This is a genomic window from Sulfitobacter sp. THAF37, assembly GCF_009363555.1.
Classification (GTDB): domain Bacteria; phylum Pseudomonadota; class Alphaproteobacteria; order Rhodobacterales; family Rhodobacteraceae; genus Sulfitobacter.
Window position 1 is genome coordinate 838,024 of the sequence record NZ_CP045372.1, and the last position, 56,530, is coordinate 894,553.

55 protein-coding genes and 2 riboswitches (1 of these 57 cut by a window edge) are annotated in these 56,530 nt (G+C 62.4%); of the genes, 18 read left to right on the forward strand and 37 right to left on the reverse strand.

Annotated elements, in window-relative coordinates; all coding sequences use genetic code 11:
* From petB to FIU94_RS04240, 4 genes are all read right to left on the reverse strand, one after another.
* Window positions 1-865 carry the 5' portion of a cytochrome b gene (gene petB, locus FIU94_RS04225; RefSeq protein ID WP_152464586.1) on the reverse strand. Its footprint begins 479 nt before the window's first position, so 865 of the gene's 1,344 nt are visible here — the first part of the coding sequence; it begins with the start codon at window positions 863-865; the stop codon falls past the left edge of the window.
* Window positions 866-876: 11 nt separating this feature from the next.
* Complete coding sequence (gene petA, locus FIU94_RS04230) at window positions 877-1,464, reverse strand: ubiquinol-cytochrome c reductase iron-sulfur subunit (protein ID WP_152464587.1); 588 nt, start codon at window positions 1,462-1,464, stop codon at window positions 877-879.
* Between the two features lie 162 nt (window positions 1,465-1,626).
* Window positions 1,627-2,238, reverse strand: coding sequence for a glutathione S-transferase (locus FIU94_RS04235; protein WP_152464588.1), 612 nt, complete (start codon window positions 2,236-2,238; stop codon window positions 1,627-1,629).
* 75 nt (window positions 2,239-2,313) lie between these two features.
* Window positions 2,314-2,937, reverse strand: a complete 624-nt coding sequence (locus FIU94_RS04240; protein WP_152464589.1) for an FMN-binding negative transcriptional regulator — start codon at window positions 2,935-2,937, stop codon at window positions 2,314-2,316.
* A 62-nt stretch (window positions 2,938-2,999) separates the two neighbouring features.
* Window positions 3,000-3,151: riboswitch (FMN riboswitch) on the forward strand.
* Between the two features lie 77 nt (window positions 3,152-3,228).
* Here FIU94_RS04240 and FIU94_RS04245 point away from each other — a divergent pair.
* Window positions 3,229-3,678, forward strand: a complete 450-nt coding sequence (locus FIU94_RS04245; protein WP_152464590.1) for a 6,7-dimethyl-8-ribityllumazine synthase — start codon at window positions 3,229-3,231, stop codon at window positions 3,676-3,678.
* 64 nt (window positions 3,679-3,742) lie between these two features.
* Here the strand turns inward: FIU94_RS04245 and FIU94_RS04250 are convergent, their stop codons facing one another.
* From FIU94_RS04250 to FIU94_RS04260, 3 genes are read right to left on the reverse strand one after another with little or no spacing between them, the layout of a single operon-like run.
* The gene (locus tag FIU94_RS04250; protein ID WP_152464591.1) at window positions 3,743-4,435 is read right to left on the reverse strand and encodes an ATP-binding cassette domain-containing protein; all 693 of its coding nucleotides are present in this window, start codon (window positions 4,433-4,435) and stop codon (window positions 3,743-3,745) included.
* Entirely contained in the window at window positions 4,422-5,975 is a 1,554-nt protein-coding gene (locus FIU94_RS04255) for a thiamine/thiamine pyrophosphate ABC transporter permease ThiP (RefSeq protein WP_152464592.1), read from the reverse strand. Before FIU94_RS04255 ends, FIU94_RS04250 begins: the two co-directional genes overlap by 14 nt.
* Window positions 5,951-6,934, reverse strand: coding sequence for a thiamine ABC transporter substrate binding subunit (locus tag FIU94_RS04260; RefSeq protein ID WP_152464593.1), 984 nt, complete (start codon window positions 6,932-6,934; stop codon window positions 5,951-5,953). Before FIU94_RS04260 ends, FIU94_RS04255 begins: the two co-directional genes overlap by 25 nt.
* Before the next feature lie 34 nt (window positions 6,935-6,968).
* A riboswitch (TPP riboswitch) is annotated at window positions 6,969-7,069 on the reverse strand.
* 91 nt (window positions 7,070-7,160) lie between these two features.
* Here FIU94_RS04260 and aroC point away from each other — a divergent pair.
* Genes aroC through FIU94_RS04280 form a run of 4 tightly spaced genes read left to right on the forward strand, consistent with a single transcriptional unit; the run spans window position 7,161 to window position 10,825 of the window.
* Window positions 7,161-8,492 carry a chorismate synthase gene (gene aroC / locus FIU94_RS04265; protein WP_152464594.1) on the forward strand — a complete coding sequence of 444 codons (1,332 nt, stop codon included), beginning with the start codon at window positions 7,161-7,163 and terminating at the stop codon, window positions 8,490-8,492.
* A gap of 7 nt (window positions 8,493-8,499) precedes the next feature.
* Window positions 8,500-9,435 carry a DMT family transporter gene (locus tag FIU94_RS04270; protein ID WP_152464595.1) on the forward strand — a complete coding sequence of 312 codons (936 nt, stop codon included), beginning with the start codon at window positions 8,500-8,502 and terminating at the stop codon, window positions 9,433-9,435.
* Between the two features lie 20 nt (window positions 9,436-9,455).
* A complete protein-coding gene (gene cobO / locus FIU94_RS04275; protein ID WP_152464596.1) occupies window positions 9,456-10,052 on the forward strand; it encodes a cob(I)yrinic acid a,c-diamide adenosyltransferase in 597 nt (198 codons plus the stop codon).
* Complete coding sequence (locus FIU94_RS04280) at window positions 10,052-10,825, forward strand: SDR family NAD(P)-dependent oxidoreductase (protein ID WP_152464597.1); 774 nt, start codon at window positions 10,052-10,054, stop codon at window positions 10,823-10,825. The genes cobO and FIU94_RS04280 overlap by 1 nt, the downstream gene beginning before the upstream one ends.
* A gap of 47 nt (window positions 10,826-10,872) precedes the next feature.
* Here the strand turns inward: FIU94_RS04280 and FIU94_RS04285 are convergent, their stop codons facing one another.
* The gene (locus tag FIU94_RS04285; protein ID WP_152464598.1) at window positions 10,873-12,426 is read right to left on the reverse strand and encodes an alkaline phosphatase; all 1,554 of its coding nucleotides are present in this window, start codon (window positions 12,424-12,426) and stop codon (window positions 10,873-10,875) included.
* Between the two features lie 274 nt (window positions 12,427-12,700).
* On the opposite strand from FIU94_RS04285, the gene FIU94_RS04290 reads away from it, so the two are divergent.
* Window positions 12,701-13,645, forward strand: coding sequence for a cyclase family protein (locus FIU94_RS04290; RefSeq protein ID WP_152464599.1), 945 nt, complete (start codon window positions 12,701-12,703; stop codon window positions 13,643-13,645).
* Between the two features lie 162 nt (window positions 13,646-13,807).
* On the opposite strand, the gene FIU94_RS04295 is transcribed toward FIU94_RS04290, so the two are convergent.
* Window positions 13,808-14,677 (reverse strand): branched-chain amino acid aminotransferase, encoded by an 870-nt coding sequence (locus FIU94_RS04295; protein WP_152466942.1) that lies wholly within the window; start codon window positions 14,675-14,677, stop codon window positions 13,808-13,810.
* Window positions 14,678-14,827: 150 nt separating this feature from the next.
* Here FIU94_RS04295 and FIU94_RS04300 point away from each other — a divergent pair, with 150 nt between their 5' ends.
* From FIU94_RS04300 to dxs, 5 genes are all read left to right on the forward strand, one after another.
* Window positions 14,828-15,340 carry a MarR family winged helix-turn-helix transcriptional regulator gene (locus tag FIU94_RS04300; RefSeq protein ID WP_152464600.1) on the forward strand — a complete coding sequence of 171 codons (513 nt, stop codon included), beginning with the start codon at window positions 14,828-14,830 and terminating at the stop codon, window positions 15,338-15,340.
* Window positions 15,337-16,038, forward strand: coding sequence for a response regulator (locus FIU94_RS04305; RefSeq protein ID WP_152464601.1), 702 nt, complete (start codon window positions 15,337-15,339; stop codon window positions 16,036-16,038). The genes FIU94_RS04300 and FIU94_RS04305 overlap by 4 nt, the downstream gene beginning before the upstream one ends.
* Window positions 16,039-16,171: 133 nt before the next feature.
* Window positions 16,172-16,414 (forward strand): exodeoxyribonuclease VII small subunit, encoded by a 243-nt coding sequence (locus FIU94_RS04310; protein ID WP_152464602.1) that lies wholly within the window; start codon window positions 16,172-16,174, stop codon window positions 16,412-16,414.
* A 5-nt stretch (window positions 16,415-16,419) separates the two neighbouring features.
* Window positions 16,420-17,286 (forward strand): polyprenyl synthetase family protein, encoded by an 867-nt coding sequence (locus FIU94_RS04315; RefSeq protein WP_152464603.1) that lies wholly within the window; start codon window positions 16,420-16,422, stop codon window positions 17,284-17,286.
* Between the two features lie 15 nt (window positions 17,287-17,301).
* Window positions 17,302-19,230, forward strand: coding sequence for a 1-deoxy-D-xylulose-5-phosphate synthase (gene dxs / locus FIU94_RS04320; protein ID WP_152464604.1), 1,929 nt, complete (start codon window positions 17,302-17,304; stop codon window positions 19,228-19,230).
* A gap of 6 nt (window positions 19,231-19,236) precedes the next feature.
* Here dxs and FIU94_RS04325 read toward each other — a convergent pair whose 3' ends face one another.
* The 8 genes from FIU94_RS04325 to FIU94_RS04360 all read right to left on the reverse strand — a co-directional run bounded on the left by FIU94_RS04325 (window position 19,237) and on the right by FIU94_RS04360 (window position 28,378).
* Window positions 19,237-20,016 (reverse strand): ion transporter, encoded by a 780-nt coding sequence (locus tag FIU94_RS04325; protein ID WP_152464605.1) that lies wholly within the window; start codon window positions 20,014-20,016, stop codon window positions 19,237-19,239.
* A 69-nt stretch (window positions 20,017-20,085) separates the two neighbouring features.
* Complete coding sequence (locus FIU94_RS04330) at window positions 20,086-20,694, reverse strand: exopolysaccharide biosynthesis protein (protein WP_152464606.1); 609 nt, start codon at window positions 20,692-20,694, stop codon at window positions 20,086-20,088.
* Window positions 20,684-21,538 carry an SDR family oxidoreductase gene (locus FIU94_RS04335; RefSeq protein WP_152464607.1) on the reverse strand — a complete coding sequence of 285 codons (855 nt, stop codon included), beginning with the start codon at window positions 21,536-21,538 and terminating at the stop codon, window positions 20,684-20,686. Before FIU94_RS04335 ends, FIU94_RS04330 begins: the two co-directional genes overlap by 11 nt.
* Before the next feature lie 39 nt (window positions 21,539-21,577).
* Window positions 21,578-22,279 carry a YjbF family lipoprotein gene (locus FIU94_RS04340; RefSeq protein WP_172975843.1) on the reverse strand — a complete coding sequence of 234 codons (702 nt, stop codon included), beginning with the start codon at window positions 22,277-22,279 and terminating at the stop codon, window positions 21,578-21,580.
* The gene (locus FIU94_RS04345) at window positions 22,276-24,474 is read right to left on the reverse strand and encodes a YjbH domain-containing protein (protein WP_254702611.1); all 2,199 of its coding nucleotides are present in this window, start codon (window positions 24,472-24,474) and stop codon (window positions 22,276-22,278) included. The genes FIU94_RS04340 and FIU94_RS04345 overlap by 4 nt, the downstream gene beginning before the upstream one ends.
* Before the next feature lie 118 nt (window positions 24,475-24,592).
* Complete coding sequence (locus FIU94_RS04350; RefSeq protein WP_152464609.1) at window positions 24,593-26,479, reverse strand: nucleoside-diphosphate sugar epimerase/dehydratase; 1,887 nt, start codon at window positions 26,477-26,479, stop codon at window positions 24,593-24,595.
* 215 nt (window positions 26,480-26,694) lie between these two features.
* Window positions 26,695-27,330 carry a sugar transferase gene (locus FIU94_RS04355; RefSeq protein WP_152464610.1) on the reverse strand — a complete coding sequence of 212 codons (636 nt, stop codon included), beginning with the start codon at window positions 27,328-27,330 and terminating at the stop codon, window positions 26,695-26,697.
* 10 nt (window positions 27,331-27,340) lie between these two features.
* On the reverse strand, window positions 27,341-28,378 hold the full coding sequence (locus FIU94_RS04360; RefSeq protein ID WP_152464611.1) for an NAD(P)-dependent oxidoreductase: 1,038 nt from the start codon (window positions 28,376-28,378) through the stop codon (window positions 27,341-27,343).
* Between FIU94_RS04360 and FIU94_RS04365 the strand changes: the two genes are divergently transcribed.
* Complete coding sequence (locus FIU94_RS04365) at window positions 28,360-29,478, forward strand: polysaccharide biosynthesis/export family protein (RefSeq protein WP_152464612.1); 1,119 nt, start codon at window positions 28,360-28,362, stop codon at window positions 29,476-29,478. The genes FIU94_RS04360 and FIU94_RS04365 overlap by 19 nt on opposite strands.
* Before the next feature lie 5 nt (window positions 29,479-29,483).
* On the opposite strand, the gene FIU94_RS04370 is transcribed toward FIU94_RS04365, so the two are convergent.
* From FIU94_RS04370 to ade, 5 genes are all read right to left on the reverse strand, one after another.
* Window positions 29,484-30,479 (reverse strand): GlxA family transcriptional regulator, encoded by a 996-nt coding sequence (locus tag FIU94_RS04370; RefSeq protein ID WP_152464613.1) that lies wholly within the window; start codon window positions 30,477-30,479, stop codon window positions 29,484-29,486.
* A 29-nt stretch (window positions 30,480-30,508) separates the two neighbouring features.
* Window positions 30,509-31,411 (reverse strand): DMT family transporter, encoded by a 903-nt coding sequence (locus FIU94_RS04375; RefSeq protein ID WP_152464614.1) that lies wholly within the window; start codon window positions 31,409-31,411, stop codon window positions 30,509-30,511.
* Between the two features lie 135 nt (window positions 31,412-31,546).
* Window positions 31,547-31,837 carry an HU family DNA-binding protein gene (locus tag FIU94_RS04380; protein WP_071969294.1) on the reverse strand — a complete coding sequence of 97 codons (291 nt, stop codon included), beginning with the start codon at window positions 31,835-31,837 and terminating at the stop codon, window positions 31,547-31,549.
* Between the two features lie 128 nt (window positions 31,838-31,965).
* Window positions 31,966-33,426 (reverse strand): AMP nucleosidase, encoded by a 1,461-nt coding sequence (locus FIU94_RS04385; protein ID WP_152464615.1) that lies wholly within the window; start codon window positions 33,424-33,426, stop codon window positions 31,966-31,968.
* A gap of 66 nt (window positions 33,427-33,492) precedes the next feature.
* A complete protein-coding gene (gene ade, locus FIU94_RS04390) occupies window positions 33,493-35,289 on the reverse strand; it encodes an adenine deaminase (RefSeq protein WP_152464616.1) in 1,797 nt (598 codons plus the stop codon).
* Window positions 35,290-35,430: 141 nt separating this feature from the next.
* Here ade and FIU94_RS04395 point away from each other — a divergent pair, with 141 nt between their 5' ends.
* From FIU94_RS04395 to FIU94_RS04410, 4 genes are all read left to right on the forward strand, one after another.
* Window positions 35,431-35,853 (forward strand): glyoxalase/bleomycin resistance/extradiol dioxygenase family protein, encoded by a 423-nt coding sequence (locus tag FIU94_RS04395; RefSeq protein ID WP_152464617.1) that lies wholly within the window; start codon window positions 35,431-35,433, stop codon window positions 35,851-35,853.
* Between the two features lie 111 nt (window positions 35,854-35,964).
* Window positions 35,965-36,720: a class II aldolase and adducin N-terminal domain-containing protein gene (locus FIU94_RS04400; RefSeq protein ID WP_152464618.1), complete on the forward strand. Its 756-nt coding sequence runs from the start codon at window positions 35,965-35,967 to the stop codon at window positions 36,718-36,720.
* Window positions 36,710-37,153, forward strand: a complete 444-nt coding sequence (locus FIU94_RS04405) for a DUF1810 domain-containing protein (protein WP_152464619.1) — start codon at window positions 36,710-36,712, stop codon at window positions 37,151-37,153. Before FIU94_RS04400 ends, FIU94_RS04405 begins: the two co-directional genes overlap by 11 nt.
* Before the next feature lie 158 nt (window positions 37,154-37,311).
* Window positions 37,312-38,574, forward strand: coding sequence for a glycosyltransferase family 4 protein (locus tag FIU94_RS04410; RefSeq protein ID WP_152464620.1), 1,263 nt, complete (start codon window positions 37,312-37,314; stop codon window positions 38,572-38,574).
* Here FIU94_RS04410 and FIU94_RS04415 read toward each other — a convergent pair.
* Both FIU94_RS04415 and FIU94_RS04420 read right to left on the reverse strand, forming a co-directional pair.
* Window positions 38,571-39,197 carry a class I SAM-dependent methyltransferase gene (locus FIU94_RS04415; RefSeq protein WP_152464621.1) on the reverse strand — a complete coding sequence of 209 codons (627 nt, stop codon included), beginning with the start codon at window positions 39,195-39,197 and terminating at the stop codon, window positions 38,571-38,573. The two genes, FIU94_RS04410 and FIU94_RS04415, sit on opposite strands and share 4 nt — an antisense overlap.
* A gap of 28 nt (window positions 39,198-39,225) precedes the next feature.
* Complete coding sequence (locus FIU94_RS04420; RefSeq protein ID WP_152464622.1) at window positions 39,226-39,738, reverse strand: glutathione peroxidase; 513 nt, start codon at window positions 39,736-39,738, stop codon at window positions 39,226-39,228.
* Between the two features lie 134 nt (window positions 39,739-39,872).
* Between FIU94_RS04420 and msrB the strand changes: the two genes are divergently transcribed.
* Together msrB and msrA are read left to right on the forward strand one after the other, a co-directional pair.
* The gene (msrB, locus tag FIU94_RS04425; protein WP_152464623.1) at window positions 39,873-40,316 is read left to right on the forward strand and encodes a peptide-methionine (R)-S-oxide reductase MsrB; all 444 of its coding nucleotides are present in this window, start codon (window positions 39,873-39,875) and stop codon (window positions 40,314-40,316) included.
* A complete protein-coding gene (msrA, locus tag FIU94_RS04430; RefSeq protein ID WP_152464624.1) occupies window positions 40,313-40,822 on the forward strand; it encodes a peptide-methionine (S)-S-oxide reductase MsrA in 510 nt (169 codons plus the stop codon). Before msrB ends, msrA begins: the two co-directional genes overlap by 4 nt.
* Window positions 40,823-40,863: 41 nt before the next feature.
* Here msrA and FIU94_RS04435 read toward each other — a convergent pair whose 3' ends face one another.
* The 13 genes from FIU94_RS04435 to FIU94_RS04495 all read right to left on the reverse strand — a co-directional run bounded on the left by FIU94_RS04435 (window position 40,864) and on the right by FIU94_RS04495 (window position 56,466).
* A complete protein-coding gene (locus tag FIU94_RS04435; RefSeq protein WP_152464625.1) occupies window positions 40,864-41,034 on the reverse strand; it encodes a DUF1508 domain-containing protein in 171 nt (56 codons plus the stop codon).
* Window positions 41,035-41,291: 257 nt separating this feature from the next.
* Window positions 41,292-43,301 (reverse strand): hydantoinase/oxoprolinase N-terminal domain-containing protein, encoded by a 2,010-nt coding sequence (locus tag FIU94_RS04440; protein WP_152464626.1) that lies wholly within the window; start codon window positions 43,299-43,301, stop codon window positions 41,292-41,294.
* 63 nt (window positions 43,302-43,364) lie between these two features.
* Window positions 43,365-44,390 carry a tRNA epoxyqueuosine(34) reductase QueG gene (queG, locus tag FIU94_RS04445; protein WP_152464627.1) on the reverse strand — a complete coding sequence of 342 codons (1,026 nt, stop codon included), beginning with the start codon at window positions 44,388-44,390 and terminating at the stop codon, window positions 43,365-43,367.
* A 60-nt stretch (window positions 44,391-44,450) separates the two neighbouring features.
* Window positions 44,451-45,116, reverse strand: coding sequence for a glutathione S-transferase family protein (locus FIU94_RS04450; protein WP_152464628.1), 666 nt, complete (start codon window positions 45,114-45,116; stop codon window positions 44,451-44,453).
* Between the two features lie 58 nt (window positions 45,117-45,174).
* Complete coding sequence (gene mtgA, locus FIU94_RS04455) at window positions 45,175-45,906, reverse strand: monofunctional biosynthetic peptidoglycan transglycosylase (RefSeq protein ID WP_152464629.1); 732 nt, start codon at window positions 45,904-45,906, stop codon at window positions 45,175-45,177.
* A 19-nt stretch (window positions 45,907-45,925) separates the two neighbouring features.
* Window positions 45,926-46,615, reverse strand: a complete 690-nt coding sequence (locus FIU94_RS04460; protein WP_254702613.1) for an SGNH/GDSL hydrolase family protein — start codon at window positions 46,613-46,615, stop codon at window positions 45,926-45,928.
* Between the two features lie 318 nt (window positions 46,616-46,933).
* Window positions 46,934-51,463, reverse strand: coding sequence for a glutamate synthase large subunit (gltB, locus tag FIU94_RS04465; RefSeq protein WP_152464631.1), 4,530 nt, complete (start codon window positions 51,461-51,463; stop codon window positions 46,934-46,936).
* A 14-nt stretch (window positions 51,464-51,477) separates the two neighbouring features.
* Entirely contained in the window at window positions 51,478-52,149 is a 672-nt protein-coding gene (locus tag FIU94_RS04470) for a hypothetical protein (RefSeq protein WP_152464632.1), read from the reverse strand.
* On the reverse strand, window positions 52,146-52,562 hold the full coding sequence (locus FIU94_RS04475) for a GFA family protein (RefSeq protein ID WP_152464633.1): 417 nt from the start codon (window positions 52,560-52,562) through the stop codon (window positions 52,146-52,148). The genes FIU94_RS04470 and FIU94_RS04475 overlap by 4 nt, the downstream gene beginning before the upstream one ends.
* Window positions 52,555-52,995: a GFA family protein gene (locus tag FIU94_RS04480; protein ID WP_152464634.1), complete on the reverse strand. Its 441-nt coding sequence runs from the start codon at window positions 52,993-52,995 to the stop codon at window positions 52,555-52,557. Before FIU94_RS04480 ends, FIU94_RS04475 begins: the two co-directional genes overlap by 8 nt.
* Window positions 52,996-53,085: 90 nt before the next feature.
* Entirely contained in the window at window positions 53,086-54,522 is a 1,437-nt protein-coding gene (locus FIU94_RS04485) for an NAD(P)-dependent oxidoreductase (RefSeq protein WP_152464635.1), read from the reverse strand.
* Window positions 54,523-54,679: 157 nt separating this feature from the next.
* Window positions 54,680-55,480: an undecaprenyl-diphosphate phosphatase gene (locus FIU94_RS04490; RefSeq protein WP_152464636.1), complete on the reverse strand. Its 801-nt coding sequence runs from the start codon at window positions 55,478-55,480 to the stop codon at window positions 54,680-54,682.
* The gene (locus FIU94_RS04495; RefSeq protein WP_152464637.1) at window positions 55,480-56,466 is read right to left on the reverse strand and encodes a complex I NDUFA9 subunit family protein; all 987 of its coding nucleotides are present in this window, start codon (window positions 56,464-56,466) and stop codon (window positions 55,480-55,482) included. Before FIU94_RS04495 ends, FIU94_RS04490 begins: the two co-directional genes overlap by 1 nt.
* Window positions 56,467-56,530: the final 64 nt, after the last annotated feature.

Below are 56,530 nucleotides of genomic sequence, written 5' to 3' on the forward strand. Positions count from 1 at the left end.
GCGTCGCCAGCGGGTTGGCCTCGATGTAGTTGTCGGGGTGGCCCAGGTAGTTCGGCATGAAGCCGACAATGGCAAAGAACACCGCCAGGATTACCGCCAGCGCGAACAGGTCCTTGATCACGAAATAGGGCCAGAACGGCAGCGTGTCCTTCTGCGCTTCCTCCTTGGACCCACGGCGCACTTCAACACCCGTGGGGTTGTTGTTGCCGGTGGTGTGGAAGGCCCAGATGTGCACGATCACGAGGCCCGCGATGACAAAGGGCAGCAGGTAGTGCAGCGAGAAGAAGCGGTTCAGCGTGGCATTGTCCACGGCGGGTCCGCCCAGCAGGAAGGTCTGCAGCGACTCGCCCACAAAGGGGATCGCGCCGAACAGACCGGTGATCACGGTTGCACCCCAGAAGGACATTTGCCCCCAAGGCAGCACGTAGCCCATGAAGCCTGTGGCCATCATCAGCAGGTAGATCAGCATGCCGATGATCCAGGTAATCTCGCGCGGGGCCTTGTAGGAACCGTAGTAAAGGCCGCGGAAGATATGCGCATAGACCGCCACGAAGAACAGCGAGGCGCCGTTCGCGTGCAGGTAGCGCAGCATATACCCGCCGTTGACGTTCCGCATGATGTGCTCGACCGAGCTGAACGCCAGATCCACATGCGGCGTGTAATGCATGACCAGCACGATACCGGTGATGATCTGCAACGCCAGGCAGAAGGTCAGGACGATGCCCCAGATCCACATCCAGTTCAGGTTCTTGGGCGTAGGGATCATCAATGTGTCATAGAGCAGACCAACAACGGGCAGGCGGCGTGCAAGCCACTTTTCTCCGCCGGACTTCGGCTCGTAATGGTCGTGAGGAATTCCAGACATCGAGTTCTCCCTTAACCCAGTTTGATCGTGGAAGCGTCCACGAATTCGGCGACGGGCACCGGCAGGTTGCGCGGTGCGGGCCCTTTGCGGATGCGTCCGGCTGTGTCGTAGTGCGAGCCGTGGCAGGGGCAGAACCAGCCGTCGAAATCACCGGCGTCGCCCAGCGGGACGCAGCCCAGGTGCGTGCAGACGCCCATCATCACCAGCCATTCGCCCGAGGTTGCGTCGCCATCGCCGCCGTCAAAAGGGGCAAGCGCGCGATTCTCGTCCGTCGCAGGGGAGTCATCGGGCAAATTCGCGTTTTCGGCGTTCGGATCTGGCAGTTCGTTCAGATCGACGGCACGGGCCTCTTCGATCTCTTCGCCGGTCCGGCGCCGGATGAACACGGGCTTGCCGAGCCATTTGACCGTCAGCTGCGTGCCCGGTTCGAGCCCGCTCACGTCAACGCGGATCGACGACAGCGCCAGCACGTCTGCAGAAGGGTTCATCTGGTTGACCAGCGGCCACACCGCCGCGCCGACGGCGACGGCACCTGTGCCGGCGGTTGCGTAATACAGGAAATCCCTCCGGGTGCCTGCGTGATCTTCTGCGTTGGACACGGCTCTACTCCACTTCTTGGCACAGAGGCCATTGGACATACCGGGGGCGCAAGCGCCCCCTGACTTCATCGCGCTGTCTAGCGGCATGGCGCGCGTCCGTCCAGATGGCAAAGGCGCGCAAACCGTCGCAGGCAGTGAATTAATCCCGCCGATTGCCGAAAATTACGCCTGCGGAGGGCGCGTCGCCTGCATCGAGGGACGCGAATCGAACGCATCGAACCAACTGGAAAGCGCGTCCCTGCCCTTGCGCCAGCCCCGCGCATCATGGCGGAATTCCAGATATCCCAGCGCGCAACCGACCGCGATCTGGCCCATGTCCAATGGCCCTTGCAGATGGCTCATCCAGCGATTGTTCAGCGCGGTCAGCGCCCGGTCGACCTTGCCCCACTGCCCGTCAACCCATTCGGGCATACGTGCATTTTCGGGCCGCAGGCGGGTCTCGTAGACCATCAGCAACGCCGCATCCAGCATACCGTCCGCCGTTGCCTCCAGCGTCAGCGTATCCCAGCGCCGCGCACCCAACCCGTAAAGTCCGCCGCCAGCGCGGTCATCCAGGTAAGCGCAGATGACCCGGCTGTCATACAACGCCGGTCCCTCGGACCGCTCCAGCGCCGGCACCTTGCCCAGAGGGTTCTTTGGCAGCAGCGCAGTATCCGGGCCGATCGGCGTGGTGGAGATGGTTTCCAGCGCCACATCTTCCAGCTGTCCGGTTTCGTGCAACAAAACCATGACCTTGCGGACATAGGGCGAGGTCGGTGAATAGGCGAGTTTCATGGCAGCCTCCTGTCGGTTTGCGGCACTATCACAGGCGCGACCGCGACAGGCAATGACCTGTGGAGGGCCCACGCATTATTTCGGACGGGCCGCCCGCATCACCGCCGCAAGCGCCGCGACATCGCTGCCGAAACCGTAGCCTGCCATCTGGTCGGCCGCCGCATACCGTACCGCGTCGGTCTTGTTCTGACTCAGCTTCCAGGTGCCATCCACAGTCCTGATATGCATCCGGCACGGCACGATCATCCGCATCAGCCGGTCCATGACCTCTGGCGTCATCTTGTCGGTTTTCCAGGGCGGTTTTGGCAGCAGCCGGTCCTCATAGGCCGCCGAATGACGGTCCAGCAGATCGCGCAACTCCTCCACAGGGCGGGCTTCCAGCGTCCCGGTCAGATGCACCGCGATGTAGTTCCACGTCGGCACCTGGTCGGATACGCCATACCAGTCCGGAGAGACGTAGGAATCTCCGCCCGACACCGCCAGCGTCACCTCGGGCCGCGCGCCGAGCGCGCGGGCGATCGGGTTGGAGCGCACCAGATGCAGATCAACCGTGCTGCCATCGTCGCTCAGCAGGAAGGGCACATGCGCCAGCATGGGTGCCCCCTGCGCAGAGGCGGCCAGCACCCCGAACCCGCGGTCCCGCGCAAAGGCGAGGTTCCGGTCTGTATCGGCATCGTGAAATACGGGATTCGGATGCATCGCCTTCCCTTTCGTAACGGCACGATTTCTATTGCAGGCAATCCGGCGGCTTGGCAACATAACCGCATTCTCAGGGCGGGGCGGAATTCCCCACCGGCGGTAGGGGAGCAATCCCGAGCCCGCGAGCGCCGACACCCCTTCGGGTGGTGCCGGGTCAGCAGATCTGGTCAGACTCCAGAGCCGACGGTCACAGTCCGGATGAAAGAGAATGCGAAAGCAACGGGGCCGTCCGGCCCTTGTGCCGTCGTGATCGCCTTGGGTGGACGTGTCTGAACCAAGAGGAGATCACAAATGACACATGGCCATCATGGCTCCGCCCGCTTCGCCTTTATCAAAGCCCGCTGGCATGCCGACATCGTTGATCGTGCGCTTGACGGTTTCACCCAGATCATCCCCTCCGATCAGGTCGACGTCTACGACGTGCCCGGTGCGTTCGAATTGCCGCTGCTGGCGCAGAAACTCGCGCGCCGGGGCGACCATGTCGCCATTGCCTGTGCCGCATTCGTGGTGGACGGCGGCATCTACCGGCACGACTTCGTCGCCGCAGCGGTCGTGGATGGGCTGATGCAAGCGGGTCTGGAGACCGGGGTGCCCGTGCTGTCCGTTTCCCTGACACCCCATCAGTACCAGGAAACGGCGCACCACAACGCCATCTACCGGGAGCATTTCATCGAAAAGGGGCGCGAGGCCGCCCAAGCGGCTCTCGGAATTGTTGAGACCCACCAGACGGTCGGTGCCTGACACCTCAGGCGTCACCGTGGTATTTGAGGCAGACGGGCCGGGCTTTCGGGCAGTTCCAGCTGTCTCAGCCCAGGTAGTCTCTGAGTTCCGGCGGCGGGTTGTCCATCAACGCCACCGCCGGTTGCGGCGCATGCGCCACCCCACCGGCGACAAAGATCACCTCGTCCGCTATGCGGCGCACGTCGTCGGGGGCATGAGTCACCATGATCAGCGCCGCCCCGGTTTCGGCCACCAGGTCCTGCACAAGATCCAGCATCTCGTTGCGCAACGCCGGGCCGAGTGCCGCAAATGGCTCATCGAGCAGCACCAGCGGCCGGGCCTGCACCAGCACCCGCGCCAGAGCGGCGCGGCTTTGCTGACCGCCCGACAACGCGCCGGGCCGCCTTTGCGCCTGATCGGCCAACCCGACCCGCTCCAGCGCCCACGCCACGCTGTCGCGATCGGCCTCTGTCAGCCGCATGTGGGGGTTGATGCCCAGCCCGACGTTCTGGGCCACGCTCAGGTGCGGGAACAGGTTGTTGTCCTGAAACAACATCGTCATCGGCCGCGCGCCCGGCGCGGCATCCGTGATATCCCGCCCGTCCCAGCTCAGGCGCCCCGCACTCAGCGGGACAAAGCCGCCCAGCGCGGAAAGCAGAGTCGATTTTCCCGCACCTGACGGCCCGATGACAGCGTATTTCCGTCCCTGCTCCAACGCCATGTCCGCGTCCAGCTGGAAGCTGCCCAACGTGATTCTGGCCTGTTCAATCCGCAACACCGCTGCGCCCTCCCCTGTCGCATATCCAGAAGATACCAAGCGCCATGACCAGCAGCAGCAGCGCCGCGCCAGCGGCGGCCTGCATCTGGTAGGCGCCCATCAGCCGGTACATCTGCAACGGCAGCGTCGCGCGGTCGGGATCGGCGAACAGCGCGATCACGCCGAGGTCGCCGATGGACAACGCCCCTGTCAACCCGGCCGCAAAGCCGATCTGTGGCCGTAGACGCGGCAAAATCACCCAGCGCCACAATGACCATCCCCGCATCTTCAGCGCCGTGGCCAGCCGCCCATATTCACGCAGCGTATCCCGCAGGCGGGGCACCATGATCCGCAGGGCGAACGGCAACGCCATCAGCGCATTGACCAGCGCGGTCACCGGCAACGCCAGCACGGCGGGGTCTACCACCGGATTCAGCAGGATGAACCATCCCGTCCCGATCATCAGTGGCGAGGCGGAGAGACCAAAAAGGCCTATTGCCTCAACACCCCCGGTCGCGCGCCCGGCGATCCACCCGGCCATCGGCAGCGCCAGCAGCAACAGGACCACGATGCTCAGACCCGCGACACCCAGCGACACGCCCGCCGCCTGCCAGACCGATGCGGGCATCAGCGGCACCCCCAAGAGACCGCGCAGCACGACAGCCCCCAGCGGCACCAGCAGAAAGGCCGCGCCCAGCAGGATCAGCGCGATATCGGACCAGCGTTGCAGCCCGCTGCGGGCATCCCAACGCATCGGCACCCGGTCGAGACCGCCGCCGATGCCCACAGAAGGCACGAACCACAGTGCCGCCAGAGCCGCGGTTCCCGCGACGGCCAGTTGCACCAGCGACAGCAGGGCTGCGCGGGTCAGATCAAAGTCATAGCGAAAGGTCTGATAGATGGCGAGTTCAACGGTCGTGGCGCGCGGCCCCCCGCCCAGCGTCAGCGCCACGGCGAAACTGGTCAGGCAGATGACAAAGATCAGGGCGAAGGCTCCGGGCCCGATCTGGCGCAGCAGCGGCCATTCCAGTGTTCGCGCCACCGCACGTGGGCTAAGGTTCAGTTGCGCGACCAGCCGGAAGCGTTCCGCCGGCACCGCTTGCCAGCCCTGCAACAGAAGCCGCGTGGCCAGCGGCAAGTTAAAGAAAACATGGGCCAACACGACACCGTGCAGCCCATAGACCGACAGCTCCGGCAGTCCAAGGGCCACAAGGCCGGTGTTGAGCAGCCCGTTGCGGCCGAAAACCGCCAGCAGCCCGATCACCGCAACGATGACAGGCAGAATAAACGGCACCCCCAACAGCATCACCAGCACCCCGTGCCCGAAGAACCTCCGCCGCGCCAGGGCGCGGGCCAGCGGTATCGCAAGCAACACGGAAAAGGCAGCCGAAAGCAGCGCCTGCACCACGGTAAAACGGATCGCCGCCAGATCGCCGGGGCCAAAGCCGCCCGGTTCGGCACGCGAGAGTATTCCGATGCCTGCGGCCAGCACCACCGCAACCGTCACGGCGGCAGCGGTGATGCCCGCGTTGCGCGTTACTGGGTCAGCGCGCTGCGCCATGCCTCGATCGCCTTCTCCTGCACGGCGGCGGCTTCAGCCTCGTCGTAAAACAGCACCTTCTCGGGCAGGTCCAGTTCGGCCCAGCCTTCGGGCCATTGTTCCTGCGGCAGGGCCGAAGGCAGCGACCAGTTCGCGGTCGGAATCTGCGTCTGGAACGTGTCCGACATGACGAAGGACATGAACTGGTCCGCCAGCTCGGGCACATCGGTTTGCGCCACCTTGGCCACGGTTTCGACCATGAAATAGTGACCCTCGGGGAACAGCGCCGCGTGCTTGGTGAAATCGTCTTCGGCGAACATGTGATAGGCGGGCGAGGTGGTGTAGCTGAGCACCATGTCCGCTTCGCCATCGGTGAACATGCCGTAGGACGTCGACCAGTCCTTCGTGACCGTCAGGATTTTCGGGGCCAGCTTGCTCCAGGCCTCTTGCGCCTTGTCGCCATAGACGGCCTCGACCCACAGCACCAGCGCGAGACCGGAAATCGACGTGCGTGGATCCTGGATCACAATCTTCACGTCGTCGGACATGTTCAGCAGATCGTCGAATGTCGCGGGCGGATTCTCCATCCGGGTGTCATCAAACACAAAGGCGGTATGCCCGTAGTTGAACGGCAGAAAGACGTCATCCGTCCACTCAATGGGCAGGGTCAGGTCGGAATTGTCTTGTCCATGCGGCGCGAAAAGCCCGGTCGACCGCGCCTTTGCCGTGACATCGGACGTCAGACCGATCACCACGTCCGCCTTGGTCCGCTCGCCTTCGAGCAGCAGGCGCGGCATCAGATCGCCGGTCGAGAATTGCAGATCGCAATCGCAAACCTTCTCGAACTCGGTCTCGATCGTCGGGCCGGGGCCCCATTCGGATGTGAAGTAATCCCCCGCATAGACCGTCAGCACAGGCGTCTGGGCCTGCGCTGCGCCCGCGGCGAGTGTCATTGCAGCAGCAAAAGTGAGATGTCTCATGGCATCCTCCAATATGCGGCGTCAGAAAGCGTTGGATGGATGTCCATACCTTCCCTCCGCCGGTGTTAACCGGTTCAGGTTCAACGGGTCCGCACTCACGTACATCTCAGCTTTTCAGCCCCCCGAGGTATGACAAGAGCTAGGCCGCCGGTTGCGGACTTGCAAGGCGAAACCGCTTGAGGCCCCCCAACGGCCCCGGTAACAGGGTCATCAAAGGAGCTTCGCAATGTCGATCAACAGCTTTGGCCACCTTTTCCGTGTGACCACATGGGGCGAAAGCCACGGACCCGCCCTGGGTGCCACGGTCGATGGTTGCCCCCCCGGCGTCCCGGTGGATGCCGAAATGATCCAGCACTGGCTGGACCGCCGCAAACCGGGGCAGAACAAATACACGACGCAACGGCGCGAGGCGGACGAGGTCCGCATCCTGTCGGGTGTGTTCGAAGGGGTGACGACCGGAACACCGGTTCAGCTGATGATCGAGAACACCGACCAGCGGTCAAAGGACTACGGAGACATCAAGGACAAGTTCCGCCCCGGCCACGCCGACATCACCTATTTCCAGAAATACGGTGTGCGCGACTATCGCGGTGGCGGGCGGTCCTCGGCCCGTGAAACCGCAGCTCGGGTGGCGGCAGGTGGACTGGCCCGCGAGGCGATCAGGGCAATGGCGCCCGATGTGCAGATCACCGGCTACATGGTGCAGATGGGCCCGCACAAGATCGACCGCGATGCCTTTGACTGGGACCAGATCGAACAGAACCCGTTCTGGGTACCCGATGCCAAAGCCGCGACCGATTGGGCCGACTACCTTGACGGGCTGCGCAAATCCGGCAGCAGCGTGGGCGCCATCATCGAAGTTGTCGCCCGCGGCGTGCCCGCCGGTCTTGGCGCCCCGGTCTACGGCAAGCTGGACACCGATCTGGCCGCCGCGATGATGAGCATCAACGCGGTGAAAGGCGTGGAGATCGGTGAAGGCATGTCGGCGGCGATGCTGACCGGCGAGCTGAACGCGGATGAAATATTCGCTCCCACCGCGTCCGAGGACATCGTCGAGGTCTTTTTCAAAGGTGCCAGACTGGACTCCACCGGAGCATATATCATCCGTCCTCAGAACGAGAACGACAAGGAACGCTGGTTCAAGGTGAAGGATCTGTTCCATTTCACCGAGACCAAGGGCGGCATGACGCTTCAGGTCGTGCGCAAGGCGCTGAACAAGCGCATGATTGCAAATGGCGGCCTGCCGGTCGTGAAACGGGCGGGGCCGAAATACTCTTCCAACCACGCGGGCGGCATTCTCGGCGGGATCAGCACGGGTCAGGACATCGTGGTGCGCTTCGCGGTCAAGCCGACCTCGAGCATCCTTACCACGCGCAGGACGATCACCAAAACCGGCGAGGAAACCGAGATCATCACCAAGGGCCGCCACGACCCCTGCGTCGGCATCCGCGCGGTCCCGGTGGGCGAGGCGATGATGGCCTGCGTGCTGCTTGACCACATGCTGCTGCACCGGGGACAGGTGGGCGAGAATCGCGGCATCATCGGCCCGGGCGCATGAGCCATCCATGAAGGTCGAGGATTTCTCAGCAAGACCCGCGCTCGGCGTTGCTCTCAAGATCACGGCGATTTTCCTGTTCACCTGCATGTCGGCGATCATCAAATCCACTTCGGACGAGATTCCGCCGGGCGAACAGGTCTTCTTCCGATCCCTCTTTGCCATCCCGATCATCCTGATCTGGCTCGCTCACCGTGGACAGTTGAAAATCGGGCTCAAGGCAAAGAACCCGATGGGACACGTCTGGCGCGGGCTGTTCGGAACCACCGCGATGGGCCTGACCTTTGCCGGTCTGGGCCTGCTGCCCCTGCCCGAAGTCACGGCCATCGGGTTCGCCACCCCGATCTTCACCGTATTGCTGGCCGCGGTGATGCTGGGCGAACGCATCCGGCTGCTACGAATCAGCGCGGTGGCGGTCGGGCTGTTCGGGGTGCTGATCATCCTTTGGCCCCGCTTCGGCAGTTCACAGCTTGACCACATGGCCACCGTCGGCGCCATGCTGATCCTCGGCGCAACCATGATGCGCAGCCTGGTCCAGGTACACCTGCGTCAATTGGTGCAGAACGAACACACCGCCGCCATCGTCTTTTATTTCTCCGCCACCGCTTCGGTGCTGTCACTGCTCACCCTGCCGTTCGGCTGGGTCGTCCCCACCGGCCAGACCGCGCTGCTGCTGGTCTCTGCCGGGCTGGTCGGCGGGGTCGCACAAATTCTCGTCACGTCGTCCTACCGGTTCGGCTCCGTGTCGATGCTGGCCCCCTACGATTATACCTCAATGCTGTTTGCGATCATCCTCGGCTACGTGATCTTCGGCGAACTGCCCACGATCATGATGCTGGCGGGGGCCGCGCTGGTGATCTGCGCGGGCGTTCTCGTTATCTGGCGCGAGCACCAGCTGGGCATGGACCGCAGCAAAGTACGGGCCGTATCCGACCCGAAATCCTGACCCTCGAATAGGAGAGTGCCATGACCGATCAGTCCCACAAGGAAAAGATGCAAGAGCGTCAGACCGAGCAGCGCAAGAAGGTGGCCGAACTGCAGGACCCCGAGGCTGGGCTGGTGCTGGTCCACACCGGCGCAGGCAAGGGCAAGTCATCCTCCGCCTTCGGCGTCGTGGTACGTGCCCTCGGCTGGAAGCAACGTGTTGGCGTCGTCCAGTTCATCAAGGGCAAGTGGAAGACCGGCGAGCGGCTGTTTTTTGACCGGCTCGGCGGCGTGGATTGGCACACCATGGGCGAAGGTTTCACCTGGGACACCCAGGACAAGGAACGCGATATCGCCGCCGCCCAGGCCGCCTTTGCCAAGGCCCGCGAGATGATGGAAAGCGGCGACTATGATCTGGTCGTGCTGGACGAGATCAACATCGCCATGCGGTATGAATACCTGTCTGTCGATCAGGTCATCGAAGGGCTGGAGGCCCGCGACAAGCGTACCGGCGTGATCCTGACCGGCCGCGATGCGAAACCGGAACTCTGCGACTATGCCGACCTGGTCACTGAAATGACCGAGGTGAAACACCCCTTCAAGGCCGGGATCAAGGCGCAGAAGGGCGTTGATTTCTGATGACGACCCAAGACGGCAAGACCGCGAAAGTTGCGCTCGTCACTGGCGCTGCGCGTGGCATCGGGCTGGCCACCGCAAGGCTCTTTATCGAAGAGGGCTGGCTGGTCGCGGCACTGGACCGCGACGCGGAGGAATTGCAAAAGGCAACCGCCGACCTTGGTCAGGCGGCCAGCGCCTATGTCTGCGATGTGTCGGACCCGGGGGCAGTGGACCAGACCGTCGCGGATGTGCTCTTGCACTTCGGGCGGATCGACGCGCTGGTGAACAACGCGGGCGTCGCCGATTTCGGCCCGATCGAACAGACAGATTTCGGCCGGTGGCGCCGGGTGATGGACACCAACCTCGATGGCGTATTCCTGATGTCGCAGGCGGTCACACCGGCGCTGAAGGAGACAAAGGGCGCCCTGGTCAACATCGCCTCCATCTCCGGGTTGCGTGCCTCTACTCTTCGGGTCGCCTATGGCACCTCCAAGGCTGCGGTTATCCAGCTGACCAGGCAACAGGCGGCGGAACTGGGTGAATACGGCATCCGCGCCAACTGCGTCTGCCCCGGCCCGGTGCGGACCAAACTGGCGATGGCCGTGCATACCCAGGACATCATCGACGCCTACCATGACGCGATACCGCTGAACCGCTACGGCACGGAGCGCGAGATCGCCGAAGTCATCGTATTCCTCTGCGCGGAGAAGGCCAGCTATGTCACCGGGCAGGTCATCGCTTCTGACGGCGGTTTTGAAAGCACGGGCGTCGGCCTGTCCGCGCTGCGCAAATAGGGCGGACCTGTTCGGCCCGCCCTACGTGATACCTCGAACGGCGTGATTCAGATCGACGCGCCCTTGGGGTCCAGCGTGACCGAGTAAAGTTCGGTATCTGCCCGGTCCATCAGCCGCACCGTCATCTGCTGCGTCTGCGCGTCGATGTCGACAAGGCCAAAGAACTGCAATCCGGCGCTCGGCGGCAGGTTCACCTGACCCTCAGCGGGCGCCTTGACGAACTTCAGCTCCGGGCCAAATGTCGCGTCCAGCGCGTTCGGCCCGAAGGTGCCCGCGTGCAGCGGCCCTGACACGAATTCCCAGAACGGTTCAAAGTCCTGGAACTGCGCTTTGTCGGGGTTGTAATAATGTGCCGCCGTGTAATGCACATCTGCGGTGAACCAGACGGTGTTCTGCACCCGCGCGTTCTTGATGAACCGCAGCAATTCCGCGATTTCAAGCTCTCGACCGCCGGGGGCGCCGTCGTTCTTGTTGGCCACGCCTTCGATCTTGTCGCCATCCGGCACTACCAGACCAATCGGCATGTCGGAGGCGATCACTTTCCACGTCGCCGTGGAGTTTGTCAGCTCCCGCTTGAGCCATGCCATCTGTTCGGACCCCAGGATCGTGCTGTCCGCGTTGATCTCGCTTTCCTGAGATGCACCATTCGGGCCTCGGTAGCTGCGCAGATCCAGAAAGAAAACGTCCAGCATCGGACCATAGTTGATCTTGCGGTAGACGCGGTTCGGCTCTGCGGGCGTGATCCGCAGCGGTGTCATCTCGTGGAACGCCTGAGCGGCGCGGGCCGCCAGGACATGCACGGATTTTTCGGTGTAACGGTCATCGCCGCTCAGGTCCTTGGAGGCGGACCAGTTGTTGACGACCTCGTGGTCGTCCCACTGCATGAACGTCGGCACCTGCGCATTCAACGCCCGCACATGTTCGTCCAGCATGTTGTATTTCCACTGGCCGCGATATTCGTCCAGCGTTTCGGCGACCTTGCGCTTTTCATCGGGCAGGACAACGTTCTTCCACACACCGCCGTCGGGCAATTCGACCTCATCCTGCATCGGGCCATCGGCATAGATCGTGTCGCCCGAGTGCAGGAAGAAATCAGGCGTATGGCGGGCCATCGTGGCATAGGTCCGCATGCCATCCGCGTCGATGCCCCAGCCCTGACCGGCCGTGTCGCCGGACCAGGCAAATCGCACATCGCGGCGCGCCGTGGGGGCGGTGCGGAACCGGCCCACCAAGGGTTCGGAGGTCACGTTGAGGTCGGTCAGATCGGCGGCGGTGAACCGGTAAAAGATGTCCTGATCGCTCGGCAGGTCCTGCAGCAGGCGCTTGACCGCCATGTCATGGCCCGGCACCGCGTCCATGCTGGGCAGCTGCCGTGCATTTGCAAAGCTCTCCGTGGTCGACACTTCGACCATGACACGCGATGGGCGGTCGGTCCGGGTCCAGATCATGCCGGAGTTCGTATCCACATCCCCGGACTGGACACCGTGGGTGAACACGGGCCGGGAGGACGCACGGCTGATGGCCGGCATCGCCAGCGTTGCGGCAAAGGCGGCGGACCCCGCCAGCATGGAGCGGCGGGTCGGGCGCAGAAGTCTGGTCATGGATGGGTTTCCCTGTCTGGATGAATTCTGCGCCACACAAACCGCAGCCGCGTAACGGCCTGCCGACAGTTTCATGACAAGTCTTTCAAGCTTTCATGACAGCATCCGACACATCCCGTCTCACCGGGTTCCCCGTGGGTAATTACCCGGCCCCTGCCCGGTTCAGCCCGGACCAATCCACCGGGGATTCCCGTGACCGGGAAGTTTTCGTGTAACCTTTGCTCAGGGCCCGACCGAATCTCGCCCGCGGCCCGCAATTCTAGGGAGGAAAACCATGACAAGATTGATGACCGCCACACTGGCCGCGCTGGTACTGGCGGCAAATGCCAGCTTCGCGCAGGATTGCGCGCCTTCGAAATGGGGTGCGGATGACACGATCGGTTCCGCCAACCTGGTGACGCCCGAACGCACGCTGGAGGCTGCCAAGCTGATCAAACAGGGTAAATCCATGCCGCTGGGCATCACCATCGGACCGGACACACCCGCCTTTCCGCCCCGGTCGCTGAACCTGCAGGTGGTGCAACCGAACCAGCAGGGCGGGCAGAAATTGTCCAGCTTCGGCTACGAGGGCAATTACAACGACGATATACTCCAAACCTGGATCGGCATCGGTTCGCAGCTGGATGGGCTGGGGCATCTGGGCGAAGGCGGGCATTACTACAACTGCCTCGACGAAAAGGAGATTTCCGCCATCACCGGCCTGACCAAGCTGGGCACCCATGACGTGCCGCCACTGGTCGGACGGGCCGTGATCCTCGACATGGCCAAACATGCCGGCAAAGAGGTTATGGCCGCCGGGGAACACTTCGGATCGGAAGAGATAAAGGCTGCCGCCGAGGCGCAAGGCATCACCATGGGTGAGGGCGACATCATCCTGTTTCACACCGGCTGGACCGAAGGGATGCTGGAAAGCGACCCGATGCAATGGGGCAGCGCGGAACCCGGCCTGACAAACGAGGGCGCGGTCTATCTCGCCTCGCTCAACCCGCTGGCGGTGGGCGCTGATACCTGGGGGCTGGATGCCATCCCGCCCGCTGAAGGGGACAAGGTGTTCTATGGCCATGTCACCCTGCTGAAGGACAACGGGATCTACATTCTTGAGACCATGAACGTCGGCCCCTTGCTACGCGACGGGGTGAACGAGTTCATGTTTGTCCTCGGCCAGCCCCGGATCAAGGGAACGGTCCAGGCAATGATCAACCCAGTTGCCCTCTACTGAACGCTAAGACTGCCGCGCCCGGCCAACACGGGCGCGGCTTTTCGTCCTGGATTACGACTGCGCCGCTTTCAAGAAGATACCGGCCAAAAATCGTTGCTCTCGGCCAGTTCAGCGTTGATCCGTCTGGCAGGCGCCAGCCTCCCCCACAGACTCGGGCGGCTGTCAGCTCCGGACAAGCTTTTCGTAGCTGTCCGCGATGTCGCGGGTCATTGCCCCGACCTCGAACGTATAGTCGCCGATCTGTCCTACCGGGGTCACTTCGGCGGCGGTGCCGGTCAGCCAGCACTGCTCGAATCCTTCCAGCTCCTCCGGCATGATGTGGCGTTCGTGCACTGTGATGCCCTTGTCCTTCAGCATGCCGATCACCGTCTGTCGGGTGATGCCGTTGAGAAAGCAGTCGGCGTCGGGCGTGTGGACCTCTCCGTCCTTGACGAAGAAGATGTTGGCGCCCGTCGCCTCGGCCACGTAGCCGCGGTAATCCATGAACAGCGCGTCCGAGCAACCCTTCGCCTCTGCCGCATGTTTCGACATGGTGCAGATCATGTAGAGGCCCGCCGCCTTGGCATGAACGGGGATCGTCTCGGGGCTGGGGCGCTTCCACTTGGAGATATCGAGCTTTGCGCCATTCATCTTGGCATCGCCGTAGTAGGCACCCCAGGCCCATGCGGCGATTGCCAGACGCACGGGATTGCGAGCCGATGCCACGCCCATATCCTCACCCACACCCCGCCAGGCCACTGCCCGGACATAGGCATCTTCAAGGCCGGAGGCCTTCAGAACCTCGGCCTTCGCTGCCTCTATTTCGTCCACCGAATAGGGAATTTCAAAGTCGATCATCCGGGCAGAGCGGATCAGCCGCTCCGAATGTTCGCGGCTCTTGAAAATCTTGCCGCCATAGGCGCGTTCACCTTCGAACACGGAAGAGGCGTAATGCATGGCATGGGTCAGCACATGGACATTGGCCTCGCGCCAGTCGACCATCTTGCCATCCATCCAGATGTGACCGTCCCGGTCATCATAGGCACCTACCACCATATCTTCACTCCACGATTGAGAAATGTTGCGCAAACAGTGTCAGTATCGGACACATTCTGTCGCAAAAGTTGCGATTCCCTACCGTTTCACTCTTGGAGTGTCAACAACGCTGACGTAATGTCGTCGCCCAAAGGCAAGAGGTGTAACATGGCGGACGGACGCGCCCCAGCAGGTAGCGGCGGCGAGAACCTTCTGTTTCTGACGGACGAACAGCTGCGGCAAGGCAGTGAGGCGATGTTCTTTGCCTACCGCGGCTTCACCGCAGACCCCGACCGCATTCTGATGGACCTGGCCTACGGCCGCGCCCACCACAGGGCGATCCACTTCATCAACCGGGCCCCCGGCACCACGGTGAACAACCTGCTCAACATTCTCGGAGTTACAAAACAGTCACTCAACCGTGTCTTGCGCAGTCTGATCGCCGATGGTCTGGTTGAAAGCAGGGTAGGACGAAATGACAAGCGCGAACGCCATCTGTATCTTACCGAAGACGGTCAGACGCTGGAGCGGCAGCTGTCCGACGCCCAGCGCGCCCGGCTGCGCGCGGCCTACAGAGAGGCGGGACCGGAGGCTGTCGCGGGGTTCCGCAGGGTGTTGGAGGCAATGATGGACCCTGAAATGCGTGCGAGCTACGCGCGGCTGCGAGAAACCGGCGGATGAGCGGCATGGACGCGCATCTGCTGATCGTCGACGACGACGAACGCATCCGTACGCTGCTCAGGAAATTTCTGATGCGGCACGGCTTTCTGGTGACGGCGGCGCGCGACGCGGCACATGCCCGACGTATCCTGTCGGGTCTGGAATTCGACCTGATCGTGCTGGATGTCATGATGCCGGGAGAAGACGGGTTGAGCCTGACAATGTCCCTGCGCGAAAAGATGCAGTCGCCGATCCTGCTGCTGACAGCGAAGGGCGAGACCGACAATCGCATCGAGGGGCTGGAAGCCGGCGCCGATGACTATCTGGCGAAACCGTTTGAGCCGAAGGAGCTGTTGCTGCGGATCAACGCCATTCTGCGCCGCATGCCCGACGCGCGGCCGGAAGACACCGCGCCCAAGGTATTGTCGCTGGGGCACAACCGCTATGACATGGAACGCGGCGAGCTTTGGCAGGGCGACGAACTGGTGCGGCTCACGGCCACCGAAGTGCAGCTGATGCGGATTTTCGCGGCGCAGCCGGGCGAACCGATGAGCCGGACCCGCCTGGTCGAGGAACTGGGCCGCGACAGGGGGCAGGCGCAGGAGCGTGCGGTCGATGTGCAGATCACCCGGTTGCGCCGCAAGATCGAAATGAACCCAAAGCAGCCGCAATACCTGCAGACGGTGCGTGGCGCGGGCTACATGCTCGCCCCGGATTGAGCGGGCGGAGAGCGCCGGGGGCTGTCTGCCCCCGGACCCCCGAGATTATTTTTGGCAAAAAGAACCCCGGGCACGGCTGGCAGCGTCTGGCGATCGCCGTTAGTGTGCCGCCATCTGAACTGAAGAGGCACGGATGTCCGATACGGCTGTTGACGAAATGAGCTTTGAAACCGCGATGGCGGAACTGGAAAAGGTGCTGGGCCAGCTGGACCGCGGCGACGTGGCGCTGGACGAGAGCATCGCGCTTTATGAACGCGGGGCAGCATTGAAGGCGCGCTGTGAAGTCAAGTTGAAGGAAGCCGAGGAAAAGGTCGCCGCCATCACGCTGGACAGCGACGGCAATCCGACCGGCACCAAGGCGGTCGAAGGATTGTAGACCGGGTGTTTCAGCACCGGCTTTCTGAAGCGGCGGTGATCGTGGCGGCGCAATTCGACCGGGTGCTGGCCGGGCTCGACGATTTGCCCGTCACCCGGGCAATGGCGCATGCCACGAACGGCGGCAAGCGGCTGCGCGGCTTTCTGGTGCTGGAGACGGCCCGCCTGCACGGCATCGGACCCGACCGGGCGGTCTGGCCTGCCACCGGGATCGAAGCGTTGCATGCCTACAGCCTGGTGCATGACGATCTGCCGAGCATGGACAACGACGACCTGCGCCGCGGCGCACCCACCGTGCACGTGAAATGGGATGAAGCGACGGCGATCCTCGCTGGCGATGCGCTGCAGTCGCTGGCCTTCGAACTGGTGGCGCATCCGGAGGTCGGCAGTTCAGAGAGCCGGGCGGAGCTGGCCTTCACTCTTGCCCAGGCTGCCGGGGCGCGCGGCATGGTGCTGGGGCAGGCGCTGGACATCGCAGCCGAAACCGCCGAACGCCCCCTGACGCTTGAGCAGATCACGGCGCTGCAGCAGGGCAAGACCGGCGCGCTTATCACCTGGTCCGCGCTCGCCGGTCCGCGCATGGCGGCGGCGGACCCCACGCCTCTGGCGCATTATGCGCGCGCTTTGGGTCTTGCCTTTCAGATCGCGGATGACATCCTTGACGTAGAGGGCGACGCAGCGACCGTCGGAAAGGCCACGGGCAAGGACGCCGAGGCAGGCAAGGCCACTTTCGTATCCCTGATGGGCCTTGAAGGGGCCAGAAGGCGCGCCGAAGAATTGGTGCAATCTGCCTGCGACTCCCTTGACGTTTATGGCAAGGAGGCCGAAACGCTCCGCGAGGCCGCGCGTTTTGTCGTTGCGCGCCGGAACTGACAAAAGGGGGCGGACATGCCTGACCAACCCGCGACACCGCTTCTGGACCGGATCAAACGTCCGGCCGACATGCACGGGCTGACGGACAGCCAATTGATCCAGCTTGCCCGCGAACTGCGGGAAGAGACGATTTCGGCGGTATCGGTTACCGGCGGGCACCTGGGCGCGGGGCTGGGCGTCGTCGAATTGACCGTCGCGCTGCACGCGGTTTTCGACACGCCGCGGGACAAGATCATCTGGGATGTAAGCCACCAATGCTATCCGCACAAGATCCTGACCGAGCGGCGCGACCGCATCCGTACGCTGCGCCAGAAGGACGGGCTGAGCGGCTTCACCAAGCGCAGCGAATCCCCGTATGACCCTTTCGGCGCGGCGCACAGCTCGACCTCGATCAGCGCCGCGCTGGGATTTGCAGTGGCGCGTGACCTGGGCGGCAACATCGCCGAAGGGCTCGGCGATGCGATTGCGGTGATCGGCGACGGGGCGATGTCTGCCGGCATGGCCTACGAGGCGATGAACAACGCGGGCCACCTGAAGAAACGTCTGATCGTGATCCTGAACGACAACGAGATGTCGATCGCACCGCCGGTGGGCGCGATGTCGAGCTATCTCAGCCGCCTCTATGCCGAAGAACCGTTTCAGGATTTCAAGACTGCCGCCAAGGGCGCGGTCAGCCTGCTGCCCTATCCGTTCCGCGAGGGCGCCAAACGTGCCAAGGATATCCTCAAGGGCATGGCGGTCGGCGGCACGCTGTTCGAACAGCTGGGCTTTTCATATCTCGGGCCCATCGACGGGCACGATCTGAACCAGTTGCTGCCAGTATTGCGCACGGTCAAGGCGCGCGCGACTGGGCCGATCCTGATCCACGTCCTGACCAAAAAGGGCAAGGGGTACGGCCCGGCCGAAAATGCCCGCGACAAGGGCCACGGCGTGTCGAAGTTCAACGTCGTCACCGGCGAGCAGAAGAAGGCACCATCGAACGCGCCAAGCTATACGTCGGTTTTTGCCGACAGCCTGATGCAGGAGGCCGCGCAGGATGACCGCATCTGCGCGGTGACTGCCGCGATGCCGGACGGCACCGGGCTGAACCTCTTTGCCGAACGCTACCCTTCGCGCTGCTTTGACGTGGGCATTGCGGAACAGCATGGCGTCACCTTTTCCGCCGGCCTGGCTGCAGGCGGGTTAAGGCCGTTCTGCGCGATCTATTCAACCTTTCTACAGCGGGGTTACGACCAGGTCGTGCACGACGTCGCGATCCAGCGCCTGCCGGTGCGGTTTGCCATCGACCGGGCAGGATTGGTCGGAGCCGACGGCGCGACACACGCGGGGGCCTTTGACGTGGCCTTTCTGGCGAACCTGCCCGGCTTCGTGGTCATGGCCGCCGCGGACGAGGCGGAACTGAAGCACATGGTTGCCACGGCAGCCGCGCATGATAGCGGCCCCATCGCGTTCCGCTTTCCGCGCGGCGGGGGCAAGGGCGTCGAAATGCCTGAGCGGGGGACGCCGCTGGAGATCGGCAAGGGTCGAATGATCCGCGAGGGCAGTCGGGTGGCGCTGCTGTCCTTCGGCACGCGGCTGGAGGAGGTTGAAAAAGCGGCGGAGAGCCTGGCGACCAAGGGCATCACGCCCACTATTGCCGACGCTAGGTTCGCCAAGCCGCTGGACCGGGACCTGATTCTGTCACTGGCGGCGGATCACGAGGCGTTGATCTCCATCGAGGAAGGCGCAGTGGGCGGTTTCGGAAGCCATGTGGCGCAACTGCTGGCGGAGGAAGGCGTGTTTGACAAGGGATTGAAGTACCGGTCCATGGTGCTGCCCGATATCTTCATTGATCAGGCCTCTCCCGCCGACATGTATGCGGTCGCCGGCATGAACGCCGAACATATAGAGGCCAAGGTGCTGGATGTGCTGGGTGTGACCAGCTTGGGGGCGCAGCGGGCCTGAGGACGCTCAACGCCTGCCTTCTTGCTCCAACAGGCGGTCCAGCCGTTCTTCGATTGCCGCAAGCCTTTCGTTCACACTGTCACGGTAAGCGCCGGTTTCGGCGTTTTCCTCTTCGTGGTGGGCATCTTGCATGGAGTTCACGATCAGGCCGACCAGCAGGTTCACCACGGCAAAGGTAGTCACCATGATAAACGGAATGAAGAACATCCACGCCAGCGGGTAAATCTCCATCACCGGGCGGACGATGCCCATGGACCAGCTTTCCAGTGTCATGATCTGGAACAGGGAATAGCCCGATCGGCCCAGTGTGCCGAACCATTCGGGAAAGCTGGCCGCGAAGAGCTTGGTCGCGATGACCGCCCCGATATAGAAGATCAGCGCCATCAGCGAGAACACCGACGCCATGCCGGGCAGCGCGGTGATGAATCCTTCGACCACCCGCCGCAGCCTTGGCGCGACGGACACGAGGCGCAGCACCCGAAGGATACGCAACGCCCGCAGCGCGCTGAACCCCTGCGCCGCCGGAACCAGTGATATGCCCACGATCACGAAATCGAAGACGTTCCACCCGTCCCGGAAAAATCGCAGCCGGTAGACGATGAGTTTCAGCACCAGTTCCACCACGAAGATCGTCAGGCAAAGCTTGTCCAGCAAGACAATCAGCTCGCCCGCCGCAGCCATCGCCACCTGGGAGGTCTCCAGCCCCAGCAGGATGGCATTGAAGATGATGACGCCCATGATGAAGCTGCTGAAACGCGGCGTCTCGACGAAGGATCTCAAGTTCATTATTCGCGGCCTGCCCTTATGTTTGGTCCTATATGGAGGCAGGCAAAAGGACGGACAAGGGACGATGCGTCAAGGCAGCAGCGACAGGATCGTCAGCGCCGAAATGCCGATCATGACATAGCCCAGAAGGACATATACGCCGTCCCGTGTGTAAAGGCCGTAGGCCAGCAACGCCACGGTGCCGCCGCCGATGGAGGACACCATCGGCAGGACCTCCAGCGGCGGCCAGCCCAGCGGGATGATCGCGCAGGCCGCCAACGCGATCAGGCGCATGGGTCCGCGGGTAAGAAACATCAGGCGCTTGTGGGAATGGCGGTCCAGAAACCGGCAGGGCCCGCGCATCCAGCCGACAGCCTTGCGCATTTTCTCGCTCGCCACGGTGCGGCGCAGCAGAAACTGCGGCAACCACAGGCGCCGCCGCCCGGACAGGGCCTGAACCGTCATGATCACGATGATCGCGGCGGAAACCGTAGGCACGCCCGGAATACCGGACAAAGGTGACACCAGCATGACCGCGACCAGCAGGATGAAGGGCGTAATCGTGCGGTCGCCGAATTCGTTCAGTACATCTGCGACAGAAACCTCTTCGCCTTCTGCGGCTTTATCCATTCCGTCCAGAAGGTGAGTCAGTGTATGGCTTTCGTCATCCCGATCAGTGGTGTTCTCGTCAGGTATCATCTTGGAGCATTGCCGCGAGGCCGGACTTGTAATCCGGGTATTGAGGAATCCAACCCAACGACCTCTTTGCGTGATCGTTCCGAACCTTTTTGCTCTCGGCGTAGAAACTTCGTGCCATTGGCGTCATCTCGGCGGTCTCGAAATCCTCCGCCGGCGGGAGCGGCAGCCCCAGAAGGGCGGCGGCATGGCCGATCACCTCTTGCGGCGGCGCGGGGTCGTCGTCGCAAAGGTTGTAGATGGCACCGGGGTCAGGCTGTCCGATCGACAACTCCAAGGCCTGGGCAATGTCCTCTACATGGATGCGGGAAAAGACCTGTCCCGGCTTGATGATGCGCCGTGCCGTGCCACGCCGCACCTTTGCAAAGGGGCCGCGACCGGGGCCGTAAATACCTGCAAGCCGGAAAATATGCAGTGGCAGGCCCGGGATCGCCTGCCAGGCGGCTTCGGCCTCGACCCGCGCCTGCCCCCGACGGGTGGAGGGCGCCAGCGGCGTCTGCTCATCCACCCAGTCGCCCTGGTGATCACCGTAAACACCGGTGGTCGACAGATAGCCCAGCCAGCGCAGTTTCGGCGCTACTTCCGCGATGTCGGGGGCGAGGGCATTCAGCACAGGATCGCCTTCCGGCCCCGGACCGGCAGAGACCAGCACATGCCGCGCCTCGTGCAGCAACGGGCGCAGGTCGGCACCGGGCCATTGCACCGGCTCGACACCGGTGCGGGCAATGTCATCCAGCTTGTCCGCGCTGCGGGTCGTGCCGATGATGCGCCATCCCTGCGGGATCAGGCGCGCGGCAAGCGCCCGCGCCGAATAGCCGTGTCCAAAGGAGAGAAGTGTCTTTTCCATGCAATCAAAGTAACCCAATTCCTCTGCCAGAGTAGAGGTTCAGCCCTTCAGTCGCAGGAAATCCATGTACCCGAGCGTCGGCCCCGCCCATTGACGCGACTTGCGCATCTTACCGCTGCCGGTCTCTACCCAGTATTCATTTGTGAAACCGGCCTGACCATAGGAACATTCTTCTCGCATCCGGTAGGTCGCGACCCGCTGATCTACGATCTGTATGGTCTCCCGGCCCAATTGGGTCATATCGCAGGCAAATGCGGTCGTCTGCGCGGTACCATTGGTGCGGTCAACGGTGATCAGCCGCTGCCCGCCACCGCCTTGATCGTCAAACCCTGCAAAGGTTGTGACCGCCTCGGCCGAGCGGATATCGCCGCCCAATCCCTTGGTGCCGACCAGCACCCCATTGCGCAGGATCACCTGCAGGTTGTCGGAAGATTGCCAGACCTCGACCGTGCCGGGATAGCTGTCGTCCCGCCGTGCGATCAGCCGCAGGAAATCCTGCGTCTTTGTTGTGTCGGGAATCACCTGCATCACGGAACCGGGTGTCTGGTCCAGCTGCTGGCGCGTCACGTCGATCCGCAGCGGCGCACCACCTGCATCGCCAGCTCCGGAGGTCCGTTCTCTGATCGAGTCGAACAGCGCGCGCGAGGCCAACAGAGTCGTATCGCCCCCTTCGGGGTTGCTACTGCATCCCGCCAGCGCCACGACCGAGATCGCCGCCGTCAGTCTAATCGTACGCATCATTCCCAGACCCTCGACCATTCGCTTTCTATTGCCGCGCGATGGCCCGAGCGGACCTGCTCATAAAGCCGTCCCGGCACGTTCAGCCGTGCCCCCCCATCCCGTTGGACCGGTCGAATCGTCGTGCTGACCGTACGCTTGCCAGGCGTACCCAGGAACCAGCTGACCGGGATGGTCAGGTTGATGCCTTTGTCGAAGGAACCTTCTCCAAATTGCTGCGAAGATACGTCGGTCAGGGTGAAGAATCCGCCGACCCGCCAGCCGTTGGCGAACTCCCGCGACAGGGTCACCGTTCCACCGACATCACCGGCCAGATATCGCCCGACATCGATCTGCCCAAGATAGCCGCCACCGAATTCATAGTAGGCAGAGGCATGCCCGGTCGCGACGGAATAGTCCTGAAACCCAAGACCCGAATAGGCACGTTGTTTGACATAATTCGCCTCGACACCCAGCGCGAGCCGACTTGCCACCGGCTTCCAAAGCACTTCACCGGAAATACCACCAAACATCCTTTCGAGATATCCTGCCGTCACACGGGCATAGATGTCGTTGCCGGGCTTCCATTGGCGCGAGACATAGAGATTTTCAAGGCTGGTATCGCCGGCACGGGCGTAAAGGATACCGTCGGTTCGGACCCGTGGCAGCTGCGAATTGCTCAACCGGGTGCTGTCCCCGACGTTGCCGAGAAGGCGGTGCTTGACCACGCCGCCGATTTCCCAGCCCGGCGCGGGGCGTAAGGTAAAGTCCGCTTTCACCCCGGCGTCGGCGCGGACCGGATCGTCAGGGTCAAAGTAGCTGGGATCGACGTAGGGTCCGATGGACCAGGCAAAGTCCGGGTAAAGATCATCGTTGATTGCGGCGCCCGGCAGATGGGGCGTCGCTGCGCCGAAGCCGGTGACAGCCAGCAGCGCCTCCGCAGCCTGCGGATCAAACTCCAGCGCCTCCAGATCGGAGCGGCGTATGATCACTGCCGATTGCGCCAGCCCATCCTTCATCGGCACGATACGAAATGTCTCGACCGAAGCGGGAAGGACCTGCGCCATCGCCCGCGCGGCACGGCCGACGGCAACCGACATGGCGCCATAGGTGTCGTTGCGCATCCGCAGTTCCGCGCTGGCCGGCTGTACCTGAAGCGCAACCAGGGTCAGGCCGTAGTCTGCCAATACCGGTTTTAGCCGGTCACGCAAGGTCTGGGGGGCGCTTTGGCTTTGCGCCCAGGCCGTATCGTACGCCTGGGGTTGCGACGCCCGGCTCGGGCGCGGCTCTATCGGGGCGGTGGGTACGACCCTCAGGGGCGCCGGGGGCTGTTTGGGGTTGAATTGCAGCTGCGCGTTGATCCCGAATTCGGACCCGTACAGGTAGTAGGCGCCGAAACGAAGTCGGTCGGAATACTGGTATTCTGCCCCGAAGTTGAACCGGGACTTCTGGGTGAACACGTTGCGCGTGACGGTTTCGGCCTCGTAAGCATCCGAGCTGTATTCGGCCTTGAGCCCCCAACGGTCGTTGATCTGCCATTCCACCCCGGCAAAGGGCGCGGCATCGCCCCGGAACCACTGGTCAAAAGACGGGCTGCCGCCGCGGCTTTGGGCGTCGAAGGCCGGGCGCGGACCGCCGAAAGGTGCCCCGATCGAGCCGGAGCTGCCCAACCGCCCCCAACCCAGACCAGCCGTCAGCCTGAAGCTGCCCGGAATGCTGCCAATCTGATCGAAGGTCTTGGTCGCAACGACGTATTCCCCCGCATAGATGCCGGTGCCCGCGAAATCCTGCAGGCCGACAGTGATGGATGGCCAGATCCGACCCTCTTTGCGCAGCTGGTAACGCACGTCGAAACTGCGGTCGCGATAGGTTTCGAAACCGTTTGAGTTCCAGTCCTGAATGCCAACGTAGCGAAAACTGGCAGAAAGGCGCGGCGTGGCCTGGAACGTCATCGTGGTTCGGGTCATTCCGCCAAAGCTGGAAACGCCCACTGCGAATTGCCCGTCGGGCAGGGCCTGTCCAGTCGGCATGTCGATCAGGCCTGGTGAGCCGTAGAAGTTCAGGCTGGGGCGGTCCGGAACCGCAAAGATGTCGTAAGCATCATCCGCCAGCGCGGGCTGCGCCAGCATCCCGACCGTCGCAACGACCGAAAAGCAGACCCCGTTCAGCAGCGTCGCGCGCCCTGCCCTGACATTGCCCTGTACGTTTCGGTGAGACACGTTGCCGCCCTTTTACTGAGACATCCTCACCGTTTCTGCCTACGCGAGGTCGATAAATCAACCATCAGGCGCTCACCCGGAATGGCACCCACCAGATAGAGACATTACTGTGACAGATTCAGGAGGTTTTCCTTTCACGCTCATGCGCCGCGTAGCCTTCGACCCACCGCATTACGACACTACGCGCCATATCCTCGTTCGAGGCGACAAAAGCTTCCCGCAGGCGGCGTGTGGCCGATGCGACCTCAATTTCCGACAGGCCGTCCTCACGGGTCGAGAAAATCTTGGGATGCTGTGTCGGAAACCGTTCTCCGGACAGGGTCAATTCTTCGACCATCTTCTCGCCGGCGCGAAGCCCGGTAAATTCGATTTCGATGTCGCCGTCGGGATTGTTTTCATCCCGCAGCGTGTAGCCTGCGCTTTCGATAACCTGCCGCGCCAGTTGGTAAATGGACACCGGCTTGCCCATGTCCAGCACGAAGACCTCTCCGCCCTGAGCCATCGCGCCAGCCTGCAGAACCAGCCGTACCGCTTCCTGAACGGTCATAAAGTACCGCTCCACCAACTTGCTGGTCACGGTCAGCGGTCCGCCCCTGCTAAGCTGGTCCTGGAACAAGGGCACCACCGAGCCGGACGACCCCAGCACGTTGCCGAAGCGCACCATTGAAAAGATCGTTCCGCCTGCCTTTGCTGCGGACCGTCGTGCCATGTCCTGGATCACAAGTTCGGCCAGCCGCTTGGACGCACCCATGATATTGGTGGGGCGCACCGCCTTGTCGCTGGAGATGAGGATAAACCGTTCCACCCCGGCCTGTGCCGCCTGTTCGGCCAGCGTTTGGGTCCCGAAGACATTGTTGACCAACCCTGCCAGCGGGTTGGCCTCCACCAAAGGCACATGCTTGTAGGCCGCCGCGTGCAGCACGATTTGCACACCGTGATCCGCCATCACTTTACGCACCTGTCGTGCATCCGTGATCGACCCCAGCACGGGCACGATTTCTATCTCGAGATTTCCGGTTAGCTGGCGCAATTCCATATCGGCATTGTAGAGAGCCAGCTCGCTCAATTCGAACAGAACCAGTTTCTTGGGCCGCCGTTCCAGCGCCTGACGGCAAAGTTCCGCGCCGATCGAACCGCCCGCGCCAGACACGAGGACAACCTTCTGGGTATAACAAGCTGTGGTTTCAGCGATCGTGTTATCCACTTCGGCCCGGTTCAGGAACCGCTGGGCAGACAGCGGCGTCAGCTTATCGACGAGGGCTTCCTCCCCGATAAGCTGCGCAAACGACGGCAGGGTCTGAACCTCAAGCCCCATTTTTTCCAGACGCCGGGCAATCTGGGCCTGCTTGGGCAGGCTCAACGATGGTACGGCCAGAAGCACCCGGTCAATTTTCTTGTCGCGGGCGACCTCAGCGATACGCAGCGGGTTGTAGACCGGCAGATGCGCCACGTTGAGGCCCTGAATGGCAGCGTTGTCATCGACAAAGGCGACCGGTTCGATGTTTTCGTGGCCCCGCAACGCGGAAACCAGTTGTGTCCCGGTGGTGCCAGCACCATAGATCAGGACCCGGCAGCGTGAGGTTGAGCGGCGATAAATCGCAAGCACGAGTTGCAAGAGCACGGCGCGGCTGATCACGACGGACGAAAAGAAGGCCGCGCCGAAAACCAGGTGAACGCCGAGCGGCATTCCCAGACCCAGTACGTTAGACACCACAATTGAGGTGATCGTGAGAAACATCGCGAACACGCCGGTCATGCCGATGGCCGCAGTTTCGTAAGAATTGAGCTGGATCGCACAGACCCCCAGCCACATGGAAACGCCGATCCCCACCAGCAGCACATAGGGCAGCACCGGAACATAGGCGATCATATTCTCGCCCAGGCCGCCCGGCAACGCCTGTGCCACGATTGCGAACATGATGGAAAGCACGACCAGCACTGAATCCAGTGTCAGGAGAACGCCACGCTTCTGGCGTTTGGACAGCGATTTTATCAGGTTCAGCATGTAATCAGGTTACCCATACCCAAGCAGGATTGAAATGTAGCAAAAACCGGTCTTGGCAAGCTGACCCACGATTCAAACCTCTCGTCCCCCACGAAACCTTCCTTCAAGATCAAACAACTTTCGACGCCATCTGGTTACAGAATCATTAAAAGGAAAGAAACGCTGAACGATTTCCGATAGTCGGCCACCGATTGCACGAAGAAATGACGAACGCTTCATTTTTTGGCGATTTTCGGCTTATGTCGACGCCTGAATAGGTTACCGATGGTCTGAAACACCAGATCGAAATCGTAACAGGTCGACTGATTCCGCTGGTAGATGAGGTCGAGCCGGGCCTTTCGCGGCACACAGATTCGGCAATAGACCTCATCGGTTTCCGCCGCCGAGTCGCATCGCGCCAGCAGCCGTTCCTCGTGCTTGTGAAAGCGGATCGTGGCAAGACCGGTCACGCCTGGCCGCGATTTCAGGACTTCACTGTAGATCTCGGGAAACCGCTCCACGTACTCGCGCAGCGGAGGGCGCGGCCCGACAAAGCTGAGATCGCCTTTGAGAATGTTCCACAACTGCGGAAATTCATCCAGCCGCTTCGCCCGCAGCCACGCGCCGGTCGAGGTGATGCGTGACGCCTTGTTCCCGCCCGAGACACCCTGATCGCTGTCCACAACCGTCATCGTCCGCAGCTTCCACAGGTTGAACGGCTGATCCGGTCCTTTCATCCGCTCAGCCACAAAGAACAGGGGTCGGCCTTCCTTGACCAGCAACCAGATCACCAGCCAGATCAGCACAGGGCCAAGGATCACCACCAGCAAGGATGCGAAAAACAGGTCGAAAATGCGTTTGCGCCAGGTCATAGGTTGGCCTTCATCCGTCGGCATCCGCCAGGTAGGTCCGCCATTCGGCCACCAATCCTTCGGCGCTGCCTGCCTTAGGCGCGAATTCTACGCGCTTTTCAAGCTGCTTCGTGCTGAACACGACACGCGCCACAGTGGCGTCACCGGCGGCCCGGGGCGTCCAAGGCAGCCCAGCCGCATCCAGCAGCGCACCCATCTGGACAATACCGGGTGCGGCCACATTCAGGATCTCTGGCAGATCGTCCGCCAGACAAAGCTGATAAACGACCTCAGCCAAGGTTTTTGGGCCGATATAGCTGCGCGCGGGTGTCGATCCATCCGGCAGGGTATCTATTTCCATCCCTTCACGCCAACCGCCCAGGATGGCATCGGCCCCGGCCACATTGCCGATCCGCAAAACGGTCACCGCCTGCCTGCGGTCCCTGGCTAGAGCGACGGCAGCCAATTCCATTTCCAGCTTGGCTTGACCGTAGGCGGAAACCGGATGGCAGGCCATATCTTCTTTCAGCGGCCCCTCCGCCTCTCCATAGACAGCGGCGGAGGACGCAAGCAAAACGCGCGGCACCCCTACGGCCGCAGCCGCTCTCACCGCAGCCAGCGCCAGGTCGGCATTGAGCGAAAGAGCATCGCCGGTCGAGGCGGCATGTGCCGGTGTGACCCCCGACAGGCACACAACAGCCCGGCGCCCCCGCATCGCGCTCTCCAGCATCTTCCTATCTGTCAGTGGATCAAACCCGACGACCCCTGGACTGCCGGCCCGGCTGTGGCAATGCAATCCGATATCCGACGGCCAGCATGCCCGGATCATCCGGCCCAGCCGACCAGACGAACCAAGAAGCAATACTCCGCTGTTTCCCATCATGCCGCCTGAAATCGTTGACCCGCTTGCAACAGCCAGTATCTTGCTCGAAACAGATTTCCAATCGAGACCATTTTTTATGCCGCCCCGCTTTTCAAGAGCAACGTCATTGCGTATTGGGACAGAGAACCCCCTGCCAGGGGATCCGACAAAGTGAGCAAAGTAAACACATGCGCCTGACAGTAACACGGTGTTTCGGCATCCTCCTCGTCACGGCACTGTCCGCCTGTTCCCAGCTTCCGCGCGGTGCCGCGGTCCAGAACGAGATCACCCGCAACGCCGACGCTCCGACATCTGACATTGCGGTGTATCCCGTGACCCGCGCGTTCCTGCCCAGTGTCCAGCAATGGCCCAGCGTGGGCGAAAAGCGACATGGCTGGATCGGCAACACGCGCGGGTCCATTGCCCAGATCATCCGCCCCGGCGACGAACTGGCGATTCTGGTCTGGGACAGTGGTGAAAACTCTCTGCTGACGGCGCAGGAACAACGTGTCGCGACCCTTCCGGACATCCGTGTTTCCGAAACCGGATCCATCTTTGTGCCGTATGTGGGCAAGGTACAGGTCGCCGGACGCACACCGGAGAGCGCCCGCCTGCTGATCCAGCGCCAGATGGAAGCGATCGTCCCTTCTGCGCAAGTCCAGCTGGCCATGGCCGAGGGCCGCGGCAATTCCATTGATCTTGTCGGCGGGGTGCGAAACCCCGGCAATATCCTGATGCCCGACCAGAATTTCACCGTCCTCGCCGCGATCTCCGCTGGAGGCGGGGTCGGTGGCGACATGGAGAATCCGCAGGTCAAACTGGTGCGCGGCAGCAATATCTACTCGACTTCGGTCAGCCGTCTGTATGAGAACCCGCATCTGGACACACGGCTTCAGGGCGGGGACAAAGTGATTATCGAGGAAGACAGGCGATACTTCCTGTCGCTGGGCGCGGCCGGCAGCGAGGCGCAGCATGCTTTCAACCGCGACCAGATTTCGGCCCTTGATGCGCTCGCCATCATCGGCGGCGTGAACGACTCCCGTGCCAACCCACAGGGCATCCTCGTGCTGCGCGAATATCCGGCCTCAGCGATCAGCGCGGGCGTCCGCGGGCCCCGAAAGCAGCGGGTCGTCTTCACAATCGACCTGACGACGTCCGACGGCTTGTTCTCGGCCAGAAATTTCATGATCCAATCCGGTGACCTGGTCCTGGCGACGGAATCGAACCTGACCGATACACGCACCGTCCTCGGCCTCGTCGGCTCTGTATTCGGGGTGGTTGGCTCCGCGGGCAACCTGTCCGACTGACGCGTTCACGCGGTCCCGGAAGGCTGCCAGAACTCTTTGCCGTCCTGAGATTGTGCAGCCGGCGAAAGGCCGAAGGTTGCGCGATAGCTTTTGGAGAAATGCGACAGCGATCGAAAGCCGCAGGCGACACTGACTTCGGTCACGCTCAGCCCGGTCTGACGCAGCAGGTTCCGCGCCTTTTCCAGCCGCAATTGCATATAGTACCGCCTGGGCGAAGTCTTTAGATAACGGGCGAACAACCTTTCGAGCTGCCGGTTCGACAGTTGGACAAGGCCGGCAATCTCGTCAGGGCGCAACGGATCCTCCAGGTGCGCCTCCATCAATTGCATCGCCATCAGCAGCTTGGGGTTGCGAACGTCGGTCCGCGGTTGCAACGACCGGCGCTGGACGTGGGTATCCGGCCGCGGTACGGAATAGACCATCTGATCCGCGACCCAGGCCGCCAGGTCGTCACCGTAATCCGCCTGCATCCGGTGCAGCATCATGTCCATGGAAGCCGCGCCGCCTGCACAGGTAAAGACACGGCCATCCACCGCGAACAGCGTATCCTGCATGATCACGTCGGGCAGCAGCTCCGTCAGGGCCGTTTTGTACTCCCAATGGGTTGTGACGCGCCTGCCTCCGATCAGCCCTGCGAGCGCCAGCGTGTAGGTCCCCGACGACAACGCGCCGAAATCCATTCCCTTGCGGGTCTGGCGGCGCAGCCAGTCCAATACCGCGCGCGAACTGCCGGCGCCTGCATTCTCACCCGCGCAGACGATCAGCGTTTCGCGCCGGTCCAGATCGACCAGCCCCGCATCCACCCCGATTTGCACACCATTGTAGGCGGCGACGGCCTCTCCGCTCTCGGACAGAAGCCGCCAGGCATAGAACCTGCGCCCGGAAGGATGGCGATTGGCCAGTGACAGGCAGTCCAGCGCGCAGACGAAACCGAGTGTCGAAAACCCAGGCAGCAGCAGAAAGGCGTAGGATCGGGGCAAAGCGTCATGATCATCTGTCATGGAGCCAATCTGCGCCATCGGCCGCCCTGTTACGCGCCGGTTTTCGCGCCGCCAGCAGCGTTTTCCGACATTTTCTGCCGCGAAATCTGTACCGCCAGGATACCTACGGCAACGATCACCACGCCGACGATGTCACGGGCGCCCAACGGCTCGGACAACAACAGCGCCGCGACCGCCACTCCGACAAACGGATTGAGAAAATGGAAGGTGGCGGCGCGCGTGGCACCCAGCCGGTTGACCAGCCAGAACCAGATCATCGTCGCGGCAAGCCCCGGCACGAAGCAGGTGTAGGTAAAGGCAAAGAACAGCGGCCAGCTGGGGTCCAGGCGCGGCGTTTCGAACAGCAGCGCCGCCAGCGCAAGGGCGACACAGCCCGCCAGCATCTGCAGGCCCACGATCATCAGGAAGTTTCCGCCAGAGGTCGCGCCACGCACCAGCAGCGTCGCTGCGGTCAGCGCCATGACCCCCAGGCCGCACAGCAGGACTCCGGTCAGGTCCACACCGCCGCTCAGCCGGGCGCTCATGATGATGAATACGCCGACCACGCCGGCCAGCAACCCTGCCACCCCAAGCGGTCGCAGCCCTTCGCCCAGAAAGGCCCAGGCGGCAAAGCCGACCAGCAAAGGCATGGTCGAAGCGATGATCGCGGCCAGTGACGCTTCGACAGTCTGCATGGCAACGAAGTTCAGGCCAAGGTATGTCGCATTCTGCAAGATACCGAAAATGATCGTCGCCCGCCATTGCGCGGTGGTCAGCCGCCAACTTTGACCAAGCGCCAGCGCGATCCCGACGCCCAGCAGGCCCGAAATCAGGTAGCGCACCGAAAGGGTCCAGAGCGGCGATGCATATTCGACGATGATCCGGGCCGACGTGAAGGCCGAGGACCACATGACGACAAAGACCAAACCGGCCAGAATTGCGCGAATATCCATGTTCTGACCCGGCTCCTTCTGCCGCTGAACATCTATCGGATCGGCGGCGCCCACAAGCCCCGCAGACCGACATTTCGACAAAGAGAAAGGCCGCCCCGAAAGGCGGCCTTGAATAAATTGAAAGCCCGTTGAGCTTTAGCCGTTCACGCTGTCCTTGAGCGCCTTCGCGATGGTCATCTTCACCACTTTGTCAGCGTCCTTCTTGAACTGCTCGCCGGTCGCGGGGTTGCGGACCATGCGCTCGGGGCGCTCACGGCAGTAGATCTTGCCGACTCCCGGCAGGGTCACGGCACCGCCTGCGGACACTTCCTTGGTGATCAGGTCGCAGACAGCTTCCAGCGCCGCGCTGGCCGATTTCTTGTCAGAACCCATCTCTTCCGCAAGGGCAGCGACGAGCTGAGTCTTTGTCATTGGTTTGGTTGCCATGTTCTTATCTCCTTAGACTGCCCGTATCTGGGGCCTGTGCGCAGAATGTAACGGTATGTTGTGGCACAACACAACGCGTTGTAGTCCGATTTTCCTTATTTTCTTCGGTTTTTCGCGGATTTTTGCCCTCAGAGAAAGGCTGTTTCATCGAACGACCGCAATTTCCGGCTGTGAATACGCTCCAGCGGCGTGCTGCGCAGCCGTTCCATGGCGCGAATTCCGATCATGAGATGGCGCGAAACCTGCGTCTTGTAGAAGTCTGACGCCATGCCGGGCAGCTTCAACTCGCCGTGCAGCGGCTTGTCCGAGACACACAGAAGCGTGCCATAGGGTACTCTGAAACGGTAGCCGTTCGCGGCAATCGTCGCACTTTCCATGTCCAGCGCGATGGACCGCGACTGGCTGAGCCGCTGCACCGGGCCGGATTGGTCGCGCAACTCCCAGTTGCGGTTGTCGATGGTGGCGACAGTGCCGGTCCGCATGATCCGCTTCAACTCATAACCTTCCAGCTGCGTCACCTCGGCCACAGCCTTTTCCAGCGCGATCTGGATTTCCGCCAGCGCCGGGATCGGCACCCAGATCGGCAGGTCATCGTCCAGCACGTGATCCTCGCGCAGGTAGGCATGCGCCAGCACAAAATCGCCCAGCGCCTGCGTGTTGCGCAGCCCGGCGCAATGACCGACCATCAGCCACGCGTGGGGCCGCAGCACCGCGATGTGATCCGTTGCCGTCTTGGCGTTGGACGGACCGACACCGATGTTCACCAGTGTGATCCCCGACCCGTCCGCCCGCTTGAGGTGGTAGGTTGGCATCTGCGGCGTCTTTATCGTGTCCGGGATTGGCGTGTCGCCATCCGTGATCTCGACGTTTCCTGTGCTGACAAAGGAGGTATAGCCGCTGTCCGGATCGTTCAGCTGCGCACGGGCAAAGGCTTCAAACTCGGTCACGTAGAACTGGTAGTTCGTGAACATCACATGAAACTGAAAATGCTCGGCGTCCGTCGCGGTGTAATGCGCCAGCCGCGCCAGCGAATAATCCACCCGCTGCGCGGTAAAGGGCGCCAGCGGGCGGACCCCGTCGGTAGCCGTGTAGGTGCCGTTCACGATGTCGTCGTTGGTGGTGCTCAGATCGGGCACGTCAAAGACGTCGCGGAGGATGAAGTTTCCCGCCCCCTCCTGCGGCAGGTTCACCGCCGTTTCCGACGTCACCGCGAAATGGATCGGAATCGGCGTGTCGGATGTTCCGATCATGACCGGCTGATCGTGGTTTTCGATCAGCAGGCCGATCTGCTGTATCAGGTAGTTGCGGAACAGGTCGGGCCGCGTGATCGTCGCCGAGAACGTCCCCGGCGAGGAAACATGCCCAAAGGACAGGCGGCTGTCCACATGTGCGTGGCTCGACGTGGTAAAGCGGACTTCGGGATAGTACGCACGAATGCGCGTGCCGTCCTCGGCCGCGGTCTCCACGGACTCGAAACGATCACGCAGAAAGCGCGTGGCCTGGTCGTAAAGCTCCGTCAGCCGGTCGACGGCGGCGGTGGCATCTGTAAACGTCTCAGCCTTGGGCACGTCCGGTGTGCTAAGTTTCATATCGGTTCCTTCTTTTGTTTTTGGGGCGGTCCTGCCCACGGTTTTGCGTGTGATACGGGGCCTTTGTTACGGCACGATCACATCGGTGAATTCGAATGTGCGCACATCCACCAGACCCAGGTCGGAGATCCGCAACTCGGGGATCACCACCAGCGCAAGGAGTGAATGCTGCATATAGGCGTTGTTCAGGGTGCAGCCGCAATCGCGCATGGCCTGCATCATTGCCTGGGTCGCCGCGGCGACATCTGCTGCGGGGCTGTCGGACATCAGACCGGCGATGGGCAGGTCGATGCGCGCCAGTTCCTCTCCGTCGCGAAAGATCACGATGCCGCCGCCCACGCCGCGCAACCGGTTCGCCGCCAGTGCCATCTGGTCGGCATCGGTGCCGACAACGATCATATGATGGCTGTCATGCGCCACGGTTGAGGCCATCGCCATCCGTCCTTTGTAGCCGAAGCCTGAGACAAAGGCATTGACCACGCCGCCCGTCGCGCGATGTCGTTCGACCAGCGCGATCTGACAGACCTCGCCGGTGGCCTGAACCCGGCCTTCCGTCACCGGCAGTTCAAATTGCAGCGCCTTGGTCGGCGCCTGGTTTTCCACAACACCGATCACGTTGGCGGTCACACCGTTGGCACCCTCGGGGGCGGCTATGGTGAAATCATCGGCCTTCAGGTCGCGCGCCATCCTGACCGTCTGACGCGCCCGCGCGGGCCAGTCGTAGTGCGGGCAGTCCACCAGACAGACGCCGTCTTCGGCCACGACCTGCCCCCGGGCAATCACTGTTTCGATCGGCAGCGCCTTCAGGTCCGACGTGAGGATCACATCCGCCCGGCGCCCCGGTGTGATCGACCCGATCTCGCGCTCAAGCCCGAAATGGGTTGCGGTGTTGATCGTCGCCATCTGCAGCGCCACCAGCGGGTCGCAGCCGCAGTCGATGGCATGGCGCACCACCCGGTTCATATGTCCATCGTTGACCAGCGTGCCAGAGTGGCAATCATCGGTGCACAGGATCATGTTGCGCGAATCCAGCCCCTTTTCAGTGACGGCGGTGATCTGGCTTTCCACATCGTACCACGCGCTGCCCAGCCGGATCATCGACCGCATCCCCTGACGCATCCGCGCCACCGCGTCCGCCTCGCAGGTCCCTTCGTGATCGTCCGCAGGACCGCCCGCGACATAGGCGGCGAAGGCGGGACCAAGATCGGGCGAGGCATAGTGCCCGCCGACCGTCTTGCCCGCCCGCTGGGTCGCGGCGATCTCGGCCAGCATCTGCGGGTCGGCGTTCGACACGCCGGGAAAGTTCATCATCTCGCCCAGCCCGATGATACCCGGCCAGGCCATCGCCTCTCCAACATCCTCGGCGCTGATCTCAAAGCCCGTGGTTTCCATTCCCGGTGCCGAGGGCGCGCAGGACGGCATCTGTGTGAAAATGTTCACCGGCTGCATCAGCGCCTCGTCGTGCATCATTCGCACCCCATCGAGTCCAAGGACATTCGCGATCTCATGCGGGTCGGTGAACATCGACGTGGTGCCATGCGGGATCACCGCGCGAGCGAACTCCGCAGGGGTCAGCATCCCGGATTCGATATGCATATGGGCGTCGCACAGGCCGGGGATCATATAGCGGCCTTCGGCTTCGATGATCCGCGTCTCCGCGCCTCGGCAATGCCCCGCATCCGGCCCGACAAAAGCAATCCGTCCGGCGACGATAGCGATGTCATGATCCGGCAGGGCTTCGCGTGTATGGACGTTGACCCAGATGCCGCCGCGGATGATCGTATCGGCGGGGGCGCGACCGGCAGCGACATTGACCAGCTGCGCGGCGCTGTCGGGCCATGAGGGAAAAGTATCTTGCGTCATGGCGTAATGGATCAAGAATCGCGGGCGCGTGCAAGGGGCGACACCGGGATTCTTGAACTCCGGGCCGACAGCCGCCCACAGCGCGATGGACGAAGGAACCATCCGTTTCTAATCTGCGTGCGGTGGAACAGCGGGGGCGCCATGAACTACGACGACACAACACCCGAGGCTTTCGGCGGGTCACTTAGGGGAATCGGACTGAACCTGCTGGTGCGCGACGTGGCACGGCAGATCGCCTTTCTGGAAACCGTGTTCGGGATGAAAGCCTTTCAGCCCACTGCGGACTTCGCGATCATGACATACGGTGATCAGGTCTTCCAACTGCACAGCGACGGCACCTACCACAGCAATCCGTTGCTGGGTCTGCTGCCTGAAACGCCGCCGCGCGGCGCGGGGATCGAGATCAGGCTGTATGACACGGACCCCGACGCCGCCTGCCGACAGGCGGAGACAGAGGGCGCAACGGTGCTGCAAGGCCCCACCGACAAACCCCACGGCCTGCGCGAAGCCTACCTGATGTGCGAGAACGGTTATGCCTGGGTGCCAAGTCGCCCCCTGATCTGACCACATGGTCCGCCCTAATTTGAGGCGCGCAACACAATCGACCTGACCATTCGGGCCGGACCCTTGGAAATTCTGTGTCATCGTCTAGTGTCGGCCCAAAGGAGCCGCATCATGACCATCACCCGCATGAAACCCAACATGGACCACTGGCCCGAACGCGTGGACCTGGCCGCCGCCTTTCGCTGGACGGCCCGGCTGAACATGCACGAGGGGGTCGCAAACCACTTTTCGCTCGCCGTGAACGATGCAGGCACGCAGTTCCTGATGAACCCGAACCAGGTGCATTTCTCGCGGATCAGGGCCAGCGACCTGCTGTTGATCGACGCCAACGACACCGAGACACTCAGCGGGCCCAATGCGCCTGACCCGACAGCATGGGGCCTTCACGGCGGCGTTCACCGCGCCTGCCCGCACGCGCGGTGCGTGATGCATGTCCATTCCATCCATGCGACCGTGCTGGCGTGTCTCCAGGACAGCCGCCTGCCGCCCATCGACCAGAACTGCTGTACCTTCTACAACCGCATCGTGATTGACGAAGACTACGGCGGTCTCGCTTTCGAGGACGAGGGCGACCGCTGCGCCGCGCTGCTGACCGACCCGAAACAGAAGGTCATGATCATGGGCTCGCACGGTGTCATGGTCATCGGTGACACAGTGGCCGAGACGTTCAATCGCCTTTATTACTTCGAGCGTGCGGCGGAGACGTATATCAAAGCCCTCCAGACCGGCATGCCGCTGCGTCGCATCCCGGACGATGTGGCAGAGAAAACGGCGCGGGAACTGGAAAACTACCCTGAACAGGACGCGCGCCACCTGGCCGAGCTCAAAGCCATTCTCGACGATGAAGAGTCCGATTATGCCGCCTGAGCCGGACGACTGGGAAGAAGACGAGGACGAATTCGACCATTTCACCGATGCGCAGGATGCGATCTGGGACTCGGTGATCGAAGAACTGCAGCAGGGCAGGAAGGCATCGCATTGGATGTGGTTCGTCTTTCCCGTGCTCGAAGGGGTCGGAGACTCACCCACCGCATTGTTCTTTGCCCTGCGGGACATGGAAGAAACGCGCGAATACCTGGCCCATCCGATCCTGGGGCCGCGTCTGTCGCGCTGCATGGATCTGATCGCGCAACATGACGACAAGTCGGCGGCAGCCATCCTCGGCAATACAGATGCCTACAAGCTGCACAATTGCGCCACGCTGTTCGCGCGCGCGGCAGAAGAGCCAACTCCGTTCCAGCGGGTCCTCGACGTGTTCTTCGAGGGCAAGCCAGCCCCGCGCACGCTCGAACTGCTTTGACGGGGCGTCGGGATCGGGAATCGCTGATTGCGCATTCTTGAAATCCAATCAGGACCGCGCCTGAGCCGGAGGCAGGGGCAAAATCGACGAGTGCCTGCGTTGCCAAGTCCGCCCCGCTTTGGTTATCTGCCGCAAATCCGCGCTGACAGGGCCAGCACATGAACATTCTTTTTGTCCATCAGAACATGCCGGGCCAGTACCGCGAATTGGTCCAGTGGCTCGCCGCGACAAAACAACATCGCATTTACTTTCTGACACAACGGAAAAACCCGCCGAACCTGCCCGGCGTGGAAACGCGCAAGTATCAGACTCACCGCACACCGGCAAAAGACGCCTATGGTCTTTCCCGCGTTTGGGAAGAAGCGACAGGTGCGGGTTTCGGTGCAGCGGTTGCCGCCAAACGTCTGGAAGTGCAGGAGAGCTTTCGGCCTGACATCGTTGTCGGCCATGTCGGCTGGGGCGAGTTGACGTTCTTCAAGCAGATATGGGCCGATGTGCCGATTATCGGTTTTTTCGAATACTACTACAACATCACCGGCGGCTCTGTCGGCTTCGATCCCGAAGAACCTGTGTCGGACCATGCGCCATTCCTCATGCAGGCGCGCAATGCCGTGCCGTTGGCCAATATCGAAACCGTCGACATGGGCCATTGCCCCACCTATTGGCAGCGGGACCGTTTCCCGCACAGCTTTCATGACCGGATGTACGTCTGCCACGACGGTATCCGCACCGACATACTGCAGCCCAATCCGCATGTAAGCCTCGAACTGGGGCGGCTGAACCGTCAACTGACCCGCGAAGATGAAATTCTGACCTATGTTTCGCGCAACCTGGAACGGACCCGCGGCTTTCACATCTTCATGCGGGCGCTGCCACGCATCCTGCGCGAACGCCCTGAAGCGCGGGTGCTGATCGTCGGTGGCAACGACGTGTCTTACGGCGGCAAAAGCAAGTACCCTGGCGGCCTGCGCGCCGAGATGGAAGACGAGGTCGGCGAAGCGGTCGATTGGGACCGCGTGCATTTCCTGGGCAATATCCCCTATCCGCAATATCAGAAGCTTGTCCAGATCAGCCGCTGTCACATCTACCTCACCATGCCTTTCGTGCTGTCATGGTCGCTGTTGGAATCCATGTCCATGGGCGCGACCATCGTCGCCTCCGACGTAGAACCGGTACGCGAAGCGATCACTCATGGCGAAACCGGTCTGTTGGTGGACTTTTTCGACGCCGATGCGCTCGCGGCGCAGGCGATAGAGGTGCTGGCAAAGCCCCAGGATTTTGCCCATCTCGGCAGGGCCGCACGGGCCCATGTGGTGAAGGAATACGATTTCCTGACCAGATGCCTGCCCGAACATATCGCCCAGATCAACAAGCTGGTCCCGGCAGACAAGCGGATAGAGATGCCGGGACTGAACACCTAGCGTTTGCGAAAGATCGCGATCTGCGCCCTGTCGTCGCGGTGCGGCGCCGCGGCCTTGCTGCCATATATGTTGACTTCCCGGTGCTCCAGCTCTGCGACCATCGGCGCCAGCGCCCGGAACTTCGCGGCAAACCCGCGCGCCTCGAAATGTTCCGCGTTGATGGTCAGCACGAAAAGGGCGCCGGGACGGGCAATGCGGATCACTTCGTCCAGCGCATCGGGCCCCACGTGACCGTGGGTGAAGGTGCCCGCGCTGACCACGGCGTCATAGGTTGCATCGGCGATGTCCAGCGGTTTGGTCAAATCGGCCGCGATCGTCTGTCTGTAGTGCCCCTTGGCCGCTGCCGTCTCAAGCATCTGCGGAGAGATATCCAGCGCGTCGATATCAAAGGTTCCGCGCATCAGCATGTGGTCCGCGACCAACCCCGTGCCCGCGCCCAGATCCAGCACCGGACCGGCCCCCTGATAGATCTCTGCCAGCACCAGCGCCACCAGCCGGGGCAACTGGTAATCCATGTCGGCGGCGAAACCGCTGTCGTAGCTTGCCGCCCAATCCGCGTAGAGCTTGCGGTTATCATCGGGCGTCTGCAGCGCATAGGCTTTGTCGAGGTCGGGATCGGTCATGAATGCTCCTTTTGCCGCAAGCTTATCGTCACCGCAGCAATGGCTCAATCGCCCCGACGATAGCGGTCGAGCCCGGCTTGACCGGCGCGCCCCAAGTGCCGACGACCCGACCGTCCGGGCCGATCAGCACCTTGTTGAAATTCCAGCGCGGCTCGAACCCGGTCTCGACCTTCACCGCCCGGTAGAATGGATGCGCCTTGCTGCCCCTGACATGGGTAATGTCGGTCATCGGCAGGTCGAGACCAAATGACACCTCGCAGAATTCCTTGACCTCGGCCGCGCTGCCCAGTTCCTGGTTGAAATCGTCCGACGGCACTGCCAGCACCACCAGCCCGCGCGCCTTAAAGCGATCGTACAGCGCCTGTAGCCCCTCGTACTGGCCGGTATAGCCGCATTGCGAGGCCGTGTTCACGACGAGCACAGGTTGCCCGGCCCATTGACTGAACCGGTGCTCGCCCCCGTCGATGTTGGAAAACACCACCTCGCGCGGGGCGGCCTGCGCCATTGTCACACTCAGTACCAATGCCATAATCCAGCGCATCCCACGCCTCCTGCTGCTGATCCGTTCCACCAGACACGTTGTGGCATCACATTGAGTTGCATGGGGCATGCAGGCCCTTTCATTCCAGCGTGAAAACACCATCTTATACGACAAGAGTTTCACGGAGGGATTGCATGCCAACCTATACCAAAGACCCCGACGCCATTGCGGCACTTAGCCCGGAAGAATTCTATGTCACGCAGGAAAGCGGTACCGAACGCCCCGGAACCGGCAAGCTTCTGAGCAACAAGGAGCCGGGCATCTACGTCGATATCGTATCGGGTGAGCCGCTGTTCGCCAGCGCCGACAAATATGAGAGCGGCTGCGGCTGGCCCAGCTTTACCAAACCCATCGACAACGTGACCGAACACCGCGACGCCTCGCTTGGCATGGTCCGGACCGAGGTGCGGTCGAAACATGGCGACAGCCACCTGGGCCACGTGTTTCCCGATGGCCCGCCCGACCGGGGCGGATTGCGATACTGCATCAACTCGGCCTCCCTGCGGTTCGTGCACCGCGACGACATGGAGGCCGAAGGATACGGCGACTACATAGATCAGGTGGAGGACGTAGCATGAGCACTGAACGCGCAGTACTGGCTGGTGGATGTTTCTGGGGTATGCAGGATCTGATCCGAAAACGCCCCGGCGTGGTATCGACCCGCGTGGGGTATACCGGGGGCGACGTGCCCAATGCCACCTACGGCAATCACGGCACCCACGCCGAGGGGATCGAGATCATCTTCGACCCGGAAAAGACCTCGTACCGTGAACTGCTGGAATTCTTCTTTCAGATCCACGACCCCACCACGCTCAATCGGCAAGGCAACGACCGTGGGATGAGCTATCGCTCGGCGATCTACTATGTCGATGAAGCGCAGAAGAACACCGCACTGGACACGATCGCGGATGTGGAGGCATCCGGCCTGTGGCCCGGCAAGGTTGTGACGGAGGTGGAGGCGGTTGGCGACTTCTGGGACGCGGAGCCCGAGCATCAGGATTATCTGGAGCGCGTGCCCAACGGCTATACCTGCCACTTCCCACGTGCCGACTGGGTCCTGCCCAAGCGTGCAGCCGCGGAATAGAAATATGGGGCCAGAAGCAAATGTTCTGACCCCATAGCATCTTATTCGTAGATAGGAGTGCTACCACTCGTGCCGCGAACAAGGTTGATACCAGAAATGGCATCAGATTTGTTGTGATACGATTCTGCAGAATCCGCTACAATATGATGGTTTGCAGCTTTCAAATTCCAGCGCCATTGCGCGAAGGCGTCTTTGTAGAGCGTAAAGTACATTTTCTGTACTCCTACATTGACCGACTACATCGGCCTGATTACGCCCCGCCGCGCTTTGCTATTGACCAACTTCCAGAACCTTGCGATTCTTAGACGTGTTTAGCGACACGGTCCGTTGCTTTGCAACGGCAAGGCACCCAAGGGAATCCTTGGGTGCCTTCATTTTATCCACAGGTCATATTCGAGTCGACTCATTTCCTATGGGTAAACACAACCTATTGCTATCATAGGTCCCGACAATACTGTAAATCGTGTTATTACCCGCCTGCCACGCGCGGCCGGCCTGCTGCCTCGACTGTTATGACCGCCTCGATGAAGACCTCTCGGGCCTCGACACCGGCAGTTCGGATGTCACGGTCCACGCGGACCTGAATATCCACCGCTCCCGCCGCCAGCGCATCCGCCGTCGCCTGTGCCCGCAGGGCATCCTCCAGTCGTTCCAGCGCGCTGGTCCGATCTGCAAAATCCTCAGGTCCCTCTGGCAGGTGCACCCGGAACTTTCCCTCGCTCGGTGCCGTTACGGTGCCACTCTGGCGCATCATCACCCGGCCCACGACGGCCCCGATGGCGTTGGCGACGCCGGCGTGATCGGGCAGAACCATCTCGCACCCCAGCCGATCGCCCACCGCCGGGTAATAGCTGGCAGCAGACGCGCCCAGCCCGATCACCGGCACGTCCAGACCCGTCTGCAGGCGTACAAGCCCCCTGTGCCCGGCCATGCCGCGCTGCATCAGGACATGCCGCGCAAGCACATCCGGTGCGACCCCGAATGACACATCTTCTTCGGCAAAGGCGGTTTCGAGCAAAGCGAGACAGGTCTGTTTCGTCAATTGATCGACGATCATCTGCGCCACATCCTCGGCGATGTTGGAAAGCACGTTGCCCGCCCCGGTGCGCCTGCGTCCAAAAAGCTGCAAGGCCTTGCGCGCGGCGCCGCTGTCCCATTCCAGCACCCGCCCCAAAACGTGACTGGCGTCCGACGGCGTGACACCCGCGATCTGCACCAGCCCCCGCTCCACCAGCCGTTTCAGGGCACCCTGTTCAATCCGGGCGCGCAGCACATCGCCCAAAGGCTGCACGCCGCCGGTGCCAAGACGTTCGAGCAACGCCGCCTCACGCGCAGACAGCCCCACCACAGACTGGCCGGGCACAGCACGGACAAAGCGTCCGTCATGTTCACCCGGCGCCACCGACCGCAGCTGCGCGTCCAGCGCGGCGTGAACCACGTCCGGCGCATCGACCGCCAGCAGTGACACCGGAAGAAGGCGTCGCGGCCCCAAGGTGACGCCGCCTCGCAATCCTTCCGCGATGAAATGAACCTCGCTGTCGCCGCCCAGACCGGTGGTCCGCATGGCGACTGCCTCGACCATCGTGCGGTAGGGACCCACCTGTGCGCCCGCCGGGTCGATCATCGGGCGTCCCCCCCGCAGCAGGGCCACATCGGTGGTGGTTCCGCCGATGTCACTGACAAGTGCCAGCTCCGCCCCGGTCATCCACCGCGCCCCGACGATGGAAGCGGCAGGCCCGCTCAGGATCGTCTCTATCGGGCGCGCTCGGGCCTGCGCACTGGAGATCAGCGCGCCGTCACCCCGCACCACCATCATCGGGGCGGCGATCCCGAGATCCTGCAATCGGTCCTCTGCCCGACCGATCAGCCGGTCGATCATGCCGATCAGGCGCGCGTTCAGTACGGCTGTCATCGCCCGCCGGGGGCCGTTCAGCTTGGCTGACAGCTGATGCGAGGCCGAAACCGGCAGCCCCGTCACCTGCGCCACCAACTGCGCCGCGCGCAGCTCGTGCGCCGGGTTGCGGGTGGCGAACTGGGCCGCGACGGCAAAGCCGCTGACATCACGTCCGTGAGCGCGGAGAAAGGCATTCAATCCTGCCTCGTCTAGGGGCCGAACCTCTGCACCGGAATGGTCATGCCCGCCGTCCAGCACGATGGCCGGGTCCCCTTTCAAAGCCTCGGACAAGCCATGTGTTTCCAGATCGCTGTCCCGGAAACCGATGTAGATCAGCGCGACGCGCCCGCCCTGCCCTTCGACCAGCGCGTTGGTGGCCAACGTGGTTGAAAGCGAGGCCAATGAGATATCCGACGGTGCCACCGCGGCAGAGACAAGCACCGCCTGCACAGCGGCGCCGATCCCTTCGGCCAGATCATGTCGGGTGGTCAGCGATTTGGCCGCCGCGACCACCGTTTCGTCGTCTCGGACCAGCACCGCATCGGTGTAGGTTCCGCCCGTGTCCACCCCCAACAGCAAGGCCATATCAATCTCCTCGTTGCGCCACAGCCGGTGTAGCGCGCCCCGCATCCGGGTCCATCCCCTTTGTCAGGCCGACAGACGCGCGACCGCCCATCGTGCCGCATCCGCCACTGTCGGATCAGGGTCTTCGCACAGCGCCTGGGCCGCAGGGCGCAGCCCGGACAGGCCGGAGTTTCCAATCGCATAGAGCACATTCCGCACAAAGCGGTCTCGTCCGATACGCTTTATCGGGGACCCGGCATATCTGGCGCGGAACGCGGCATCGTCCAGCGCGGCCAGCTCGGCCAGATCGGCGGCCCGCGCCGCCGGCCCGTGGTAGCGCATATCGCTTGCAGCCACGGCAAACTTGTTCCACGGGCAGATCGCGAGGCAGTCATCGCAGCCATAGATGCGGTTGCCCATCAGCGCGCGCAGGTCCTCGTCCACCGGACCCTTGTGTTCGATCGTCAGGTAAGAAATGCAGCGCCGCGGATCCAGGCGAAAGGGCGCGGGAAAAGCGTTGGTCGGGCAGATGTCCAGACAGGCCCGGCATGAACCGCAATGCTCCGCCTGGGGGGGATCGACAGGCAATTCCAGCGTCGTGAAAATCGCGCCGAGAAACGCCCAGTTGCCCCAGTCCCGGCTCAGCAGGTTGGTGTGCTTGCCCTGCCAGCCCAGCCCGGCCGCCTGTGCCAGCGCCTTTTCCGGAACAGGCGCGGTATCGACGAACACTTTCACCTCACCCCCGCCCTCGGCGATCAGCCAGCGGGCCAGCCGCTTGAGCCGTTTCTTGACGATGTCGTGGTAGTCGCGGCCCTGCGCATAGACAGATATCGCGCCCTTTTCGGGATGGTCCAGTACCGTCAGCGGGTCGTGGTCGGGGGTGTAGCTTTCGGCCAGCATGATGACCGACCGCGCCTCGGGCCAGAGCGCGGCCGGATTGCCACGCCAGTGCATCCGCTCGGCCATCCAGCCCATTTGCCCGTGATACCCCGCCTCGACAAAGGCGGCGAGCCGGTCCGGCACCTCGGGCACCGCGTCCGGCCTGCAGATCCGCGCAGCCACGAACCCTTCGCGCAACGCCTCTGCCACCAGCCTTGGCTTTAGCTCCATCCTTTTACCGGCCTCGCTTGTCCTCGGGGACCGGGCGCCGGGATGCCGCCGGCACCGGGTTCAGAAATCCAGATTGTTGTAGTGCTTGGGTGGCGGGAAACCTGGCACCTGATCGGCCAGCAAGGCGCGGAACGCGGGGCGCGACTTGATCTTGGCGTACCAGTCCTTGACCGTTTCGCTGCGGTTCCAGTCCACGTCCGAGATATAGTCCAGCGACGAAAGATGCGCCGCGGCCGCAAAATCCGCCAGCGTCATGACGTCCCCCGCCAGCCAGCGGCGATGGTCCAGCAACCAGGCCATATAGTCGAGGTGATACTTGATGGCTTTCGCCCCGGCCTTGACGTTCGAGCTGTCGGGATAGCCTTGCTTCATCACCTTCTTGTTGACCCGTTCGTACAGCAGTCTGGACGTCACTTCGCGATGGAACTTGTCGTCGAACCATCCCACAAGGCGGCGCACCTCAAGCCGTTCGGCGGGGTCGCGGGGCAGCAGCATGGGTTCCGGCCGGGTTTCCTCGATGTATTCGCAGATCGCCGCACTTTCGGCCATCATGATCCCGTCGAGCCGCAGCACCGGAACCTTGCCCGCAGGATTGCGCCGCATGAAATCGGCGTCCTGTTCCCAGTACCGTTCCTCCACCAGCTCCACTTCGATCTTTTTCTCGGCAAGGCTCAGACGCACCTTGCGGCAAAAAGGCGACAGCGGGACATGAAACAGGCGGGCCATAGTCAGCTTTCGAAAAGGGATGAAGTGGGGGTATCCATGCCCCTTATCCCGGCGGGTTTCAACTCTCGAAACAGGCGGCGCGCCCGTCGTTGCGGATCGTTGCCGCTCCGTCGCGTATCTGTCGCGCCCGCCTGACCACGAAATCGCCGGGCCGAGACGCAGACCTTTTCTTGGGCGATGGCAGGATCGCCGCAAGGCGTGCTGCCTGGGTCGCGGACAAGTCCGCCGCCGATACCCCGAAGTAATGCCGCGCCGCCGCTTCGACCCCAAAGACACCCTCGTCGAACTCGGCGATATTCAGGTAGACCTCGACGATACGCCGCTTGGGCCAGATCGCCTCGACCACCGGGGTGATCAACGCCTCCAGCGCCTTGCGCACCCAGGTCCGACCATGCCAGAGGTACACGTTCTTGACCGTCTGCTGGCTGATCGTGGAGGCGCCACGGTTCGACCCCGCTTCGATCGCCTCGCGGATCGCGACCATGTCAAAGCCCCAATGCTGGCAGAAATTGGCGTCTTCCGCTGCCACGGCGGCCCGGGCCATCACAGGCGCGATACGCTCCATCGGAACCCAGATCTGCTGAACCCCGCCAAGGCGGCGGCCTTCCGAGAACATGTAGGCGGTGGTTGGCGGGTTGAAGACGGCGCCCAGCACTACGAGAAACACCATCAGCAGGACCGCGGCAAATCCCCCCCGCAGTATCACTCTGAACAGCCATCGCCGGAAGGATCGCCGGACCGGCGGCTTGGAGGTGGTCTTTTTAAGGGTTGTTTTCGATGCGCGGGCCATCCCCCAGCTATAGGGTGGCTCAGGGGTTTTGTGAACGCCCCGCTTCAGCAATCCCCCGCGCGAGGTAGCTTCCGATCAAAGCCGAGGCGCGCGGTGACGGATGGGTGTTGTCGGCTGCGAACATCGCCGGATCGGTCGGGTCGATCACATCTTCGGAATCGATAAAATAGACCGCCGACCGCGTGGCAGCGAAGCGGGCGATGCGCGTTTCCATCCGAACCAGATCGTCGCGGCACCCCTGAAACGATCCCTTGCCGTTGCCCTTGTAGTATCCCATCCAGATGATGCGGGCACCTGTTTCCTGCTGTAGACGGTCGATAAAGTCCGGCACCGATCCAGATCGGGCATCCGGCCCGATCAACCCGTCCACCACCGCCCCGCAGGCACCGCAGCCGCAGTCCGAGCCGAGGTCATTTGCCCCGCCGTTCAGCACGATCCAGTTCCAGCGCCCGCCGGGGAACTGCCGCCTTATGTCAAAGCCCACGGCCCCTGCCAGCCCGGAACCGTTGTCAAACTGCGCGCCCGGCACCGCCTTGCTGACGACCTTGCGGCCCAGCGCCGTCTGCATCGCATCCGGGATGGCCGCGTCGCTGCCGCCGTTCCACGCCATCACGGAATCGCCCAGCACAAGGATGTCACCCCCGCCCCGTGGGGCGGGATCGGTGCAGGCGCCCATCAGCGCACCACTCAGAAGCAGAACAAGGATCATTCGAAATGTCATGGGACGGAAGTAGTCGATTTGGGCCGCAGGTAAAGGACTGGCGAGCGGGCGGCCACCACCTGCGCACGGCAACTCCGACCGCCGCGGTCAAGCTGCCTTGAAAACAGCGCCAAAAGTTCGTGCCGGGCCGCTGTTTCGCCGACAGCGAAGGCCTGCGCGAAAAGGCAGCTTTCCGTTGGCACCCCTTGGTCCTGGTAGAGTTCCGCGCAGCGTCCTGGCCTTAGTATGATCGAATTTGAACGGAATATGTCGAGAACAGGTATCGTGCGCCCCGTTTTGTCAGGGGCGCACGGTAACTTTCATGGGTCACTCGGCTGGCATCGCCGCCTCGTCGACACTTAGGGGCGCGGCCAGGTGCGGCAGCATTTCCTTGGGGCAGACCTGAATGAAGTTGTGCTTCTCGGTCTCCCAGTGCTGCAGCAATTCCTCTGCCTTGCGGCTGTGGGTCTCCAACTGATGGCGTTCAAGAAGCGTCTTCAGCTCGTCCAGCCAGTGATCCACCGTGACGCTGCAGGTGACGATGGTTTCCTTGTTCATCAGCACCTCGGCCGTCTTGTCGGGGTCATAGAGATAGGCCATGCCCCCGGTCATACCGGCCCCGAAATTCGCACCGATCTCACCCAGGATCACGGCGACGCCACCGGTCATGTACTCGCACCCGTTGCTGCCGCAGCCTTCGATCACCACATGTGCGCCTGAGTTGCGCACTGCAAAGCGTTCCCCGGCACGGCCAGCGGCAAAAAGGAAGCCCGATGTCGCACCGTAAAGGACGGTGTTCCCGATGATCGTGTTCTCTGAAGCAGTGATCGGGCTGGCCATGTTGGGCCGCACCACGATGGTGCCGCCCGACAGCCCCTTGCCAACATAATCGTTGCCGTCGCCCGAGACTTCCAGCTTGAGCCCCCTGGCCGCAAAGGCGCCCAGCGACTGTCCGGCAGAGCCGGTCAGCTTGACCGTCAGGTGGTCGGCCTGAAGCGAATTGCGCATGCCGAACTTCTTGATGATGTGGCTGGATACCCGCGTGCCCACGGTGCGATGCGTGTTCTGCACCGCATAGGACAGCTGCATCTTCTCACCATCCTCAAGGAAGCGTGCCGCATCCCGCACGATCTGGGCATCCAGCGTGTCCAGCACCGGCTGTCGCGGCTTGTCGCGGTCGTAGACGTTGTTCTGGGCGCCATCCACCGCGATCAACAGAGGGTTGAGGTCCAGATCGTCCAGATGCGCCGATCCGCGGCTGACCTGTGCCAGCAGGTCGGCCCGGCCGATCACCTCGTCCAGACTGCGCGCGCCGAGACCTGCGAGGATCTCGCGCACTTCCTGGGCATAGAAGGTGATGAGATTCACCACCTTGTCCGCATTGCCGGTAAACTTGCCACGCAGCGACTCGTCCTGCGTGCACACGCCCACCGGGCAGGTGTTGGACTGGCACTGGCGGACCATGATGCAGCCCATGGCAATCAACGCCGCCGTCCCGATGCCGTATTCCTCGGCCCCCATCATAGCGGCCATGACGATGTCGCGCCCGGTGCGCAGCCCGCCGTCGGTCCGCAAGGTCACACGGTCGCGCAGGTTGTTCATCGACAGCACCTGATGCGCCTCGGTCAGGCCCATTTCCCAGGGCAGGCCCGCATATTTGATACTGGTCGCGGGGCTGGCCCCGGTGCCGCCATTGTGCCCCGAGATCAGGATGATGTCGGCCTTGGCCTTGGCCACACCGGCGGCAATAGTCCCGACACCCGAGGACGCGACCAGCTTGACCGTCACCTTGCAGCGCGGGTTGATCTGCTTGAGGTCGTAGATCAGCTGCGCCAGGTCCTCGATCGAATAGATGTCGTGGTGCGGCGGCGGAGAAATCAGCGTCACCCCCTTGGTCGAATGGCGCAGCCGCGCAATCAGGTCTGTGACTTTCATGCCCGGAAGCTGCCCACCTTCGCCAGGCTTGGCACCTTGGGCGACTTTGATCTCAAGCTCTTCGCACTGGTTGAGATATTCCGCCGTCACGCCGAAGCGGCCCGACGCGACCTGCTTGATCTTGGCCGAGGGGTTGTCACCGTTGGCTTCCGGCACGAAATGCGCCGGGTCTTCGCCACCCTCGCCGCTGTCGGACTTGGCGCCGATGCGGTTCATCGCCACGTTCAATGTCTTGTGCGCCTCGGGGCTCAGTGCGCCCAGCGACATGCCCGGCGTCACGAACCGCTTGCGGATCGACGTAATGCTCTCCACCTCTTCCAGCGGCACGGGGTTGCCCATCGGCTTGATGTCCAGAAGATCGCGCAGATGGATCGGCGGGTTCGATTTCATCTTGGCCGAATACTGCTGCCACATCTGATAGGAAGCCCGGTTGCAGGCCATCTGCAACATATGCATCGACGATGCCTCCCAGGCGTGGGTCTCGCCCGATTTACGCGCCTTGTAGAAGCCGCCGATGGGCAGAACGGTGCCGTCGCCCTGCCAGCCTTTGGCGTGGACCTCTTCGGCCTTGCGCTGGATGCCGGTGACGCCGATACCGCTGATGCGGCTGATCATGCCGGGGAAGTATTCCGCGCACATGGCGCGGGACAGGCCCACCGCCTCGAAGTTCAGGCCGCCACGGTAGGAAGACACCACGCTGATGCCCATCTTTGCCATGATCTTGAGCAAACCCTGGTCAATCGCCGTCCGGTAGCGCGAGATCGCGGTGGTCAGCGACACATCCAGCAGCCCGCGGTCGATCCGGTCCGCGATGGAATCCTCCGCCAGGTAGGCGTTCACCACGGTCGCGCCACAGCCGATCAGCACGGCGAAGTAATGCGGGTCAACACATTCCGCCGACCGCACATTGAGAGAGGTGAAGGTCCTGAGTCCATTGCGGGTGAGATGGCTGTGCACCGCCGAAGTCGCCAGGATCATCGGCATCGCCACCTTGTCCTTGCCGCTCAGATGGTCGGACAGCACCAGGTGCCCCGCGCCGGAGCGCACGGCGTCTTCCGCCTCGGCACGGATGCGCTTGAGGCCCGCGCTCAGCGCGCCCTCGCCCGGAGCGAAAGAGCAGTCGATCGTGACCACATCCGCGTTGAAGTGGCTGAACAACGCGTCGAACTGGGCGTTGCCGACAAAGGGGCTGTCGAGCACCAGAATTTCAGTCTGGCTGCTGTCTTCATCCAGAACGTTCTTGAGGTTTCCAAACCGCGTCTTGAGGCTCATCACCCGGAACTCGCGCAAGGAGTCGATGGGCGGGTTGGTGACCTGGCTGAAGTTCTGGCGGAAGAAATGGCTCAGCGGGCGGTACTGGTTCGACAGCACGGCAGAGGGCGTATCGTCACCCATCGACGCCAGCGCCTCCTTCCCGTCTTCGGCCATCGGAGCCAGGATCTGTTCAAGGTCCTCGATCGAATAGCCTGCCGCGACCTGGCGGCGACGCAGTTCGTTGCCTGAGAACACAGGTTTTTCAGTGACCTTCGCCAGCGGCTCGTCCAGCTCCACGATCTTGCCGACCCAATCACCGAAGGGCAGCGCACCCGCCATTTTATCCTTGATCTGGGCATCGCCATAAAGCTTGCCCTTCTTCATATCGACCGAGATCAGCTGGCCCGGCCCCAGCGCGCCTTTTCGGACCACATTGGATTCATCAAGCGGAACCATCCCCGCCTCGGAACCGGCGATCAGCATTCCGTCCCCGGTGACCACGTAGCGCATCGGGCGCAGGCCGTTCCGGTCCAACCCGGCGCAGACCCAGCGCCCGTCAGTCATCGCCAGGGCGGCGGGACCGTCCCAGGGTTCCATGACGGAGTTGCAGTAGGAATACATGTCGCGCCAGGCCTGCGGCAGTTCAACCGCCTGCTTGGACCAGCTTTCCGGCACCAGCATCGTCTTGGCCATAGGTGCGGAACGGCCTGCCCGCACCAGTGCCTCGAAAACCGAATCCAGAGCCGCGCTGTCGCTCGACCCCGCGGCGACGATCGGCTTGATATCGTCTGCCATCTCGCCGAAAGCGGCCGAGGCCATCCGGATCTCGTGGCTTTTCATCCAGTTCAGGTTCCCCTTCAGCGTGTTGATCTCGCCGTTGTGGGCGAGCATCCGGAAGGGTTGCGCCAGCCACCACTGCGGGAAGGTGTTGGTCGAGTAACGCTGGTGGTAGATCGCAAAGGCGGAAATAAAGCGTTCGTCTTTTAGGTCGGGATAGAATTCCGCCACCTGTTCAGCCAGCATCATGCCCTTGTAGATGATGCTGCGGCAGGACATGGACGCGATGTAAAAATTCGGGACCTGCGCCGCAATCACGGCCTTTTCCACCCGGCGACGGATCACATAGAGTTCGCGCTCGAAGGTTTCCTCGTCCACGCCCTTGGCATTGGAAATCAGGATCTGCTCGATCTCGGGGCGGGTCGCGTTCGCCTTTTCGCCCAGAACCGAGATGTCGACCGGCACGTGCCGCCAGCCGTAGATGTAGTGGCCCATGCGCAGCACTTCGGCTTCAACGATGGTACGGCATGTCTCCTGCGCACCGAAGTTGGTGCGCGGAAGGAACACCTGGCCCACCGCGATCAGTTCGTCCTCGCGCGGGGTGTGACCGGTGCGCTGCACCTGATCATAGAAAAAGGGCACCGGGATCTGCACGTGTATGCCCGCGCCGTCCCCTGTCATCCCGTCCGCGTCGACAGCCCCGCGGTGCCAGATCGCCTTGAGCGCCTTGATCCCGTTTTCGACAACCTCACGCGACTTGGACCCGTCGATATTGACCACCAGGCCGACCCCGCAGGAGGAGTGTTCCTCGGATTCATCGTAAAGGCCATTCTCGGCCAGGTAAGCCCGCTTTGCGGCCATGTCCTCGGCCCATTTTTCGTCATAGATCATTGTAACGGATCCTTTCATTCGGTCACGTAGCTGGCCGCCAGCGCGTCACAGCCGTAAAGGGGGGTGTCGGACAGAAAACCGCTCTGGCCGGGATAGATGAAATCGACAGGTCTGCTGTCGTAGGAAAAGGTTTCGTCAGGGCGGGTCACGTCCCCGGTGCCCGAAAAGAACCGGCCATGGGTTTCCGACACGTACTCCGATCCCTCGGCCTCGTAGATCATCGTGCCATCGGCCCGCGTCTTGCGAATGGAGTATTCCGTGCGAAGCAACCGCTCGCCGTCAATCGTCACGTCCCGTTCCGCGATGCGGTCAAAGCCGACCACGCGGTGCGGGCCGTCAGCCGTATCGAGGCTGAAGTCATAGGTATCGAGCCCGGATTGCAACAATGTGCTGAAGCTGGCCGGGTCCGCGGCTGGCGTGATCAGCGCCTCACGCTCCCCGCTGATCAGGAAATACGATTGAATCCACTGCGCCTCCGCGTCGATCTGCCCGACGTAGACCAGCCCGCGCCTGTCGATCTCGCCGCGCCATTGCAGACCCGGCGCGTCGGCGGCGCAGGTCCACAGATGCTCTACGATGCAGCTTCGGTTCTGAACGGTCAGAAAGGCGGTACAGCCCTGCGGCGGGGTAAAGGTCCCCGCCGCGGCGGGACCGACGGTCAGGGCAAGCACGACGGCGCGCATCATTCCGCACCCCCGGCAAACATCGCGATGGTTTCATCGGTGGTCAGGCGCCTGTGATCCCCTGCCAGCCGGTAGCCCTGCGGACACTTATCGGCAAAAAACTCCATCTTGAGCGGCGCGCCCCCGCCGTCTTCAAACAGTCCGGCTGCCAGGTTGCGGCGGCCGTCATGGATGGTCTCGTACCACAGGGTCGAACCGCATGTGCCGCAAAACCCGCGCTGCGCCCATTCGGAAGACCGGTACGTCATCGCGTCGCCGGTCACAATGACGCTGCCCGGTACCGTTTCGATTGAAAAGAACGCGCCGGAGGTGTGCCTGCGGCACATCTCGCAATGACAGGCCCTCAGAATCGGGTTGTCCGTCTGCGCCGTGACACGGACGGCACCGCAAAGGCATTGGCCGCTAATCTCAGACATCGTCGATTACCTCCTGCGCGCGGGGATACTTCTTGCGATACTGGTCCGCCGTGGCCTTGGGATGGTCGCCGGCAAGCGCAAAGGCTACCGGTGCCTCGTCGCAGTAGATTTCACTGCGCAGCGGCCAGTCTTTCGTCGCGTCGAAGAGGCCCGGCATCAGGTCGAAATCGGCAGTATCATCTCTGTCGCGCATCCAAAGATGCGACCCGCAGTCGCCGCAGAAAGCACGTTCCGCCAGACTGGACGATGCATGGATCTTGACCGGACCACTTATCGCGACTGTTTCGGGTGCGGCGGGGAAACAGGCAAAGACCGATCCGCTCCAACGACGGCACATGGCGCAATGGCAAACACCAACCCAGCCGACCGGGTCGGTCACGGTGATCCGCACAGCCCCACACAGGCACTTACCGATTGCCTCGGCTGTTGGCATTTTCCGTCTCCCCATTTCCAAGTCAGGTCTGACCCAGCATGTGTTCGTGTCATTCTGGACGCGCGAAAAGCAGTCGGCCCATCCGCCTGATTATTCTGCGGCGATGGCGTTGGTGTCGGCATCCAGCCGTCGCAGGATCGCCTCGGCACAATCGCGACCGTCCTTGATCGCCCAGACCACCAGGCTGGCACCGCGCACGATGTCACCCACCGCGTAAACGCCATCCAGTGCAGTCTGGCCTGAAATGTAGTCGGCCTTGATCGTTCCCCAGCGGTTCACCGGCAATTCGGTTTCACCCCAGAGAGTCGGCAGATCCTCCGGCTCGAACCCCAGCGCCATGATCACAAGGTCCGCCTCTTCGACGTAATCGGACCCTTCGATCAACTCAGGCGCCTGGCGGCCCGTCGCGTCGGGCTGACCCAGGCGCATCTTCTGAACCATCACACCTGTCACCGGATCGCCGACAAAACCCTTGGGCGCTGAGAGCCATTCGAAAACGACGCCTTCCTCCTCGGCGTTGGCGACCTCGCGCTGGCTGCCCGGCATGTTGGCGCGGTCCCTGCGGTAAAGACATTTGACCGATGTCGCACCCTGCCGGATCGACGTGCGCACACAGTCCATGGCCGTATCACCGCCCCCGATCACCACAACCCGCTTGCCGTTGGCATTAAGCCGCCCGCTATCGAATTCTTCGACCGTGTCGCCAAAGCTCTTGCGGTTGCTGGCTGTCAGAAAGTCGATCGCACGTTCCAGCCCCGGCACACCCACGCCGGGGGCCTGAATCTCGCGCGTTTTGTAGACGCCGGTGGCGATGATCACCGCATCATGCTTTGCGCGGATATCGGCGAATGAGATGTCGACGCCCACGTCGCAGTTCAGCTCAAAGGTCACGCCACCCTGCGCCAGCTGGTCGTTGCGGCGCATCACCACCTCTTTTTCCAGCTTGAAGCCCGGAATACCATAAGTCAGCAAACCGCCCGCGCGGTCGTACCGGTCATAGATCGTGACCTGCACTCCGGCGCGCCGCAACACATCCGCCGCCGCCAGCCCGCCGGGCCCCGCACCGATGATACCGACGCTTTCCTCGCGCTCCGCCGAAGGGTTGATCGGCTGCACCCAGCCTTTTTCCCATGCGGTATCGGTGATGTATTTCTCAACCGCGCCGATGGTGACGGTGCCGTGGCCCGACTGTTCGATGACGCAGTTGCCTTCGCACAGGCGGTCCTGCGGGCAGATACGGCCGCAGATTTCCGGAAAGGTGTTGGTCGCCTGACTGACATCATAGGCTTCCTGCAAACGGCCCTCCGCAGTCAGGCGCAGCCAGTCGGGGATGTTGTTGTGCAGCGGGCAATGTGACTGGCAATAGGGCACGCCACACTGGCTGCACCGGCTAGATTGTTCCTTGGCCTTGGCATCGGCATATTCCGCGTAAATTTCATGAAAATCCGAACGGCGCAGATCCGGCGGACGCTTTTCGGGCATGTCCCGTTCGATGTTCACGAATTTCAGCATCGGCTGCTCTGCCATGATCATGCCTTTCCAGAATTACAATCAGGCACCCATCTACATCAGGTCGAAACGGAAATAAAGGCAGCAGTGCTGACCTATATGCGCATATTATTCACCCGGATAACGGGGTATCTGCGCGACTTTCAGGGAATTAGGTCCGAACCGGACCTTATTGTCAGTAGCCCGCCGATAACGCGATGATTGCGACCAACCCGACAACGATTCGCCACCAGCCGAACAGCGCATAGCCATGCTGACTGACGTAATCCAGCAACCAGCGCACAACCAAGACAGCCGCAATAAATGCCGTCACAAAACCGACAGCGATCTCGCCCAGGGCCGAGGCATCCAGAACATCGCGATTCTTGAACAGATCGTAGGCAAACGCCCCCGCCATAGTCGGCATGGACAGAAAGAACGAGAACTCCGCCGCAGCACGCTTGCTGGCGCCCAGCATCAGCGCCCCCACAATGGTCGCGCCGGAGCGTGACGTGCCGGGGATCATGGCGAGGCACTGGATGAAACCGATCTTCAGCGACATGGATAAAGGAAACGCCATTGCATCCTCGTGCCGCGGGGTTGGCGCGATCCGGTCGACAAACAGCAGGACAATGCCCCCGACCACCAGCATGACGGCAATCAGCATCGGTGTTTCGAACAGAACGGTCTTGATGAAGTCATGGGCGATCACGCCGATCACGACCGCGGGCAGGAACGCCACCAGAACCGACAGGATAAACCGCCGTGCCGCCGGATCATGCGGAGCGGCGGCGAAGACAGCATAAAGTCGCGCGGCATATAAGGACAGAATGGCAAACACGGCGCCAAGCTGGATGACCACCTCAAAGGTTTTTCCGGCGCTTTCAAAACCCAGGAAATGCCCCGCCAACAGCAGATGGCCCGTCGAGGAAACAGGTATGAACTCTGTCAGCCCCTCCAACAGGCCCAGAATACCCGCGACGATGGTGGTATCCATCAGCTGTTACGCAGGTTGCGGGCGGATTCCTTGATCGCGTCGTACTGGCCGGAAGGCCGGAACCGCCACAGATAGTCGGGCAGCACCGATGCCATGGACACAGGTTTGATCCCCAGGTCGTCAAATGTCTTGCTTCCTGCTGACACAACATTGTCAGTGCCCAGGTTCGTCACCTGATCGCGGGTCAGCATGCGGTTGACGAAGAGCCCGAAGGTGACGGACTGCAGCGTGTCAAAGCCCCAGGCCATGATCCGCGCGATCCAGGTGGGCATGTTCATGATCAGACGGCGCCGGTGGATCACATCCAGCATTCGGCCCATCAGGCCACGAAAGGTGTCAACCTCGGGCCCGCCCAATTCATAAATACCGCCTTCGGCCTTGCCCAGGACGGCCGCAACCGCGGCCTGCGCCACATCGTCCACATAGACCGGCTGGAACCGGGTGTTCTGGCCCACGACAGGCAGAACCGGGCTGTTCCGCGCCATGCCGGCGAACCGGTTAAAGAAGTCGTCCTCGGGTCCGAAGATAATCGAAGGGCGCAGGATCACGGCGTCCGGCATGTATTTCTGAACCGCGACCTCGCCCTCGCCCTTGCTGGCGGCATAATCGCTGTCGGAATCGATATCCGCCCCGATGGCGGAAATCTGCACCATCCGCGCCACGCCTTCTTCGGCCGCGAGCCGGGCGACCCGGGCTGCACCCTCGGCCTGCACCGCGTCGAAACGGTTGCGGCCCTGTTCGACCAGGATGCCCACGCAGTTCACGACGGCGTCCGCCCCCTGCATCGCGGTGCGCACGGATTCGTCGTTGCGAATGTTGCACAGGATCGGCTCTACCTGGCCGACAACGCCATAGGGGCGCACGAAAATCGCCTCGTTCGGGTTACGCACCGCAACGCGGACACGCCAACCAGCCTTGGCCATACGGCGTGCGATATAGCGCCCGACAAAGCCGGAACCGCCGTAGATCGTTACCAGCCTGGACATGATAAAGCTCCTCGCGCGATGGAATTCACACTGTCGGTTTAACGGCCCACCCCAACGCAAACAA

Coding starts and splice junctions, on each gene's coding strand:
- FIU94_RS04460 (WP_254702613.1), bottom strand. CDS start 46,615: ATGATCCTTGTTCTGCTTCTGAGTGGTGCGCTGATGGGCGCCTGCACC.
- mtgA (WP_152464629.1), bottom strand. CDS start 45,906: ATGGCCCGCGCATCGAAAACAACCCTTAAAAAGACCACCTCCAAGCCG.
- FIU94_RS04405 (WP_152464619.1), top strand. CDS start 36,710: ATGCCGCCTGAGCCGGACGACTGGGAAGAAGACGAGGACGAATTCGAC.
- FIU94_RS04385 (WP_152464615.1), bottom strand. CDS start 33,426: ATGAAACTTAGCACACCGGACGTGCCCAAGGCTGAGACGTTTACAGAT.
- FIU94_RS04280 (WP_152464597.1), top strand. CDS start 10,052: ATGACGACCCAAGACGGCAAGACCGCGAAAGTTGCGCTCGTCACTGGC.
- FIU94_RS04490 (WP_152464636.1), bottom strand. CDS start 55,480: ATGGATACCACCATCGTCGCGGGTATTCTGGGCCTGTTGGAGGGGCTG.
- FIU94_RS04300 (WP_152464600.1), top strand. CDS start 14,828: ATGGCGGACGGACGCGCCCCAGCAGGTAGCGGCGGCGAGAACCTTCTG.
- FIU94_RS04375 (WP_152464614.1), bottom strand. CDS start 31,411: ATGGATATTCGCGCAATTCTGGCCGGTTTGGTCTTTGTCGTCATGTGG.
- FIU94_RS04235 (WP_152464588.1), bottom strand. CDS start 2,238: ATGAAACTCGCCTATTCACCGACCTCGCCCTATGTCCGCAAGGTCATG.
- FIU94_RS04270 (WP_152464595.1), top strand. CDS start 8,500: ATGAAGGTCGAGGATTTCTCAGCAAGACCCGCGCTCGGCGTTGCTCTC.
- FIU94_RS04400 (WP_152464618.1), top strand. CDS start 35,965: ATGACCATCACCCGCATGAAACCCAACATGGACCACTGGCCCGAACGC.
- msrB (WP_152464623.1), top strand. CDS start 39,873: ATGCCAACCTATACCAAAGACCCCGACGCCATTGCGGCACTTAGCCCG.
- FIU94_RS04285 (WP_152464598.1), bottom strand. CDS start 12,426: ATGACCAGACTTCTGCGCCCGACCCGCCGCTCCATGCTGGCGGGGTCC.
- gltB (WP_152464631.1), bottom strand. CDS start 51,463: ATGATCTATGACGAAAAATGGGCCGAGGACATGGCCGCAAAGCGGGCT.
- FIU94_RS04440 (WP_152464626.1), bottom strand. CDS start 43,301: ATGGCCTTGCTGTTGGGGGTGGACACGGGCGGAACCTACACCGATGCG.
- FIU94_RS04340 (WP_172975843.1), bottom strand. CDS start 22,279: ATGATGCGTACGATTAGACTGACGGCGGCGATCTCGGTCGTGGCGCTG.
- FIU94_RS04380 (WP_071969294.1), bottom strand. CDS start 31,837: ATGGCAACCAAACCAATGACAAAGACTCAGCTCGTCGCTGCCCTTGCG.
- ade (WP_152464616.1), bottom strand. CDS start 35,289: ATGACGCAAGATACTTTTCCCTCATGGCCCGACAGCGCCGCGCAGCTG.
- FIU94_RS04415 (WP_152464621.1), bottom strand. CDS start 39,197: ATGACCGATCCCGACCTCGACAAAGCCTATGCGCTGCAGACGCCCGAT.
- FIU94_RS04410 (WP_152464620.1), top strand. CDS start 37,312: ATGAACATTCTTTTTGTCCATCAGAACATGCCGGGCCAGTACCGCGAA.
- FIU94_RS04240 (WP_152464589.1), bottom strand. CDS start 2,937: ATGCATCCGAATCCCGTATTTCACGATGCCGATACAGACCGGAACCTC.
- FIU94_RS04435 (WP_152464625.1), bottom strand. CDS start 41,034: ATGTACTTTACGCTCTACAAAGACGCCTTCGCGCAATGGCGCTGGAAT.
- FIU94_RS04365 (WP_152464612.1), top strand. CDS start 28,360: ATGCGCCTGACAGTAACACGGTGTTTCGGCATCCTCCTCGTCACGGCA.
- cobO (WP_152464596.1), top strand. CDS start 9,456: ATGACCGATCAGTCCCACAAGGAAAAGATGCAAGAGCGTCAGACCGAG.
- msrA (WP_152464624.1), top strand. CDS start 40,313: ATGAGCACTGAACGCGCAGTACTGGCTGGTGGATGTTTCTGGGGTATG.
- FIU94_RS04305 (WP_152464601.1), top strand. CDS start 15,337: ATGAGCGGCATGGACGCGCATCTGCTGATCGTCGACGACGACGAACGC.
- FIU94_RS04350 (WP_152464609.1), bottom strand. CDS start 26,479: ATGCTGAACCTGATAAAATCGCTGTCCAAACGCCAGAAGCGTGGCGTT.
- FIU94_RS04325 (WP_152464605.1), bottom strand. CDS start 20,016: ATGAACTTGAGATCCTTCGTCGAGACGCCGCGTTTCAGCAGCTTCATC.
- FIU94_RS04395 (WP_152464617.1), top strand. CDS start 35,431: ATGAACTACGACGACACAACACCCGAGGCTTTCGGCGGGTCACTTAGG.
- FIU94_RS04470 (WP_152464632.1), bottom strand. CDS start 52,149: ATGATGCGCGCCGTCGTGCTTGCCCTGACCGTCGGTCCCGCCGCGGCG.
- FIU94_RS04335 (WP_152464607.1), bottom strand. CDS start 21,538: ATGGAAAAGACACTTCTCTCCTTTGGACACGGCTATTCGGCGCGGGCG.
- dxs (WP_152464604.1), top strand. CDS start 17,302: ATGCCTGACCAACCCGCGACACCGCTTCTGGACCGGATCAAACGTCCG.
- FIU94_RS04330 (WP_152464606.1), bottom strand. CDS start 20,694: ATGATACCTGACGAGAACACCACTGATCGGGATGACGAAAGCCATACA.
- queG (WP_152464627.1), bottom strand. CDS start 44,390: ATGGAGCTAAAGCCAAGGCTGGTGGCAGAGGCGTTGCGCGAAGGGTTC.
- aroC (WP_152464594.1), top strand. CDS start 7,161: ATGTCGATCAACAGCTTTGGCCACCTTTTCCGTGTGACCACATGGGGC.
- FIU94_RS04355 (WP_152464610.1), bottom strand. CDS start 27,330: ATGACCTGGCGCAAACGCATTTTCGACCTGTTTTTCGCATCCTTGCTG.
- FIU94_RS04480 (WP_152464634.1), bottom strand. CDS start 52,995: ATGCCAACAGCCGAGGCAATCGGTAAGTGCCTGTGTGGGGCTGTGCGG.
- FIU94_RS04485 (WP_152464635.1), bottom strand. CDS start 54,522: ATGGCAGAGCAGCCGATGCTGAAATTCGTGAACATCGAACGGGACATG.
- FIU94_RS04420 (WP_152464622.1), bottom strand. CDS start 39,738: ATGCGCTGGATTATGGCATTGGTACTGAGTGTGACAATGGCGCAGGCC.
- FIU94_RS04245 (WP_152464590.1), top strand. CDS start 3,229: ATGACACATGGCCATCATGGCTCCGCCCGCTTCGCCTTTATCAAAGCC.
- FIU94_RS04290 (WP_152464599.1), top strand. CDS start 12,701: ATGACAAGATTGATGACCGCCACACTGGCCGCGCTGGTACTGGCGGCA.
- FIU94_RS04495 (WP_152464637.1), bottom strand. CDS start 56,466: ATGTCCAGGCTGGTAACGATCTACGGCGGTTCCGGCTTTGTCGGGCGC.
- FIU94_RS04450 (WP_152464628.1), bottom strand. CDS start 45,116: ATGGCCCGCCTGTTTCATGTCCCGCTGTCGCCTTTTTGCCGCAAGGTG.
- FIU94_RS04255 (WP_152464592.1), bottom strand. CDS start 5,975: ATGGCGCAGCGCGCTGACCCAGTAACGCGCAACGCGGGCATCACCGCT.
- FIU94_RS04475 (WP_152464633.1), bottom strand. CDS start 52,562: ATGTCTGAGATTAGCGGCCAATGCCTTTGCGGTGCCGTCCGTGTCACG.
- FIU94_RS04260 (WP_152464593.1), bottom strand. CDS start 6,934: ATGAGACATCTCACTTTTGCTGCTGCAATGACACTCGCCGCGGGCGCA.
- FIU94_RS04310 (WP_152464602.1), top strand. CDS start 16,172: ATGTCCGATACGGCTGTTGACGAAATGAGCTTTGAAACCGCGATGGCG.
- FIU94_RS04370 (WP_152464613.1), bottom strand. CDS start 30,479: ATGACAGATGATCATGACGCTTTGCCCCGATCCTACGCCTTTCTGCTG.